Source organism: Shewanella sp. SM87, assembly GCF_025653705.1.
Classification (GTDB): Bacteria; Pseudomonadota; Gammaproteobacteria; order Enterobacterales; family Shewanellaceae; genus Shewanella; species Shewanella oncorhynchi.
Genome location: NZ_JAKKSC010000016.1, coordinates 57,672 through 115,205, shown reverse-complemented (window position 1 = coordinate 115,205; position 57,534 = coordinate 57,672). Strand labels below are relative to the sequence as shown.

Sequence of the window (57,534 nt, the reverse complement as noted above, 5' to 3'; positions counted from 1 at the left end):
GGTATGTACTTCCTGAGTCGAATCCTGTGTACGACGTGAAAGCACTCGAACTTCATCGGCAACGACCGCAAAACCACGGCCTTGCTCGCCAGCACGAGCCGCTTCAATGGCTGCGTTAAGCGCCAACAGGTTAGTTTGCTCAGCAATCCCTTGAATTGTCGCCAGAATACTCGAGATAGACTTAGCGTGACGACTTAAATCGCCAATGACATCCGTTGCTTGAGTCACTTCATCTGCGAGTGAATTAATCGAGTTACGAGTTTTATTCACTAACTCTTTGCCCTGTAAACTGCTCGCTGCAGACTGTTGAGCCGCTGTTGCCGTGTTCTCAGCATTGGCTGCGATCTCATTAGTCGCACTCGCCATTTCAGTTACCGCAGTCGCGACCATAGCGACTTCTTGCTGTTGACGTTGTAACTCGGCAACAGAAGTTTGCGTGGTGGCAAGACTACGTTCAGCATCGGCATCTAACTCATTCGCTAATTGGCGAATATGGCTGATCAGCTGATGTTGACTGCCCACAAAGCGGTTAAAGCTGTCAGCAAGCACGCCCACTTCATCTTGAGTGTCGACTGAAATACGTTGAGTTAAATCACCATTACCATCGGCAATACGCGCAAGGGCTTGCGATACTCGACTCAGAGGACCCAGTAACATGCCAACTAACCAAGAAATGGCTAACACACTTAAGATCAACACGAGTGCAGAAAGCCCAAACTGAGTGAGTAACAAGCTCGACAGTGGCGACTCTAGCGTTTCCTTATCAAGCACTAACACTAATTCCCAATCTGTATTAGGGATATCAACGCTCCAGACTAATTTGTCACGTCCTTCATTTTCAAAATACATAGGCAACAGAGTGCCCGCTGCACGACTCTGTTCTGGTAAGTTGCGATTAAGCTCGTTGTCGATTTCACCTATAGGTTTCATCGTCTTAGCTTGATCTCTATAAGCGATCACAGTGCCGTCTTTGTGCATCATGATGGCATAACCGTTTGCCGGTAACTTCATCCGATTAACACCGTCAACTAGGCTTGCGATAGATAAGTCACCACCCACAACACCTTGTGCGGTAGGCTGTGCCATAGTCACAACCAGAATGTTATAGGCAACATCCACGTAAGGTTTTGTCAAAATAAGACCGCGCTCACTGATGGCTTGTTGATACCAAGGGCGGCTGCGAGGATCATAGCCCGTACGATCAATACTCGGATCAGAATCCAACATTTGCCCTGCTTGAGAGCCAAAATAGGTCAGCTGAAAACGGCCCGATGCCTGTGCTTGTTGAAGTGTATTGAGGCTGTCACCTTCAACTTTGTTCGCCAGGGCTCCCATAATATCTTGGCGGCCAGCCAACCATTCTTGGATCCGCTCAGCCTGCTGTTCACCTAAGCGCTGCACTTGTTCTAGGCTGTTTTGTAACAGCTGGGATTTTTGGCTGGAATAACTTTGCCATGACAACAAACCAATCACGAGTGAAAGGGCTGCCACGACAGAGAACAGAATTTTTTGCTTGAGCGAATATGAGTTCATGTTGGCGTCTAATTAATTAACAAAGCAGTGAAACAAGAGGGTGTTTGAGCGGGTCGAACGAACATTTACAACCAATATAATAAGGCGGCTAACTGAGTTAAAACTGCAGTTAAATTTGAGCTGAATTTTCTCATATTCTGTACAGTTAGCAAAGAAATTGCTCAGATTTACATCAAAAAGATTTTAGCAAACACATATAATTAACCAACCGTTATTCGAGCAACAACATATAGATAGGCATGCGATCACATATCAAAGTAATGCGCAACACCAAAATGGCCTCCGGAGTAAAATAAAGTAAATTAATCAAGATTAACGTGACCTAGACGCACTCGCTATTGCACACTAAATGTCCACTGCCTATCGAGGAGTTCTTATGATTTTTCAACAGTTCCAACAGAGCCCACTGCAGACCCGAATTTCTGGCCCACGGGCTTGGTTAGCGATGGCAATTAGCATTAGTCTAATTTGTTTATCACTATTTTTATTGCCCTTCGTGCTCTTATTTGGCGCGATTGCGCTCGGTTGTTTAGTCCTATTTAGCCGCTTTTATATGGCACATCAGTTGGCTAAGTTTAATCAGGCTCAGGCAAGCGCAACGCAACATGCCCACGCGACAGAGGAGCCGCAGAGTCAGGTTTATGGATCTGACACTATTGTTAGGGAATCTAATGCGGCACGCCATCAAGGGCGCACTTTTGAGCATAAAGAGGATGAACACTAGTTCAATCGAAGCAAAACTGCACTTAAGCGAGTAAGGTCTGCGCGCGTTTAAGGCTATGAATTTCGGCGGGATCTTGGGTTACCTCAAGCACATTTTCAATCTGTAATACCAGTGAACGCCACAGAGGCTCGATAATATCCGCCTCTTTTTTATTGGCATTTTGCCGTGCCAGCTTAAGCAAAGCAGCAGCTCCAACGACATCAATTCGTCCTAAGATACCGTCGGCCAGTGCCATACTCAGCTCAATCATCGCAGGCACACTGTGGCTATGTTTTATCACTTGGCGCAAATAATCCTCAGCTTGAGTCAAATCACTGCCAAAGGCATTGTCATCATTGAGCATATGTTGCGCCCGCGTGAGCATAGCATCGAGTTGTCCTTGCTCGGCAGCTTCGGCCATCCAATGCTCACTGGCAATCATATCTCGAGTACAACCATCTCCATTGGCAAGCATTAATGCTAAATGATACTGGGCATGGGGATAACCTGCTTGCGCGGCTTTGCTTATAAAATGATAGGCTTGAGTTAAGTTCTTTTGCTGGTAATGCAACACTCCTAAATTCGCCATCGCTTCAGTTTGCTCGCCATCTGCCGCACCTTGTAAATATTGCTGTGCTAACTTGCTGTCGGGTTGAAACGACTCACTGCCTACAAGATAAAAATATCCCAACAACGCCATCGCATTGACCACACCTGCTGCTGCTGCAGTGGCAATGATCTGTTCACCTTTAGCCACTTCTGGCGCGCCTTGATAACCGTGGATCAGTGCTACGCCATGCTCATGTAAGGCTTCCATGTGCTTAGGTGCCGCAAGGGAAAACCAATAGGCCGCTCGGGCAAAACTGTCAGCAGCGCTAATGTGAGAAATGGTATTTAGAGGTGAAACTATGGATAAATCTTGGCTTGATATAGCTTCGGCTTCAGCCACAAGTTCTTGCTCTTTGAGCAGTTCTTGTTCTTTCAGTATCAAAGCCTTGGTCTTAAACGATATCCCCACCAAATACTGCGCTTGCGGGTCATCTTCCATCACCGCGCGGTAGCATAAGTCCCTCACCGTCATTGCGTCAGTCGCTTCATAACAGTAGTCAGGGGCAACTCGACCTTTAACCTTAGGATACAAGTGCTCGACTAAAGTCAGGACATCTTTAATGGATTTTTGCGCTAGCGCGAGTAATTGTTCTTGGGTGAGATGGTATTTCTCAGGATGAGCGCCGCGGTTACCGTCGGCACGCAATCGATGCAGGGCACGAGTGGTCTTCACATCAATCACGCGCCGCTGATTTAGCTGTTCGATCCTATCGTATAAATTCGGACTCGAAAACGCGATTTGCTTATCTTGCCCCAGTAACTCTGTAAGTTTATGGGTAAAACTGCGAATGTGTAGCAGCGACTGTGTCGGTACATCCTGCACATAGCTTTTAGCCTTGAGGTAATCATCACTCAAGGAGACCGAAAAATCGTGGATAAACTCACTATCCTTAATGACTGTTTTCGTCCCCATGAGTGATTCCCTGCAGGCTGAATTGATGTTGCACTATTCGACGCTTGGTTTTTTCGACACCATATATAAGCGGAACAAAGCGACGTTAACGAATAATCCAATAAAAGACATAAAAGTATCCGCTAACATTTGCACAGGTAATCCGCCCATGGACGCTAACCCAGAAAGCTGGCTACCTATGACTGAGAGTGGTAAATATAACATCAATAATGCAATGGTTTTCAGTACGATAGGGCCACTAAAACTAAAACTACCCTTAATCGCTTCTAGCGGTGTTAAGCGCTCAACCACAACCATAAAGTTCACATAGGCTAAACGCGCAAAGAGATAGAAGCTAATTACCAATCCTACCAGCCACACAGGACCGAAGGCGGCAAACAGCATCACTGGTGCTAAAATCGCTAGACCAGAAAACACCCCAGCCAATAATAATGGTGGAACAAAAGGTAAACTCGCCTTCAACACCACTCCCGCTGAAGGACTATGCCCTTGTGAGCGCAGTTCTAAAAACAGAGTCAAAGCGGCAATTAATACCGAAAAAGTAAGTAGTAACAGCATCATGGCGATCATATGCGGCGTGCCAAACTGTGGGTTTTCTAGATCAACTTTACTCATCTCTATACCAAGCCATAACTGGATCCCCACTTGGATCAAGAGTAATGGGATCGTCAGCATAGCGAGTTGCGCCAGATGATTACGGAAGAAGTTATAGGCTTCTGACAAAATTGCGGATAGTGACATGCGACTTTCCAAATAATTGAAATGAATTAACACTTAGAATTGCCGCTAAGGATACCGAAAATCCCTTGGCAATGCACAGTAGAAATCACCAGTGTGAACCGTAAATCACAGAAAACTACTGCAACAAAAGTGACAAACCCGCTAAACTGTCCAGCGAACTCGTGCGCAAACCATCAAAGGACGCTTCCATATGAAACACACTCTGACCTTCTCTATCCTCCTCAGCACTTGTATTTTAGCGGCGCCCGCCAGTGCAGGCTGGTTAGATAACTTGGCAGGAACTCAAGCCAAAACTGAAAAAGCGACCACTACAGCAGCGGCTACTCAGTCGAATGATTTAGTTGGTAGCGTCATGTCACAATTGGGTTTAAACCAAACTCAAGCCGAAGGTGGCTTAGGCAGTTTATTAGGCTTAGCGCAATCAAGCCTAGGAACAACCGACTACTCAAAACTGGCTGCCAGCATTCCTAATGCCGATAGTTTGCTCGCCGCTGCGCCTAAATTGGACTCAAAATCGGGTGTTTCTGGCTTATTATCCAAAGCGGGTGATTTAGGTTCATCACTGCAAGGCAGTGCTATGGTATTAGACGCCTTTGAAAAATTGGGTATTTCTAAAGATCTAGCAATGCCAATGATCAACATAGCTAAGTCTTACTTAGATACCAATGGCACTGAAGGCACCTCAGACTTACTGGTGAAAGGCCTGAACTCGCTACTGTAATTCAGTCTTACCTCACCCTAAGCAATACAAGGTTTAGGGTGAACTTTCACTTCCCAATCGACTCTACTTTATATTCCCTCCAGCATGAGAACCGCCAAATATGATTGCGAAATTAAGACGATTTTTTGAAGCTCATACTCAAGCAGTCTCCCCTGAAGACAAGGCACATCAACTTAAACTGGCCGCAGCGAGTATGTTACTTGAAGTCGTGTTTGCCGATGAGACCTTAACGGCAGAGGAAGAAGCCTTATTACCTAAGCTGCTAACCGATACCTTATCAATGTCAGAAGTAGACGCTAAGATACTGATTGATGAAGCTAAAAGCGTACAAGGCAGCGCGACCTCACTCTTTGAATTCACCTCAGCCATTAACGCTGAATTTAGCCTAGCGCAAAAGCAGCAATTGTTGCTCGCAATGTGGCAACTGGCCTACGCCGATGGCCAGCTATCCCAATATGAAGACCAGATCATTCGACGCACCGCCGATTTGTTGCACCTCAAACACAGCGAGTTGATCCAAATGCGTAATCTTGCCATAGCTGCAACCCAACAAACTGGCTAGCCACATCCACTATTCAATCAAAGTGCAAATCAACAAAAGCCCATAAAAAAGCGTGAATGCGAAACACCCGTTCCCCATTCACGCGATTGCTTTCTTAAGACTAAATTGATATCGCTCTTTGGCTAAAAATATTTTTACTGCCGCCCTACTCACCAAAACACTAAGCTAAACAAGCTCCTAAGCTAACGCTTTACCGATTTCATATCCCGAACCGTGTAATTCAGTCAACTTAGTCCTTAGCCCGCCCATCTCCATCTTCAATCCTTTCTTAGTCGCTAATTGAGATAACCAACTGGTTTTTTCATCATCCTCAATCGTATCCCACTCATCTAGAACTTTGTAAGATAAGCATAATAACGCAGCAAGTTTTGAAAATGGGTTTGAATCCTTAGGGTGGTCTTGATACAAAATGCCTTGCACTAACGCTGGTGTAAACTTCCAATTTTTCGCTAGTAATGCGCCAATATCAGGGGAATCATATCCAAGTAACTCGCGCTCAAACTGATGCTTATCTTTACCCTGCGCCACAGCTTCGGCAATTTTCGCCGCATCTTCAGGCGATACTGCCGCAATCAATAGATCGCCAATACGATGTAAGATACCGCAAGTAAAAGCCTCTTCTGGGACTGCGCCACAACGCTTTGCCATTTCTTGGCTATAAAGAGCAATCTCAAAGGTTTGCCCCCAAAACTGGGCTAAATCTATTCCTTCACACTTAGGGACGGCACCAATCACCGCCGATGCTAGCACTAAGGTTCGTAGGGTTTGCATCCCAAGACGCACAACAGCTTCATCGATAGTGCCAACCTCTCGACTGCGTCCATAGTGGGCACAGTTAGCAAGGCGTAACACCCTAGCGCTAATTAAGGGATCGTGTGAAACTTTAGTGGCAATGCTTTTTACTGTCGCATTGTCATCATTGACCGCATCTAACAATTCACTGATCGCCTTAGGTAACCTAGGTAACTCATCGACACGATTGAGCAACGCAGCTGAATCCATATTTATTCTCCTTCCGTATGAATGATCAAAATATAGAACACAAGTTATCGCCTCGCTCACCGAGATACATTAAATATCAGTAATGTGCAGTCCTTCGGCAACAAAGCTTGGCGGCCATCAGACTTAAGGTTTACCTCTTTATTTCATTCAATTTAATCGCACTCAATCATATCCAGTTTCGAAATCCACTAAGCCACACAAAAAAGCCCCAAACTCTTATGACAATAAAGAGTTCGGGGCTTTTTTAATTAACCCATCATGTTGATTTAGCCCCAGAGGGTGCGAATATTACTCAGGTAACGCCAAACTTTGTTTGCGACTAATATGGGTCTTTTGCCACCACAAAAATGGCGCGACCACTAAGATCAACACAAGCACGTAGGACATACTTGCACCTAGGGCAAAACCTAATACTAAGCAAAACGCACAACCCAGCGCCACCAGCGGCCAATTGTGCCGTGGTAATAACTTAGCGGCAGCGAGCATAGCCATCAAATAGATCACCACAAATACGCCGTTGCTCCATGCAATAAGGTGCTCTAACTCTTGCCCGGTAAAATAAGTCAGTACGATAACGCTTGCCATCACAGATAACAGCGCAGCAAGTGCTCGAATAGGTACACCATGAGCATTCTTAACGGCAAAGAAGCGCGGTAAAATGCCTTCACAACTAAAACTCCAGACCAGACGTGCCGCACTGGCCGCATACACGTTAACGGTTGCCAATCCACTTGCGATACCTAACACACCGATCACTTGTGCGCCGTAACCACCGAGCAGTTGGTCAAACACGCCGATCATGGCGACACTTTTATCTGTCGGCACTAATAGCAGTAAAAGTGTACAAGCCACATAAATCACGCCCACCAGCACTGTGCCCATCATCATAGCGGGGATCATATCCTGCTGCGGACGACGAAAATCATCGGCAAGATGGGTCATAGCTTCTATACCCAAGAAACTCCAAAAAGCGATGCCAGCGGCAATCATCACGGTCGGCATTTCAGGCATACCATGGCTAGCAAGTGTCGTGAGATGACCTTGCTGAAAACTACTCGCACCAAACAAGACCACAACAACGGCGACAATGCAAAGTGTCAGGCCAAATTGCAGCTTAGCCGACACTTGGATGCCTCTTAAATTAATCAGAAACAAGCCAAAAATCACGAGTATTTCAACACCAACCTTGGACCAACCCGATATCGGTATTAAGGCATTCACAAACTGAAAGGTCATCAAAATCGCGGCCGGCGCCCCCATGGGCACAACCAGTAAAAAGATCAGTCCAATTGTTCGACCAGCAGTGCGACCAAAGGCTTTTTCGACAAAGTAAGCGGGGCCTGCGGCATGGGGAAATACACTCGCTAAACGACCAAAGACCAGTGCCACAGGAATAATGGCCAAGGTCAACAAGATCCATGCGACTAAGGCGCCAGAATGCGCTTTTTCAATAGTCATCTGAGGCAAAATAAATACCCCTGTACCGAGCAAAGTGGTCGCCATTAAACCCGCACCTTGCCAACGACCTATAGTTCCGCTATTTGAATTCATCTGTTAATATTCTGTGGTTTTTGAGCTGTCAGTATAATGAGATTTCGCCCTACAATCTGCCGTTAATTTCAGTGTTCTCCACGTCCAATACCGGCAAAATCGCGGCAAATAACGTTATTTCCATCAAAATGACGGCCAGCTTAAATTTTGGTAAAATTTTAAGCAAAAATACTCAGCAAATTCTGTGGTTATTCAAACCAATGGCAAAATAACACACAGATTCAATATAGCCATTTTCACAGGAGTCACCCTTGGATAAATTCGATACGGCCATCATTCATAGTTTGCGTCAGGATGCGCGCCAGAGCGTGTCGAATATCGCTGAACAGGTCAATCTATCCCGTAGTGCGGTTGCCGAGCGCATAAAAAAGCTCGAACAAACTGGAGTGATCCGTGGCTATCAAGTGCTCTTGAGTGAGTCGCAAAAAGAAGGAGTATCGGCTTATTTCGAAATCCAGCATCAATGTCCACGTTGCGCCGACGTGGTACACGTATTCCAAGCGATTCCCGAAGTAATTACCTGCCGTGGTATTTCTGGTGATATGGATTTACTCGTGTACGTGCATGCGCCCTCGATGCGCCGCCTGCATGAGATCCGTGAGTATATCGACACTCACACTGACATCATCAAGATCAAAACCCATGTGGTAATGAGTGAATGGATTAATAACCTCGGCGAGTAAATCGTGCCTCCCTAAAACAAGAAACGCCACCCTTAGGAATAAGGTGGCGAGGCCCGTTTGGAGGCAGGGCAAAATATTGAAGTGTAAAATATGGCATCCTTGCCCAGCGACCTCCCTGTTACACAACCAACCGCGGCTAGACTTAACCCTTGAGAGCTCAGCCAGCGCCGCAAGGGCCTCATCTACAATGTTTTCCTTTGACATTGTTTCCGCGATCCGTCGATTCCATTGATTATTATGATTTTTTCGTCATTAATTAACGGTACGCCTTAAGCAATCGTCATTTGTCCTGTATAGAGTATGAAGTTACGTAGCAGTAATACCCCGATCAAGCTCAAGCAAGCCGTCCCCGCCACATAGGCCCATTTCCGTTTAGATGTCGCCGTCATAAACAGATTCATCGCCAATGGTCCAGACAAACCGAGTCCAATAATACCAAGCCAGAAAATCCATCCCCAGAAGCCATACCCTAAGGCATTAAAGGCGGCTATTTTACTCTGCCCACCTGTTAGCACTAAGCCCATAAAGAAGGTAAAAATCAGCACGATTTCAACTAAAATCAGTGGGATTTCAACCTTGTGGATAAAGTGCACCTCTTTGTCATTAGGTTTGCCATTCATCAACACGCCACCGAGTAAAGATGATGCCGCACCGGAAGACAAACCAGATGCCAAAAACAGCAGAGGTAACACAGGATTTTTAAGCATGGGATAGCCTGGCAAGGCCGAGAGCAGGAAGCCTGTATACGCGCCCAATGCCAAGGATAGAATCACGAGCAATCCTGTAATTGTCGCTTCAAATCGAGCCAATAATGCGGTCAACTTAAGCACAATAGGAAAGCGTGTTTCACACCAAGCATCAACAGGTTTACGGAAGGTTAAACCAATCCACATAAACATGAATACTTGGTAAATCAGCAGAATAAGCACGCCCATCGACATGACAGATTTAGGGTTGTAGAACACCAAAATCTTCCAAAAATCGAGAGGTTTAGTTAAGTCTGCGACCAATATCCCTAACCCGGCCATCACAGCTACAGGCGCGACAATACAAGCGGCTCGCACAAAACCAGACTGATAGGCGTTTTGCTTCAAAACAAAATGTTTCAACAGTACGGCGAAGAACATGGCTCCCGCAGATACACCTGCTAAAAACAGGTAAATTGCAATCGGCCAATGCCACACTAAGGTATCAAAATGTAGGGCACTCATAGTATCACCTCCCCTGATTTTGCAACGATACGGAACAATTTAGGTCTCGTTCCAAGATCAACCTTAGTGCGCTGGGTTGGATTAGACCGCAGAACTTGAACAACCTCAGAAGTCGGATCTTTTAAATTACCGAACACGAGTGCCTTTGTTGGACAAGCAGCAACACAGGCAGGTTGTTTACCTTGAGCTAGGTTAGTTTCTCGGCAGAAATCACACTTATCCGCCGCATGGGTGACAGGATTAATAAAACGGACTTGATAAGGACAAGCTGCAATACAGTATTGGCAACCTACGCATTTCCATGCATCGACAGAAACGATACCCGTTTCTTTATCAATAAATGCAGCTCCAGTTGGACATACATTTACACAGGGCGCGTCTTCACAATGCTGACAAGACTTGCGACTAAAGTGATAAAACTGATTAGGGTATTCGCCAAAGGGACCCGCTTGCTTAATTTGAAGCCTAGACACACCTTCGGGTACATTATTCACTTCACGACAAGCCACCTCACACGCTTGGCAACCTATACACTTAGTTTCATCATGAATAAGTGCATATTTGACATCAGGTTCTGCTTTAACGCTATCCGATGCATTCACTGTAGCGAGTAATGATGCACCTGTAGCGCCGGCAAATAAGGCACAGGTGCCTTTTAGAAATCTTCTTTTTGAATTTTCCATAACCTTACTCCTGCTTGCCAGTGTGGCAACTGCTACATAGCTCACTGCGAACCTTCGGCGTCATATCCGCCATTGGATCCGTTGGGCTATGTAATTTATGGCAGGCGGCACAAGGCACTTTTTGAGCATGTACGTTATGCGTCCAATCTGCTCCACTGAGTTTTTTCTTGGTATGACACTTCTGACACACTCTCAGCTGAACCGTCAGATCCGACGATTCCTCCATACCAAAGACCACCATATCATTCGGTTTTTTAGGGTGATCGCCCTTTTCTCCATGACAGGAAGAACAGCTCATTTTCATCGCATCTTGACCATGATGCCCTAACATTTGACCATTACGCTTGTGACACTTCATACAAGCATCACTGTTAATTTGATTGGCTGGCTCAGCACTCATTGCAGAAAAGCTTAAAAGCAACGCAGCAGCACCTAAGCGTAACGACCACAGCCATTGTCTTTTGGACATAGGAAGTCCTCACATTTATCCGTAGGAAGGTAAAGAAGGGGTCGAGTTCGGATAATTCCGAACCCGACGGTCAAGATCACACAGCCAAGGCTTGCTTAAGACTCTGAGTATCCCACTGCTTATGCTGGTTCATTTCAATGAAACTGATATTGAATTTGCTAAACAGTTTTTTCAGTGGTGAGTTAGTTTCTTTGCCAAAGTCACTGATAACCATTTTCACTTCAGATGAATCATGGTCGATCAATACATAATCGAGTCGGCATTCATGATTTAATTCCGTATCATGTTTGTCCATCTCAAATACAGTGTCTAATGGCACGTTACAACAAACATCGTATTTACCTTCAACGACTGTTTTTAATGATTTAAAAAAATTGAAGCTTTGTTTATCAAACAATACTGGTTTAAGTTTCATCTCATGATGTGCGGCTTCATCAGGACCTGCTTTAAAAAACTTAATGCAAGTCATGACAAACATCACAAACACGAATGGTACTGCTACGAATAGTACGAAGTACATAAACGCATAGCTGAGAATGACTGAAGTATTCATACACGCCTCCAAAAACTAATTTATTTTTTGTTATCTCCTTTAAAGCAACTTTAGTATTATTTGAAAACACTTATCTTTTCTTGACACATGTCACACTTGCAAATAACAACTTAAATATAAACAATGATTTACATGGCTCGTCACATTGCAAAATTATGTAAATCTTAAATACAAATATTGATACTTGATAATTCAGTATTTGCATTTTAAATATGCAAATATCAGTTTTTGAAATTTTAAATTTTAAATTTTATGAAAAACCATTTTAAATATTAAAAATAAAACAAAAAACCTTTGATACACATAGATAAAATCTAGATCCAAAACTTGGGATTAGTTTCACATTAAAATTATTAATTAGCACCATAATTAGGCGTTGATTTAAGTATTTGCTCAATATTAAGGAATATAAAAAATGCACATTAGTAACATGGATGGCCTCGATATTCTGAGTTTAAAAATACTTGTTTCATTATATGAGAACAAGTCAGCAACCTATGTATCGAAAGCGCTAGACATTCCAGCTCCTAAAATCAGCCGTAGCCTTAAAAATCTACGGGAAATTTTTGGTGATGAGTTATTTATCCGTCGTAAATATGGCTTATTCCCAAATGAGTTTGCTACTCATTTATATCCAATTGCAAAAGAAGCAATTGAGTGTACTGATAAGTTTCAAAAAGCCAGAATAGCAAACACTCGCCAAGTTAAGACGCATGTCGAAATAGCAGCGCCAGGATTAATTGCCTACACCTTCCCTAAGGCCTTGATGCAGGCTATTAAAGAAGAGCAAAAACCCATGCACATTAATATAAACCCTTGGTCTATGCATACGACTCAAGACATTATTAATGGTGATACAACCCTAGGTATTTGTTGCAATAAAAGTGCTGCCGATGTTGCCGCCTTCGGCGATAAACTGCTAACAACTGAATTGCAACGTATGGACAAACTCTACCTGATTGCTAGCAGGCATCATCCTATTTTTAAACGGGAAATCACCCTAGAGACGATTGCGGAATACCCCTATGTCAATACGGATCTTGGTAATCCCAGCACCAAATTGAGTCCATACCAAGAGTTTTGCATAACGAATGGCATTAAACTCAATACTGAAATTACCATTACCAGTATTTCAAGTTTGTTTGAATATCTAGGCGAAAGTAATGCAGTCTCCCTATTGCCTTATCGGATAGTTTACGAAATGGTGAGTGATATTCCTGAGCTGCATACGTGTCAACTATCGCAGTATGAAGCAGAACGTTTATATGCAGATACAGAAACCCCAACGATTTTCTTAGTGCAAAAAAATCAGCCTAATGCAATCAATGAGGACTTGAAATGGTTAAGCGGAGAGATTAAAAAAATCGTCGATCGTATTATCTAGCCAAGCAATAGCTCAACATATCCAAACAATAAACCACCGATACACGAGGTGACAGGCATCCTCTGCCTTAGCTTAGGCTCCACCTCAGCCCCCATGCGATCCACTCGAGAATTGTTAAACCAAGCATACATCTTGGAGCATAAACACGTTACACTAAGCCCATCTTTATCCTAATAGATTCAGCTATGCGGACCGAAAATACAGCCACTCTTAATCTTATTTGGGGCGCCCTTATTCTTGAGGAGTTAGCACGTCTTGGCGTGCAACATGTGTGTATGGCGCCGGGCTCGCGCTCAACACCGTTAACCCTCGCCGCCGCCCAGCAAACTAAACTCCAGCGTCACTTACATTTCGACGAGCGTGGGCTCGGCTTTATGGCCTTAGGTCTAGCCAAAGCCAGCCGCGCACCGGTCGCCATCATTACGACCTCAGGCACAGCAGTCGCCAACTTGTACCCTGCCATTGTGGAGGCGTGGCTGACCCATGTACCTTTAATCGTCTTAAGTGGCGATCGTCCGCCAGAATTACTCGGCTGCGGTGCCAATCAAGCCATAGTCCAACCGGGAATTTTTGCGAATTACGCCACTCAAGTGAATTTGCCAACACCGGATACACATATCGCACCGCAGGCGTTGCTTACCACAGTGGATGAAGCAGTGGCGAATCAAACTCGTCCAGTGCACATCAACTGCATGTACCGTGAGCCCTTGTATCCGAGTGAACTCAGTGGCGCGATTCTCGATGCCGAATCACCCTACCTCAAACCATTGCAAACTTGGCTGCAGCTCGCACGCCCGTATACCCAATACGGTAAGAGCAAACAGGTGAGCAGCCCAAGTGACGATGCCATTATGCGGTTCGTCCACGGTAAAGGGGTGATCGTTGTCGGCACTCTCACGCCTGAACAAGATCCACAGCAACTAATTGCCCTATCGCAAAAAATCGGCTGGCCATTACTTACTGATGCCCAGTCGCAACTGCGTCAGCATCCCGCGGCGATAGGTAATATTGATCAACTGCTGCAACATCCAAGGGCGCGTAATCTATTGCAGGAAGCGGATCGTGTACTCGTATTCGGCGGCCGTTTATTATCAAAACGCTTGATAGGTTATCTCGCCGAGCAAAATTGGCACAGCTATTGGCAGGTTTTACCAGAACAAGACAGGCTTGACCCTAGTCACAATGCTAAACACATTTGGCACGCGAATGCACAGCAGTTTGCGGCCTTAAATTGGTATCGCTCATCCTCTGCAAACTGGGCGAATACTCTAATCACCTATAACGATGAATTGCATAACTTATTTGTGCGCAATATCGACCAAGGGGAATTTGGTGAAGCACAAGTTGTGCGTGCCATCGCCAATACTCGTCCGCTAGAACAGCAGCTTTTTATCGGCAATAGCCTGCCTGTACGCTTGTACGACATGTATGCCCCTGTCAGTTGTTGTACGGCAACCACTTATACTAATCGTGGCGCATCGGGTATTGACGGATTACTCGCCACCGCCTGCGGTATTGCGGCCCATGAAGGCAAACCCACGAGTTTAATCATCGGTGATTTATCACAACTGCACGATCTTAACTCGCTGGCCATCGCTAAAGGCTTAACCAGTCCTCTGGTGATCGTGATCCTCAATAACGATGGCGGTAACATCTTTAACTTATTGCCCGTTCCCAATGAACAGGTCCGTAGCGATTATTATCGACTCAGCCACGGTTTAGAATTTGGCTACGCCGCAGCTATGTTTAATTTGCCCTATAATCAAGTGGATAATTTAGCCGATTTTCAAGATAGCTATAATGAAGCGCTGGATTTTCAGGGGGCTTCGATCATTGAAGTCAATGTAAGTCAAACACAAGCCAGCGACCAAATCGCCGAGCTCAACTTGTGGGTGAAACAAAGCTAATGCCAACCATGGCCCGTTACGGCGATCCTTCACTACCGACCTTAGTGTTACTGCATGGCTTTTTAGGCACTAAGACCGACTGGTTGCCGTTAATGCCTGCGCTAAGCCAGCACTTTCACTGTATTTGCTTAGATCTGCCGGGCCATGGGGATAACCAAAAGGAGTTGAAGCCAACCGAATTAGATGGATTTAACCAATATGTTGAAGATGTGTTGGCACACCTGAATGGCCTTCATATTGGTCAATTCCATCTCTATGGTTATTCTCTCGGTGGCCGTATTGCTCTGCACCTTGCCAAAGCCTATCCCGAAAGACTTCTGAGCCTAAACCTCGAATCCTGCCATCCTGGACTTACAGACCCGCAAGAAAAACTTGCCAGAATCAAAAATGATACTCAGTGGGCCGAGCGTTTACTGAATCTGAATAGCAAAGACTTTTTAAGCTTATGGTATCAGCAGCCCGTATTTGCCGATATGACGGCTACCAAACGAAAAACCTTAATCAAGCATCGTTCTGCAGCATTAGATCTGCATCCTAAACAGCGGCTTAAAGAGGTATTCATAGCCACCTCACTCGCACACCAAGCATCGATGTGGGATGTACCTTTGCAGCTTACCTGTGAGTGCCATTTCTTTGCTGGCAACCAAGATGCTAAGTTCCACGCCCTCGCCCAAGAGTGGCAATTACACGCGCCCATCCTCGTCCATAGTATTCACGGCGCCGGCCACAACATACACCAAGCTGCTCCCGAGGCATTAACCTCAAAAATAGTGAAGTTGCTAGGGTAATGACAGAATTAAAATGTAGGAAATATATGATATTAACTTCGCTTAACCTGTATCAATATCGACTACCGCTCGACGTATTATTGCCCGTCGGCAAGCAACGTATCGATCACAGAGCGGGATTAGTACTAAAAGCCAGTGCCAGCGCTAATCTTGGTGGCGAGCATAGACAAGTCGAAGTTGAAATTGCCCCACTCTCTGGCATAGATGTCGATGAACAAGCCTTGATAGGGTTCAGCCGTGAAACACTCACTCAAGTGCAAACGGCTTTGACTGGATTATTACCCCAACTCTGCGGTCAGCATATTGATACATTACTGGAATGCGCCGAACAAAGTCCTTACCCTTCTTTGGCCTTTGGTTTAAGTCTGTTACATGCCAAGTTAATGGGCAAACTCGATGCCATCCGTCCACAAACGGCCACAGTCCCTTTGATTTATCATCCAACGGATGCGAGCAGAGACTTGCTCGATAGCAAAATTGCCGCCCTTGGCTGTAATGTTCGTTCGGTGAAAGTCAAAGTCGCGCAAACTTCAATTGAAGATGAACTAAGCCTGATTTATGGCATTTTACGTACCCGCCCCGATCTCAAATTGCGTTTAGACGCGAACCGAGGGTTTACACTTGAGCAAGCAATCGAATTTGCCGCTTGCTTGCCCCTAGAGACCATAGAGTACATTGAAGAACCTTGCCTGAATCCTCATGATAATCATGAATTTTATCAAGCGATTGGTATACCCTACGCCCTCGATGAATCGCTCAACGATCCAGAATACCAGTTTGTAATGCAAAATGGCCTGACTGCGCTTGTCATCAAACCTATGCTGCTCGGCAGTATCGAAAAACTAGCTAATTTAATCGATACGGCGCAAAGCTATGGCGTACGTTGCATTATCAGTTCGAGTCTAGAGAGCAGTTTAGGCATTAATGATCTGGCTCATTTAGCCGCGATTCTCACTCCGGATGAAATCCCTGGGCTCGATACCCTCAGCGCCTTTAGCCAAGATTTAATCGTGTCATCGGGTAAAAAATACTGCCTCACACTCGCGCAACTTGAGCCAATTGCACTGCATACCATTGATTCAATGCAACAAAATGATGATGCAGCTAAAAGTGAGGGAAACGAGTTTGTCTAATGCCAGCCTATCAAAACCGCTTGCACTGTCACCCGTGCACCAAGCTGCGCTTGCGTTTCCACAGCAGACAGCCATCAAGTTGGCGGGGCAAGACATTAGCTACTCAGGGCTTAGCCAGCGCGTTATCGCACTGGCTCAGCAGCTAAGCGCTGCGAGGATCTCAAACGGTGAGCCGCTCGCCTGTATTGCTAGCAATAATCTCGAGATCATTTGTCTCTATTGGGCCTGCATCGATATAGGAGCAATCTTTTTTCCTATCTCGCCCCGTTTCCCCCTCGCGCAGATCCAAGACTTAATTAATGAACATCAGATCCGCTATGTTTGGAGTGCTGAGGTTTGTGAACTACAGAATTGTCATCACTTGCGCTTAAATTTTAATCGCATTAGCAGTGACTTAGCCCAGCCTGTCGACTTTACTCGTCCAGCTAATGTGATTTTAACTTCAGGCTCTAGTGGCTTTCCCAAAGCGGCGGTGCATTGCTTAGCGAATCATATTGCCAATGCCGAAGGTGCCCGCAGCTTAATCCCACTCGAACAAGGTGATGCTTGGCTACTCTCCTTGCCCTTATTCCATATTGGCGGTCTTGCGATATTAAACCGCTGTGCCTTAGTCGGTGCCAGTGTTGTCCTGCCAGATCAAGCGCTTAGCCTTGGTCAGCAGATTGACCAAGATCAGTTGACTCACATATCTCTCGTTCCCACACAACTGAGCAAGTTACTCGTCGATACGAGCAGCAAGCTTAAAAGTATCAAAGCCTTATTACTTGGTGGCGGCGCAGTCTCAATCGACTTACTCGAACAACTTAAGCAACGCAATATCGCCAGTTACACCAGTTACGGCATGACGGAAATGGGCTCGCAGATCACCACAGGTCACGCTTTTAGCGACGGCAGCAGTGGCAAATTACTCCCCAAGCGTGAGCTTAAAATCGAAGATGGTGTGATTTTGGTGCGCGGCGCATGCCTGTTTATGGGCTATCTCACCGCGGATGGAATACAAAAGTGCGTTGAACAAGACGGCTGGTTTTACACCAAAGACATGGGCGAATGGGACGAAAATGGCAATCTGCGCATTCATGGCCGCGTCGATAATATGTTTATCTGCGGCGGCGAAAACATCCAGCCAGAAGAAATCGAAGCCGCGCTTAAACTGCACCCACAAATAGACGATGCAATCGTTTTCGCCATACCAGATGTACAATTTGGCAATCTCCCTGCCGCCATCATTCGCGGCAGTTTAACTCATCACACAGAATCGATTGCAAGTGAACTCGAATTGTTCCTCGCCGACAAAATCGCCCGTTTCAAACGCCCAAGACAGTATTATGTATGGCCAGAAAATCATGAGCAGGCAGGGCTGAAAGTAAATAGAAAAGCCTTGATAGCTAATCTTGTTAAACACTGATTTATCATCAACGTCATCAAGCCAAATTTCACCCATAAAAAAACCTGCCGCAGCAGGTTTTTTTATGGTTAAGTTACAATCATTTTACACGTGATGTGACTTAGGCTTCCATACAAGCTTTTAGCTTGTTCATGGCATTTTTCTCAAGTTGGCGAATACGTTCGGCCGACACTTGATAAGTCTCTGCAAGTTCTTGCAGTGTGGTTTTATCGTCATCTAACCAACGAGCGCGCAGAATATGCTGGCTACGTTCATCTAGGGTTTTGATGGCCGATAATAAACGACCTTGGGCATTCGATTCCCAGTTGTCGTTTTCAATGTTTTCCGCTAAATCCGATGAATGATCTTCCAAATAATGGACTGGGGCAAAATCATGCTCCTCGTCTTGATCATTGGTTAAATCAAATGCCGGATCTTGCGCAGCCATACGTGATTCCATTTCGGTCACATCGGCCTTAGACACACCTAAATTTTCAGCCACCATAGTGACTTCTGCATCGCTGAACCAACCTAAGCGTTTTTTCGCTTTACGGATATTAAAGAACAACTTACGTTGTGCTTTAGTGGTCGCGACTTTAACAATGCGCCAGTTTTTCAGCACATATTCATGAATTTCAGCTTTGATCCAGTGCACAGCAAAAGACACTAGACGCACGCCAACATCGGGATCGAAGCGTTTAACCGCTTTCATCAAGCCTATGTTGCCTTCTTGGATAAGATCTGCCTGTGGCAAACCATAGCCTGAATAGCCCTTTGCAACGTGCACTACAAAACGTAAGTGCGACATAATCAGTTGCTTCGCAGCTTGTAGATCACCAGTTTCCTGTAAACGCTTGGCCAACTCATACTCAGCCTCAGCGTCCAGCATGCTGATGCTAGTCACTGAATGGATATAAGCTTCTAGACTACTGGCGCCCTGTGGGACTGTCAGTGCCATTGATTGCGTTTGAAAGGTCATTCGCTCTCCTACATTTATCAGACTACTTAACGAGTGCATTCTTAGGTTCAACAACAAAATACCCTAAGAATAAGCTCACGAACTATCGGCTAATTGACAGAGTATGTCAACCTCAGCTCGTTTGCAGATACCCTTTTACCTCGCTGAAGTAGACATTGCAAGTGAACAAAAGTTCATTACTCAGCATTTTTTTCGTCACTTTTTTTAGTTTAATCGACTGATTATTATGAAGGTTCAATCGACCGTAAATGCTGGCGTACAGACAAATACGAACCTAACCAACCTAAAAATGAGGCAAGTCCAACCAATTGCAGCAGTTCAATAAAAGTGAGTGATTTCATTTCAAGCTGACTGCCATACAAGCCTAAAAGCTCAGCAAGGGCGGAATCGAGATACCAGACTAATAAGTTGATGATAAGCCAGGCCAATATGCCGCCAATCACTCCATACCAAATCCCAGTGTAGAGGAATGGACGTTGGATAAAGGCTTCAGTTGCCCCGACGAGCTTCATCACTTCAATTTCGCTGCGTCTATTCATAATTGCTAAGCGAATGGTATTACCTATGACTAGCACGACAGCCAGCACGAGTAATGCGGCAATCGCCATCACAGTACGTTCGAGTAGGCGCACTACTGCCTGTAACCGCTCTAGCCATTCGATGTCTAAGCGGCCAAAGCTAATCTCAGGCTCGCGTTCTAGCTTAGTTAACAGTTCACGGGCGCCCACTGGCGTTGAGTAACGCGGTGTAGGCGTAACGGTAATGACCGCTGGCAAAGGGTTTTTATCTAAATAGGCCAAGGCCTCACCAAAACCAGATAAGCGTTGAAACTCTTCTAGGGCTTGGTTTTTATCTATGTACTGCACTTTATCCACTTCGGGATATGTCCGAATACGCGTCAGCAGGCTCTGAATCGTTTGCTCGCTGCGATTGTCTTCGATAAACAAAGAGATCTCCGCAGCGCTGTTCCACGAGCTGGTAATGGTCTCAGCGTTTTTAACTAACACTTGCAATGCCGCAGGCAAACTCAGGCTCACACCCAATACCGCCATTGTCATCACGGAAGACACTGGGTTGCGCCAGAGTTCTCCCATACTCGCCATCGCTTGCTGTACGTGGCGAATAAAGAACATCACAATCCGCCCAGACAGAGGTAACTTACTGCGGGTTAATTTAGCGCTGTCGCTCATTGCCCTTCACCTCTATTCGTCGGCGCGCGCGTATGCACGCTAGGATGCAATTCCTGTGCGCCCAGCATACGACCCTGTTTGAGGGTGAAAGTGCGATATTTCATCCGCGCGATTAAGCCTAAATCATGGGTAGCGATTAACACGCTGGTTCCTGCATCATTAAAGGTTTCAAACAGACGCAAAATATCCATAGATAATTTAGGATCTAAGTTACCCGTAGGCTCATCGGCGAGCAGTAAAGGCGGTTTATTCACAATCGCACGGGCAATACCAACACGTTGCTGCTCACCGCCGGACAACATAATTGGGTTATGCCGCTCCTTGCCATATAAACCCACCATGTCGAGGGCACCCGCAACACGCTTACGAATTTCGCCATGGGAGAATCCCTCAATCACCAGTGGTAAAGCCACATTGTCGAACACACTTCGGTCCATCAATAGATGATGGTTCTGGAAAATCATCCCGATATTGCGGCGCAAATAAGGTACATGTTTAGGGCTGACTTTGGCGATATCGTGACCGTTAATCGCGACGCGCCCCGTTGTTGCCCGCTCGATTACCGTGATTAATTTCAACAGCGTACTTTTACCCGCCCCCGAGTGGCCAGTTAAAAATGCCATTTCACCTTGCTGTAGATGAAAATTCACATCCTCCAGCGCCATTTGGCCGCCAGGATAAATCTTACTGACCTGCTGAAAATCAATCATAAATTAGCTATCCGCTTTTTCTTGAGTGAACAAGGCATCGATAAATTCTTTCGAATTGAAAGTTCGTAAATCATCAATTTGCTCACCCACACCTATGTAACGGATCGGAATATTAAACTTATCAGCAATCGCAAATACCACGCCGCCCTTAGCCGTTCCATCTAACTTACTGATGGTAATACCCGTTACACCTACGGCTTCCTGGAATAATTGTGCTTGGCTAATCGCGTTTTGCCCCGTGCTCGCATCTAGTGTCAGCATGACCTCATGCGGCGTATCTGGGTCGAGCTTCTTCATCACTCGCACCACTTTCTTTAATTCTTCCATCAAGTGCGCTTTATTCTGTAAACGACCAGCAGTGTCGGCAATCAATACATCCACTTTACGCGCCTTGGCCGCTTGCAAAGCATCGAACAACACAGAGGCACTATCGGCACCTGTATGCTGGGCAATCACTGTAATATCATTACGTTGACCCCAAACCTGTAGCTGCTCAACCGCTGCAGCACGGAAGGTATCACCCGCGGCTAACATCACTGACTTACCTTGGCTCTGATATTGTTTGGCTAATTTGCCAATAGTGGTGGTTTTACCCACGCCATTAACGCCAACCATTAAGATAACAAATGGGCCATTAGCATTGTCTGGTACTAACGGGATAGCGACTGGATCGAGTGTTTTTTGCAGCTCATCCCGCAGCAATTCATATAAAGCTTCGGCATCTTTAAGCTGCTTACGTGAGGCATGCTCTGTCAAATTCTTGATTAATCGCGTAGTGGTTTCGACACCAACGTCGGCGATTAATAATTGTTCTTCGAGTTCTTCAAACAGATCGTCATCGATTTTCTTGCCGCGAAATAGGCCGATAAAACCACTGCCGATATTCTCGCTGGTACGCATTAAGCCACGTTTCAGGCGAGCAAAGAGCCCTTCCTTAACGGGTCGAGCCTGCGGCTCAGGTTGTAATTCAGCAACTGCTGTAACAGTTTGCTCAGTTTCAGCTTGTTGCTGAACTAAAGCCTCTGCTTGCTCACGTGCTAGTGCTTCGCCAGCGAGTTGTTCTGCAGCTAAGGCTTCAGCAGCATGCTGTTCGGCGGCCAAGCGGGCAAGTTCAGCTTGTTCCGCTGCGAGTAATTCTGCTTCTAGCTGAGCGGCAACTACACGCGCCGCCTCTGCTTGAGCTAATTGCTCTGCGGCGGCTTGCTCAACCGCTAACTGCTGTGCTGCCAATTGTTCTGCGATGCGTTGCTCTGCTCCTGACTGTGCTTCGGCTAACTTCTCTGCAGCATGCTTTTCTGCACTAAGTTGTTCAGCGGCCAAACGTGTCGCTTCAGCTTGCTGATTAGCAAAATGCAACGATTCAATTCGGGCATGCTCAAGGGCAAATTGCTCGGCTTCGGCTTTTGCCTGTGTTTGTTCGGCCGCTAACTGTTCTGCAGCCTGTTTTTCAGCATGAGCTGCGGCCTCGATGGCCCCTTGTGCCTCTACTTGTTCCTGCGCTACACGCTGTGCTGCATCACTATCTTGTGTTGGAGTAACAACTGGCGTTTCAGCGACGACCTCATCTTGTGACTTATCTTTACGAAACCAAGAGAAAAAACCTTTCTTTGCCATGTGTGATTCCAGCGCTCTACTTCAGTATTGAATTTTGAATAAGACCCTGATGTTATACCAGATTGCCTCGGCAATTACGCCCAAAAAGTCGGCAATTAGCTAAGCTCAGTTAGCCTTCTCACCTTTTAGTGAGACTTTGATATAAAATAGCGGCCTTTATTAAGGTGGCACAGTCTACCACTTTCTTTCTTCAGGCAAAATCACGGGGGCACTTTGGTTAATCATCGAACGGTCAAAAATAATGTGACCAAGGGTCAAACAGCCAAAAATAAACCCGGCAGTGGACAAGTGCGGATCATCGCAGGCCAATGGCGCTCGCGTCGTCTACCTATCCAAGATCTCGAAGGTTTACGCCCAACGACAGACAGGGTTCGCGAAACACTCTTTAACTGGCTGGCTAATGATTTAGTCAATGCACGTGTACTCGACTGTTTTGGCGGTAGTGGCGCTTTAGCTCTCGAAGCCTTGTCCCGCTATGCCAGTTTCGCCCAAATTATCGAGTTGCAACGCGGCGCAGCCCTGCAATTAAAAGAAAATCTGCAAACCCTTAAATGCGATAAGGCCGAAGTGCTCAATGCTGATACGTTAGTGGTACTGCAAAGGGGCTGCGAGCAAGGTTTCGATGTGGTATTTATCGATCCCCCCTTTCGTAAGGGATTGGCAGAAAAGACGATTCAACTGCTAGATTCTCAAGGTTGGCTTAATGATGGTGCGCTGATTTATGTTGAAATCGAGTCTGAATTGCCGCAACTTGCTATCCCTTCGCGCTGGCACGCCTTAAAAGAAAAGAATGCAGGGCAAGTGAGCTACCGTTTATATCAATATCACTCAGAAACCACTGTTGAGCCCATCGAAGATGAAAACCATGCCCTTATTGATTAACTTAGGTAAAGCCATCACTCTGATTGCATGGTTGATGATGGCCTACAACTTAGTCATCCCCTTTGAAGGCAATGTGGCGATTACTTTAAATATCCTGTTTGCCATTACCTGCATGATGCATTGCTTCCAAGTCGCGATTTTCCACATGCTGTTTAAGACCTTACTACCATTAACGAAACAAGATTATCTACAAGTGTTTATCTTCGGAATTTTCAGCCTGTTAGCTTATCGACAACGGGTGATGACTCAAGCGAATTAACCGAGCACACAGACAGCAAAAAGCCCTCTATTGAGGGCTTTTTAATGGCTATCAATTAAGAAACTGAATCGCTAAACCTTATCCTTTTGGATATGGGTGTGCTACGCCTTTATGGCAGTCAACACAGGTCTTTCTCGCGTCAGGTTCTTTCTTGAAGTTATTTGAGTGCATTCTTACAGCCATTTTACTCATAGTTTCTGGCTGATTCTCGTAAATACGAGTGTGGCAATGCTGACAGTTAGCAGAATCGTTCGCACGGAAATAGTTCAGCGCTTTATCCGCTTGTTCTTTACGATTTTCATCTAACCAGGCTTGAGTGTTAAAGCCATCAATTGTCATGAAACCATATAAATCTTTAGATACGATGATTTTTTTGATCAAATAATCGACTGGACCATGGGGTAAGTGACAGTCTTGACACTGAACCGTAATCCCCGCTTTGCCGCCGCCATGGGCAGAAGCCAACACTTCATCCTTCAGCGAATGATTGCTATGGCAAGACATACAGAACTCATCTGTACTGGTCGCGTGTAATGTTTGTTGAGTGGTAAAGTATCCCACAACACCCACTACAATACCGACGACCAGTAGCGCCAGGATTGAATATTTCGCGCTAGGTTTAAATAGTGCACGCCAGTTCATCACTCTATCTCCAAAATTGTCAAAATTAGTTTTTATAAGACTAGTTTATGCTCTTTCATTTATTAGAAATTTGATTTTAAGCCGAAATTTGCTGATTAAATTAACCTTAAAAGCGCAAAATGAGACTTAGCTCTAACTATTTGGACGTCATTTGGTAAAAACCGCTAGCTGAACTGTGATGCACTTTAACTAAAGCTAATGCAATCACCCGATAATCGCAAGTTACCGATTATCGCGATGAGATTTCCCCTTTGAGAATCAATCACTATTGAAATCATTTCTAGAAAATAGAAATGTGATCCAGTCGATGTTTTGTTTAATTATTGAAGTAGGCGGAGAAATAAATCATTAAAAATTAAAATTTGAATCGTATATGAAACTTTATTGGGCTAACTAAGGTCTCTAAGGGTAAGCAATCAATTTTCAGAGTTATCATGGCTAAATTTTGGATCACCATAGCAGTGTTATTTTCGCTAATCGCCCAATCGGCGATAGTGAGTGCTATGCCAACTTCAGCCAACACCAATGGCCACAGCAGTCAAACCATGCTGATGATGGATGCAGAAATGAACTGCACCATGCCAGATTGTTCTGCATCCGATTGCTTGCAACACTGCCAAGATAGTATGACAAGTCATTGTCAAACCCATTGCCTATCATCACTTTACCTTGAGCCTGCAGTGCTAGAACTGGCCTTCGCCAACCCAGCAAGCAAGCGTATTGCCATACAAGGCTGGGCGATGCAAACTGCCGACCTCGGGCTCACCACACCGCCTCCTAACTCCAATTCACTGTAACGTCTTTCGTTTTTTACAACGTAAAACCGACTAAACACCTTTGATTGCGCCGCTGCATATTCGCACCGCAACGAGGTACAGAGAATTTTTGGAGTTTATTATGAAAACCACTTTATTGAACAAAAGCTTACTAGGCCTTACTTTCGTTATCGGTGCCTTATTAAGTAGCACCACAGTTACAGCCGCCAGCTTAAATAGCACAGATGCGCTCAGTGTTATCAGTATCAATGGTGTGCCAACCACGCCCTTTAAACCCATCCAACTCTCCGCAGGGAAAGTACTGCTCGAGCTAAAATATCAGGATATATTTGATTATCGCGCCGATGATAGTGGCAACTGGGTTAAATCAGCGCCGCTTTACTTAGTGCTGGATGTGAAGGCGAGTGATAGCTACCAAATCACCCAGCCCAAAATAATGACTGAAGCTGAAGCGCGTCAATTTATTAAATATCCAACGATTCAACTCAGTATTAATGGTGACAAAGCGGGCGAATATCCACTGCAAAGCCACAGCCAACTGATGGCGAAAATGTTAGTCAGCAACCCCGCTTTCTAATTTAGACGAGTTAAATATTTAATCTGAGGCATGTGCTGAAATGTGAGTTAAATCATTACAGCATAATGCCTCTATGCTAGACTCGAGCCGTTCATCATTTGGAATACTTATGCATCACACACTCAGTCGTTATTTTTTAGTCATATTCACTCTACTCGCACTCGTCGGGCAAAGTGTCGTGTCTAATGGTCACGCCATGGTGCCACACACTATGGATATGAGTGCGATGAATCATGAGGTTTCCTCCCAAATGCACCACGCTACAATGATGCAGATGGACACGGAGAACAGTTCTGACTCACATTCAATGGCCAACACGGATTGCTGCAACGATAAAATGCTTCCCGGCGCGAAACAGCATTGCTGTGATGGCACCACATCATGTTCAAATGATTGTGGTCATTGTTTGACGATTTCAGTCGCTGGCACTCTATTCAGCCCACACCTCTGGCCAAGTGTGAGCATGAGCGATACTGCAATGGCCACTCCTATGCCTCATTTCCACTCTATCTCTTTGTCTTCGGCCTTTAAACCACCGATAGCCTAGCTCTACTTTGTGCTTATTGGGCAAATAAACCCTTAAAAAAAGCCAAACGACCAAGCTAAAACGACAATGCTGTTAGCCCTAAGCTAACGCCCTATTTAGCCGTTTATTGTGGTGCCTTATCATTAAATCGTGCACCCGAGTCTAGCAAAACGTTGATTACTGAGCCGAATGCCAAATTGTGGCATCAATTCGTCTATCGAAGCGAACCGCTTTGATCCACTGTGCTCACTGACGTTTATGCGCTCGTATTCGGCCGTTAATCCGATGGAGTGAATAATATGAAAACACTAACTAATCTCGCCTTAATCACATTCTTGCTGACCAGCACAAGCGTGTTTGCGACGGCCGCGCCGCACGCACATCAACACGACAATGCCAATCCACAGGAACAAGCACATACCCATGTTTGCCCTATGCACCCTGAAGTGACTGGCAGCAAAGAGGATACTTGCCCTCAATGTGGTATGAACTTAGAGCCAAAGGCAATAGAAGCAAAACCGGCTGAAGGTGCGGCAAAAAACGCCCACAAACACCACTAAGCTAGGCTGGAGATGAGGCATATGAATTCATTTAAAACCGTAAAAAAGCAGACCCCTAAAGCCGTACTGATCTTGAGTAGCTTACTCTTAGGTACGCCTTGGTTGAGCCATGCCCAACTGGCGAGCACACAAGAGCCCGTGGCGACCGAAGCTGCAGTAAATTCTGCAACAGCGCCTAAAAATAATTCGTTAAATCAAGTAAAAACCTACACTTGCCCTATGCATCCCGAAGTGCTCAGCCATGAGCCTGGTCGCTGCCCTAAGTGCAATATGTTTTTAGTTGAGAAACAAGATACCGCAAACTCTGCGGCCGAGCATGCACAGCATCAAGTCGCAGATCACCAAGCCTCTGAGCATGGACAAATCTTGGCAGCGAAAGCTTCGAGCCAGGTATTCGATACCCCAACACCTAAGGCCGACAGCTTAGTTAAAGCCCAAAACCACGTGACAACAATCAAGTACGTTTGCCCTATGCATGCTCACATCATCAGCGATGTGCCCGGCACTTGCCCTATCTGCGGCATGAACTTAGAAAAAGTCGAAACGGGCGGCAATACCCAAGAAATCAATATCAATGTTTCCGGCAGTATGCAGCAAGCGCTGGCACTCAAAGTCGCCAAGGTTGAACGCGACACACTGTGGAAATTTGTCGAAACCGTCGGTCAAATCGATTACGACGAAAGCCAGATCACCCATATCCATGCCCGCGTCACTGGCTGGATTGAAAAGCTCATGGTCAAATCCGTGGGGGATACCGTCAAGAAAGACCAACTGATCTACGAGATCTACTCTCCCGATTTAATTAACGCCCAAGATGACTACCTGCTCGCCATGGACACCGCCAAAGCAAACGGCCAAGGCCGCTACAAAGATTTGGTGCGCAATGCGGGTTTACGCTTATCTTTCCTCGGTTTTAACGACAGACAAATCAAACAATTAGCCGAGTCACATCAAACCCAGTATCGCGTACCTTTCTACGCCAAAGAGGATGGCATAGTTAAAGCCCTCGACGTTCGTGATGGCATGTACATTCAGCCTTCGACCGAAGTCATGTCCCTAGTGGATCTCTCTAAGGTATGGGTGATTGCCGACGTATTCGAGAATGAGCAAAGCTGGATTGCTAAAGGTCAAAAGGCCGAAATTGCCGTTCCCGCCATGAATATCAGTGGCATCGAAGGCACGATCGATTATATCTACCCTGAGCTTGACCCAGTCACTCGCAGCCTGCGAGTACGAGTGGTTCTCAACAATGCCGACGTAGATTTAAGACCTAAAACCCTCGCGAAAGTCTCGCTATTCGGTGGCCCGAATAAAGATGTGCTCGTGATCCCGCAGGAAGCTTTAATTCAGACGGGTAAAGAAAACCGCGTGATCGTCAAACAAACCGATGACAGCTTTACCGCCAAGGCCGTCACAGTCGGCATGATGAGCCAAGGTAAAGCCGAGATTATTTCAGGCCTGAATGAAGGTGAACGTGTGGTGATTTCGGGGCAATTCTTACTCGACTCCGAAGCCAGTCTCAAGGGCAGCTTAATGCGTTTAAGCAGCGGTCATCAGCACTAGGAGCGCGTTATGTTGAAATATATTATCGAGGCGTCAATCAGGCAGCGATTGATGGTGTTGATTATCGCCATCATGATCACAGTTTGGGGCGTGCAGGAGCTGCGCAAAACGCCGCTTGATGCGCTGCCGGATTTATCCGACGTACAAGTGATCATTAAAACCCCTTACCCGGGCCAAGCGCCTAAATTGGTTGAAGAACAAGTGACTTATCCCTTGTCGACCGCCATGTTAGCCGTACCAGGCGCCAAAACCGTACGTGGTTATTCCATGTTCGGCGACTCCTATGTGTATGTGATTTTTGAAGATGGCACCGACATCTACTGGGCACGCTCGCGGGTGCTCGAGTACCTGAGTCAAATTAGCAGCCGTTTACCCCAGGGCGTACAACCTTCACTCGGTCCCGATGCATCCGGTGTCGGTTGGGTGTATGAATATGCGCTGGTCGATCGCTCTGGCAATTTAGATTTATCGCAACTCAAAAGTCTGCAGGATTGGTATCTCAAGCTAGAGCTGCAAAGCGTGGCAGGCGTGTCTGAAGTTGCCACCGTCGGCGGCATGGAGCAAACCTATCAGATAGTGCTTGAGCCCGATAAAATGGCGATCTATAAGCTCGATATCGCCAGCATTAAACAAGCGATCGATAAAGCTAATAGCGAAGCTGGCGGCTCAGTGATCGAAATGGCCGAAGCCGAATACATGGTGCGCGCCAAAGGCTATCGCCAGACGCTAGAGGATTTTCGTGAAATTCCCCTTGGTATCACCAGCCCTTCTGGTACAGGTTTATTACTCAAAGATGTCGCCACTGTGCGCAAAGGCCCAGCCTCACGCCGCGGTATAGCCGAACTCGACGGTGAAGGTGAAGTCGTTGGCGGAATTGTGGTGATGCGTTACGGCGAAAACGCCTTAGCGACGATAGATGCGGTGAAAGCTAAACTCGAAGAACTCAAAGCGGGCCTGCCCGATGGGGTTGAGATTATCCCAACCTATGACAGATCCCACTTGATTCTTAAGTCCGTCGACAACTTGTTTAGCAAGGTCGTCGAAGAAATGTTGGTGGTTGGCTTAGTCTGCTTACTGTTTTTGCTGCATGCGCGCTCCACACTCGTGGCCGTGATAACCCTGCCGCTATCCATCCTTATCGCTTTTATCGTGATGAATAAGATGGGTGTGAACGCCAATATCATGAGCCTTGGCGGCATCGCCATTGCTATCGGCGCCGTGGTGGATGGCGCGATTGTGATGATCGAAAACCTGCACAAGCATTTAGAACATTTCAAAGCCAAACATGATCGCGAGCCCGATACTAAGGAGCATTGGCGCATCGTCACCGAAGCGTCGATTGAAGTCGGCCCTGCGTTATTTTTCTCATTGATTATTATCACCTTAAGCTTTGTGCCTGTGTTCGCACTCGAAGCGCAGGAAGGTCGATTATTCGCGCCACTGGCCTACACTAAAACTTTCGCCATGGCAGCGGCGGCCTTTTTATCGATCACCTTAGTGCCGATTTTGATGGGTTACTTTATTCGCGGCAAAATTCCCAGCGAACGCAGCAATCCTCTCAGTCGCTTCTTGATCGCGCTTTACCAACCTTCGCTCAAACTGGTGCTTAAATTTCCTAAAGTCACCCTGATGTTAGCGTTAGTCGCGCTGGCCAGTGCTTGGTATCCCATGACCCGCATGGGTAGTGAGTTTATGCCCGCCCTTGAAGAAGGCGATTTGCTCTACATGCCAACGGCATTGCCCGGTATCAGTGCCAGTAAGGCCGCCGAAGTCTTGCAGCAAACCGACCGCTTGATTAAAACCGTGCCCGAAGTGGCCCGCGTGTTTGGCAAGGTAGGCCGCGCCGAAACCGCGACCGATCCCGCGCCGCTGACCATGCTTGAAACTACTATCATGCTCAAACCCCATGAGGAATGGCGTGAAGGCATGACCTTAGATGGCATCATTGCCCAACTACAGCAAACCGTCAAAGTACCAGGACTCACCAATGCTTGGGTACAACCCATCAAAACCCGTATTGACATGCTCTCGACGGGGATAAAAACCCCCGTCGGTATTAAGATCACCGGCGCCGATGTCAACGAGCTGCAAAATCTAGGGGCAGAAATAGAGGCCATCCTCAGTAGAGTGCCACACACTAAGTCAGCCTATGCTGAACGCAGTGGTGGCGGGCGTTATATCGATATCACCCCCAAACTCGATGTGGCCGCACGTTACGGTATGTCACTGCAAGATATTCAAGATGTCGTGCGTTACGCCATTGGCGGTATGGATATTGGCGAGTCGGTACAAGGGGCTGAGCGCTATCCCATCAACCTACGTTATCCCCGTGAGCTACGCGATAATATCGAAAAGCTGCGCGAACTCCCTGTGATCACTAAATCGGGAAATTATCTACCACTGCGAAATTTAGCGGATATAGAAATCACCGATGGCGCACCTATGCTCACCAGTGAAAACGGTCGCTTAATCTCTTGGGTGTTTATCGATATTGAAGGCACGTCTATCGGCGAATATATTACGACCGCCAAGAAAGCTTTAAATGCCGAACTCAAGGTGCCCCCGCGCTACAGCTACACTTTTGCAGGGCAGTACGAATATATGCAGCGGGTAGATGCAAAACTTAAGCAAGTGATCCCTATGGCATTAGCCGTCATCTTCATCCTGCTGATGATGACCTTTGGCTCCACCATTCAGGCCAGTATTATCATGCTCAGCCTCCCCTTCGCGTTGGTCGGCAGCACTTGGCTGTTATACCTACTGGATTACAACATCTCAGTGGCAGTCGCCGTCGGTATGATTGCCTTAGCGGGTGTAGCCGCCGAGTTTGGGGTAGTAATGCTGGTGTATCTCAATAACGCCATCAAGCACAGACAAGAGAAAGATAATTACCACAGCGTCAGCGACTTAAAAGAAGCGTTAATGGAAGGTGCCGTTATGCGGATCCGCCCCAAAGCCATGACAGTAGCGACCATCTTCTTCGGTCTACTCCCCATTATGTGGGGTGCAGGATCGGGTAACGATGTGATGCAGAAAATTGCCGCACCTATGGTCGGCGGCATGGTTACGGCCCCATTACTGTCACTGTTTGTACTACCCGCACTTTATCTACTGATTTACTCGCGTAAATTAAAGAAAGACGCGGCGTAATTGAGTGTACGGCGCTAGAACACCGATAAAAATCCCCTCAAACCATTAAAGTTTGAGGGGATTTTCTCATTCAATCAGATTAAAAATCTAATTTTACAACAGTGCCATATACCACTCTGGGTAAAATAAGCCTCTAAGTTTATAGCGCTTATGTGTACCATTGACTCAGTGCCACACAGAATTGACTCAATTCACTGCCGCAGGAAGGATTCCATCACATGACCAAGTCATTTTGTTTAACCATCAGCCGGATATGGCCGCAAGCACTTTCCCTTAAAACCCCATCACGCGCATTACTTGCCGCATTCGGTTTATGCGCTGCGCTCATCATTACAGCACCCGCCTTTGCCGCACCCGCAACCGGTGAATTCGTTGCCGACAAACGCTGTGAGCTATTTCAATCGAAAAATAAGCAGACGAATCCAGACCAATGGCAGAGCAATATTGGTGAGCGCTACCCTGTACTTGAAATCCTCGGCAATAGTGCTAAACCTGATTGGCTAAGAGTGCGCACCAATGCGGTGAAGTCTCCCATGCGTTGGATCAGCGGCGATTGTGGTCAATATCTATCTAATGTTGCTGACAGTAATTTATCAACACCTGCAACGGCGGCGGAACCGGCGCAAACCACCACGGCATCGGACATCAAAGCAAAAAGCCGAGATAGCCTTAAAGAGCATGGTACCCCAGAGAAACGCCAAGGAAATCAATGCCGAATCGGCGGTGAATTTGACGCCAACGTGCTGGCATTAAGCTGGCAAAGCACCTTTTGTGAACTCTATGGCCGCCGTAAAGCCGAATGTCGCGCCCTCAGCCAAACGCCAGAATCGAGCCAATGGCAACACTTCAGCCTGCACGGACTGTGGCCGAATAAACAACAATGCGGCACGCGATATGGCTATTGCAGCACAGTCAAACTGCAACCGAATGATTTCTGTACTTATCCAGAGTTTGAACTGAATCCATCGGTGCGCAAAAATTTAGAAGAAGTCATGCCAAGCGCCCAATATGGCACCTGTTTAGAACGCCACGAATGGTGGAAACACGGCACTTGCCGTAGCCAAGACCCTAACGAGTACTTTTTATTGGCAACCCAGCTGACCCAAGCGGTCAATGCCTCGGCATGGGTACAAAAATTTATTCATGACAACATAGGTAAGAGTGTCAGTAAAAGTGAGTTAAACCAAAGTTTTGATAGCAGCTTCGGTCAAGGCGCTCACACTAAAATGAGTCTTGAATGTGGCAAGGGATTACTGAGTGAAATCCGCATTAACTTGCCCGAAGTCATTAAAACTTCTGACTCCTTACCTAGCCTACTCGCCAAAGCCAATAAGGCCTCAAAAGGCTCCTGCCCTGAAACAATCATGATTGATAACGCTAATTAAACAAATAGTTAGACAAATAAAAACGGCGATTTAGCGTCGCCGTTTTTAACCTTAATGACAGCACTTAATATGCCAGTCACATCTGATTAAGCTTGATCACCGCAAAGGTAGCGCCTTGGGCGTCAGCAATGACAGAAAATCGTCCCACATCAGGGATATCACTAGGCGGTATGCACACTTGCGCGCCTAACGCTTGGGCTTTTTCTGCAAATGCATCGCAATCGGCTACTGCAAAATAAAGCAGCCAATGGGGAGAAATATCGCCCCATTCGGGCATTATCGTCATCATGCCGCCGATGGATTGACCATTAAGCTGCCATTCTGAGTATTCAATGTCAGGCATGTCACTCGGCATGTTGGTCCAAGGGAAGATTTTGCAGTAAAAGGCTTCTTCAGTACGCGGCTCTTTGCAAGCCAGCTCAACCCAGCAAAGGGTATTGAGTTCACCCTGACGGCGAGCACCTATGTGGTTCTTCGCTTGCCATAAAGCAAAGCGTGCGCCTTCAGGATCGCTCACCTGCGCCATCACGCCCGCATCACCCACAATATGCGGCCCCATGTGCACTTGGCCGCCCGCCGCTTGAATCTCTGCAATGCTGGCATCGATATCATCGACGGCAAAGTAGATACGCCAGTGGCTGGGGATATGTGCTTCTGACTCAGGGATTTGATACATGGCGCCTAAGTCATCTCCCGCTAAATTAAATAGCGAAAAGTGACCTTCAGGGATCGGCATTTCAACCGAGTTCCAACCAAATAACGCTTGGTAAAATGCTGTTGTTCCCTGCCAATCATGGCTTGCAAGTTCAACCCAACATGCATGTCCTTGTGCGTACTGAGTCATTTTCATTATCGGCTCCTTTGTTTTAACAATCATTCGAGTTAAGCCTGAGTTTGTATTTCTGTCCAGTATTCAGGTTAAAAAGATCTGTAAGACAAAACTCAACCGCTAAAGACAAAAAAGCCCTCACATGGAGGGCTTAAATCATCACAACAAATTAGGAATATTGCGGCAGTAAATTTGCCATCGCGAGCAGATGACATGCACCCGTGACTATGCCAAATAACACCACAAGAATAATCAGCGGTGTACCGCCTATCACTCTAAAACCTGTGCTATCGGGGAACAACTGCCGCGATTTATAGGCCATCAGCGCCGGGACGATTACCGCCCACACTGTCGCCGCTAATGCCGCAAAGCCAATCGCTACTAAGAAGCCATCGGGAAACAGTAATCCTAAAATCGTTGGCGGCACAAAGGTCACTAACGCGGTTTTCATTCGGCCAGAGCGTGAATCATCAAAACCAAATAAATCGGCAAGATAATCGAACAGACCTAAGGTCACCCCTAAGAAAGATGAAGCCACGGCTAAGTTAGCAAACAGGGTCAACATACTGTTTAACCAGCTACTCGCCATCACCTCAGACAAAGCGCCCACCAACACTCCCATATTGCCACCTTGAGCAATAATGTCGATAAACTGGCTGCGGGGAATATTACCCATAGTCGCCACTAACCAACAGGCATAAATCACCAGCGCGATAAAGGTGCCGACGAAAATCGCCTTGATAATGGTGGAAGAATCTTTGCCGTAATACTTCACTAAGCTGGGGACGTTACCATGGTAACCAAAGCTAGCGAGACCAAAGGGCAGCGCCGCCCACAGATAAGGTGAAAAGCTGTTATTACCATCGGGTTCGAGCAACTTAGTCACATCAATTTCGATCAATAAATTTCCGATCGCGAGGAAGAAGGTAATGATCATACCGCCGAGCATAATCGTGGTAATCCGATCCACGGCTTTAGTACTGATCAACACTATGCTCGCCAATACTATGGCGAACACTAGCCCTGCCACGCTTTGCGGTAACTCAATTCCCATGCCCTGCAAGCTGTGATTCACAATCGAACCACCGCCGCTGATATAGGCATAAGTCAAAATATACAACACGAAAGCGATAGAAACGCCGTTCACTATCCGCCAAAACTGCCCAAGAGTTTGCTTGCTTAAGGTATCGAAGCTAGCACCAGGTTCGAAATGTAAATTGGTTTCGAGCAACAATAAGCCCGACATCAACATGCAAAACCAAATACCCAATAACATTAAAATCGAATAGCCAAACCACATACCTGCACCGACCACGGGCAGAGAAAACATCCCAGCACCTACGGTCGTGCCAGCAATAATCATGGCACCACCAAGCAAGGACTTACCTGCGGGCTTATGCTTAGCCGCATTCATATGATTTGCCATTAAACTGTGTGCTCCGCGGTGACACTCGCCACTATCGTTTGTCTCACTGACGGACGTAATAAGCTATTGGCCTGATCTCGTATGCGATTGATATTGGACTTATCTTCACTATCCGCCAGATATCCCAATTCTTTGAGCTTCACGCTCAAAGTACCGTAGAGTTTTTTATCGTAGAATTCAGGCGCGGTAATACCATGTAAAGCCCCTAAACGCTGAGCGAGTAAATGGCTCTCAGACTCAAGTTCTGAGCGCTCCATCTTAGGTCTGTTCGCTAACAGATTGAAAATAATAGCGTACCGTTGCAGAGTCTCGCTCACTGAACTGGCTAACAATAATAATTGGCTTGAGTGCTCAGGCACGACAGCTAAAGTATCTGTCTCAACCACTAAACCTTGCCCAATCAGGAAATCCAGTACTTGCTCAACATAGGCTGGTAAGTCTTTAATTCCCATGAAGAGTTCGGCTTTCAGCAATGGATAAAAATCGGCAACGATTGAAACGACTTGCTGGCGCAGGATCTGTTCATTGTGGGTTAAACAACTCGCAATTAATGAAGGAACAATAAATAAGTGAATGATATTGTTACGATAGTAAGTCATAGACACTGCCTGACTCGCTTCGATAGACACTATTTCCCCTAAAGGATCGGCACTAACAACAAACTTGTTCAGCTCTAAACCTTGCTGCACTAAATGCTTACCATCACCTTCCGCAACAGATGTATAAGAAGTGTAAGGCACTTTTTTGAGTAGGGTCAGATACAAATCAAGCTGACGCTCCAGCAGACTACGTTCTAAGGCGTTTTGATCTGTCGCCAGTAAGACTAAGCTAGTCAAAGTCACCGAACTCGCGGCTGCGGCATCATTGATACGCGTCATCACCCGATTAGCCAGCACGTTTACCGCTGGAGTTAACCAACTTGGTTTCTGCTCGGGATCATCGGCCAACTCAGCACGCCAGTTTGGCGCACGCTCATTTAAGAAATTTTGTAAGGTAATAGGCTCGCCAAAATTCACGTAACCTTGGCCAAAATTACCTAATTTGCGAATGGCACCGAACACCTGCCACACAGATTCTTTTTTCTTTTTCTTACCGCTTAACTCTTTATGGTAAGTCGCCACTTCCATCACATGGTCATAGCCTAAATACACAGGCACAAGTGTGACAGGACGTTCAATACCGCGCAGTACGCTGTTCATCGTCATGGCGATCATGCCAGTTTTCGGCGCCAACAGACGGCCAGTACGTGAACGGCCACCTTCGGAGAAGTATTCCACCGAATAACCTTTAGCAAACAGCTGATCTAAATACTCACGAAATACTGCGGTATACAGCTTGTTGCCATTAAAACTACGGCGGATAAAGAAGGCACCACCGCGACGGAACATAGGTCCCGCGGGCCAGAAGTTGAGGTTGATGCCAGCAGCAATGTGCGGCGGAACCATGCCTTGATAATACAAAATATACGATAACAGCAGGTAATCCATGTGGCTGCGATGGCAAGGCACATAAACAATCTCGTGGCCATCGTGATGCAGCTGGCGAACTTGCTCGGCGCCTTTAATGTTGATCCCGCTATAAAGCTTGTTCCACAACCAAGTTAAGAAACGCTCGGCAATACGCACTAAACTATCTGAGTAATCGGCTGCTATTTCATCGAGGTACTCAATAGCCGTCTCGCGCGCTTGGGTCTCAGAAATCTTTTTACTGGCGGCTTCTTCTTGAATCGCTTTGCGCAGCGACTCAGATTTGAGTAACGAATGAAACAGTGCTTGGCGGTTTGGCAGCACAGGCCCTGTCATTACCTTACGTTGACGACGGAAATGCACGCGCGCAACCCGTGCTAACTTATGGGCAATCCCCATGTCGGTGCCATGTTCGTCAGCCATGTAACGCAGGGATACGGCATTCGAAAACTGCACGAAGTTATGTCGACCTAAGAACAGAATCATCAAGCACTTGCGCAGCCAAGTCGGGTTTTCCCGCTCAAATACGGCCGCCTTCATAGTGTCGTCTTCTTTCCCTGGCGTTCGACCCCAATACAAGCTCACGGGCACAAGTTGAATATCCAATTCAGGACGTTCCTTATGCACGGCTAACAAACGCATAAAGCATTCGAGGAAAGGCTCATTACCAGCACGTTCGCCAAACAGTGGCTTACGTCCTTGAAGACAGACAACCCGAGGCGCAGTCACACCATTAGCCACTAGAGGCTCATAAGGGCTTGGTAAACCTAACTTAGCCGTTATTTCGCTCAAAGCAGCTATGTCACTGAGAGATTCTGTTTTCATCACATAAACAAGGGGTCTGGAAGCATCCAGATTCAGATCGGCAAAGGGATCCTGAGGTACCACAATAGTGTGCACTAAGTGTTTTTGGATCCAACGTAATGATTTCAACCAAAGAGAGTCGTGTTTAGGCATTATTCTTATGCAATTAAGTGCGTTTACTAGCCCGATAGAATACCAGACTATGGGCAATATTCGCTAATTCTCTCCAACATAGCTAAAAAGTGGTTAATACTTGCGCTGCAAATAATACTGTATATACTAACAGTAACTGTATAGAAAAACAGGAAACACCATGAGACCTTTGACGCCACGCCAAGCTGAAATTTTAGAGCTAATTAAACGAAATATTGCCGATACTGGCATGCCACCCACTCGGGCAGAAATCGCAACCCGTTTAGGTTTTAAGAGCGCCAATGCGGCTGAAGAACATCTTAAAGCGTTGGCAAAAAAGGGCTGCATTGAGATCATGCCAGGCACATCTCGAGGCATTCGTCTGCCTGCGGAAATCGAAGATTTGACTGAAACAGGTTTACCGCTCATCGGCCAAGTGGCCGCGGGTGAACCTATCCTCGCCCAAGAACATGTTGAACAGTACTACCAAGTCGACCCAAGCATGTTTCATCCCGCCGCCGATTTTTTACTGCGAGTAAAGGGCGACAGCATGAAAAATATCGGTATTCTCGAAGGTGATTTGCTGGCAGTTCATAAAGTAGAACAAGCTAGAAATGGTCAAGTGGTTGTCGCTAGAGTCGATGACGATGTCACTGTTAAACGTTTCGAAAAAAAAGGTAATGTAGTCTATCTACATGCCGAAAATGAAGATTACTCCCCGATTAAAGTGGATTTAGGCTTCCAAAGTTTAACAATTGAAGGACTCGCCGTCGGTGTGATCCGTAATGGAGATTGGCTATGAATAAACTACTTGGCAATGCCCCCCGCCATCCGGGCCTGTGGCTCGATGAAGTCCGTGATGCTGACTATGACTGGCACCATGCGCCCATCGCCTGCATGCCAACTAAGACTCAAGGTCGCCAAGAATTAATTCATCTGAGTGCACAACTCGCTCAGTTAAGCCAACAGGGCCGTTGGTTAGTGCTCATCAACCCTCCAAGTATTGGCTACAAGCAAATGCTCGCCAGCGCAGGTGTGCGTATGGATAGAGTTTTGCTGGTACATGCTAAAGATGAAGTCGAAACCCTGTGGGCGATGGAGAAAGCCCTAACAAGTGGTACGTCCAGTGCAGTCATTACTTGGACTCAATCATTGGATGCGCGGGATAATCGACGCCTACAAATCGTGGCTAAAAGTGCCCGAGCTATGGGCATAGTGCTTGAAGACGTAAACAGTCACTTACATGCCGACGTACGCATTGAGCAAGGCAATCTCTTCGGTCAGCAATCTTTTTTTAGCGCTGTACACTAAATATTCATTTAATTTTTACCTTGAAAGCCGCCTCACCTATGAATGTGAGGCTTTTTTTTGGCAATTTTTCAGATAATTAGATAAATAAGTGATCTTGATCAATATTTAAACAGCAAGTATGGTTGGTTAAGTCGGTGATGATATATCACCTTCCGTGGTCAATGAATCGAGTATTTATCGAACTCGAAGCGCCACTAAAAATAGAGAACAGATTTATTTCAGCAGTATGTGCCAGCGTGGCTAATTACCAGCAGTAACAATACTTGATTAAAAGTAACAGCCGCCAACGCACGTTGAAGTCAAAAAAGCTTTTTTGGGAACTGAAGAGTTTGCATAGAGTTGAGACTTACTGTGTTGCTCTTCTTTGTAGTTGCTATTCGCAATTGGCAGAGGAGAAGTCTTGTGAAGCAATTGTTGTATTGTTTACTCGTGGTGCTTTTCGCACCACCGTTGACCGCCGCGGACATGCGGTTCAACATGACCCCTGGCGTGACCGAGATCAGTGGCAAGGTTTATCACTTGCACATGACCATCTTGTATATCTGCTGCGCAATAGGCCTAGTGGTCTTTGGCGTCATGATTTACGCCATGATCAACCACAGAAAATCCAAAGGCGCTGTCGCGTCCCACTTTCACGAAAGCACTAAAGTTGAAATCGCTTGGACGATTCTGCCATTTATCATTTTGATCTTAATGGCGATTCCAGCGACAAAAACTTTAATCGCAATGGAAGATCCCAGTAACGCCGATCTCACCGTAAAAGTCACGGGTTCCCAATGGAAATGGCATTACAGCTATTTCGATCAAGATATTGATTTTTATAGCATACTTACAACACCCAGAGCACAAATTGAAGGCACCGAAACCAAGGGTGAAAACTATCTATTGGAAGTCGATAAACCGCTCGTTCTACCGATAAACCGCAAAATCCGCTTTCTGATGACTTCAGAGGATGTCATACATTCTTGGTGGGTGCCCGCCTTTGCCATTAAGAAAGATGCCAACCCTGGATTTATCAATGAAGCTTGGACTCGCATCGACAAACCCGGCATTTACCGCGGTCAATGCGCCGAACTCTGCGGAAAAGACCATGGTTTTATGCCTATCGTAGTACAAGCGTTACCCGAAGCCGAGTTTGAGGCTTGGGTCACAGAGCAAAAACAAGCCGCAGATGCTGCGGCTGAAGCCGCTCAAGCCGCTTTATCACAAACCCTAAGTAAAGAAGAGTTGATGACTCTAGGCGAACAAGTTTACCTCGGACACTGCGCAGCCTGCCACCAGCCCAATGGCGAAGGGTTGCAAGGCGTATTTCCGCCCCTTAAAGGTAGCCCGATTGCAACGGGACCACTCAGCGGTCACCTTGAAATTGTGCTCAACGGTAAAACGGGTACTGCCATGCAAGCGTTTAGTAAGCAATTGACTGCACAAGAAATCGCGGCAGTGACTACCTACGAGCGTAATGCTTGGGGCAATAATACTGGCGATGCAGTGCAAGCCAAAGACGTCAACGAGTACATGGACGGCAATTCTGCACAAACATCCGCCGCGGTACCAAGCAGTACAACTCCGACACCCGCGCCTGCAGACGTCTCAGCTGCAGTCGATCCCGCAAGCCTCCCCACACTCAGCCATGACGCCCTCATGGCCGAAGGTGAAACTGTCTACGCGACCTTCTGTGCTGCCTGCCATCAAGTGACAGGTGCAGGAATACTACCCGCCTTCCCCGCGCTAGTGGGTAGTGCTATCGCCATTGGACCAGTCGCCAATCACATCGATATTGTGATGCACGGCAAAACGGGCACGGCTATGCAGGCATTTGGCAAACAGCTTAGCCCACAGCAACTTGCAGCAGTCATTACCTATGAACGCAATGCTTGGGGCAACAATACCGGCGATACAGTGCAACCTGCTGATATCGCAAGTCATGGACAGTAGGGGATAATGATGAGCACAACGACTCAAGATCAAACCGCAGCCCATGATGACCATCATCATGGTGCGCCAAAGGGCATCATGCGCTGGCTGCTAACCACCAACCATAAAGACATAGGTACTTTGTATTTATGGTTCAGCTTCATTATGTTCTTAACCGGTGGCGCTATGGCCATGGTGATCCGCGCTGAACTCTTTCAACCTGGATTACAATTGGTCGAGCCCAACTTTTTCAACCAAATGACAACTGTTCATGGGCTGATCATGGTATTCGGTGCGGTAATGCCAGCCTTTACAGGGCTTGCTAACTGGCTGATCCCTATGATGATAGGAGCGCCCGATATGGCGCTGCCACGGATGAATAACTGGAGTTTTTGGATACTCCCCTTCGCCTTCACTATCCTTCTCAGTTCGTTGTTTATGGAAGGTGGCGGACCAAACTTTGGTTGGACCTTCTACGCACCACTATCAACAACTTATAGCCCAGATAGCACGGCGCTCTTTGTATTTTCTATTCACATCATGGGGATAAGTTCGATCATGGGCGCGATCAACGTGATTGTGACCATAGTGAATTTACGCGCGCCAGGCATGACATGGATGAAGTTACCATTATTTGTGTGGACTTGGCTTATCACGGCATTCCTACTGATCGCGGTTATGCCCGTACTCGCGGGCGCAGTGACTATGGTGCTGACCGATAAGTTTTTCGGCACGAGTTTCTTCGATGCGGCTGGCGGCGGCGATCCTGTGATGTTCCAGCATATTTTCTGGTTCTTCGGCCACCCTGAAGTTTACATCATGATCTTGCCGTCCTTTGGCATCATCTCTGCCATAGTGCCCGCCTTCAGTCGTAAACCCTTATTTGGCTATGCATCCATGGTTTATGCTACGGCTAGTATTGCAATTCTGTCATTCCTCGTGTGGGCGCACCATATGTTCACCACAGGTATGCCAGTGTTTGCCGAGCTGTTCTTCATGTATTGCACTATGTTGATTGCAGTGCCAACTGGGGTGAAAGTGTTTAACTGGGTTGCCACTATGTGGCGCGGCTCACTCAGTTTCGAAACGCCCATGCTGTTTGCTGTAGCCTTTATCATACTCTTCACTATTGGCGGTTTTTCGGGATTAATGCTCGCCATTACGCCCGCCGACTTCCAGTACCACGATACTTATTTTGTTGTGGCACATTTCCATTATGTACTAGTGACTGGTGCGATTTTCTCCATCATGGCAGCGGCCTATTACTGGCTACCTAAGTGGACGGGACACATGTACAACGAACAACTGGGACAATGGCATTTCTGGTGCTCGGTGATTTCAGTCAATGTGCTATTTTTCCCGATGCATTTCCTTGGGCTGGCAGGAATGCCAAGGCGTATCCCTGACTACTCGATTCAATTTGCCGATGTTAATCAAATCGTCTCGATTGGTGGGTTCGCCTTCGGCTTATCGCAATTGATTTTCTTAGTATTAGTAATTAAGTGCATCCGGGGCGGCGAAAAAGCTCCCGCTAAACCTTGGGAAGGTTCCGAGGGTTTAGAATGGACATTGCCAAGCCCTGCGCCTTACCACTCCTTCACGACACCACCTGAGGTGAAATGAAATGGCAACCCAACACCAGCAAGATAAACCTAAGTCAAATCGTAAACTTATCAGCATGTTAGTTATCGGCTGTATTGGCATGTTTGGCTTTGGATTCGCGCTGGTGCCGCTCTACGATGTGTTGTGCGAGCAACTCGGTATCAATGGAAAACCCTCCAATACCGCGAGTAATTATCAAGCAATCACAGTAGATACAAGCCGAATAGTGACTGTGGAATTTATTTCTCAGGTACAAACAGGCATGCCATGGACATTTGCGCCACAAACCAAACGGCTCGAAGTTCACCCTGGCGAGCTAATCCATACGGCATTTCTGGCTCGCAATATGTCCGCTAAAGCAACGATTGGCCAAGCGATACCTTCAGTTTCGCCCGGCCAAGGTGCCGCTTATTTCAATAAAACAGAATGCTTTTGCTTTAATCAACAACCCTTAGCGGCGGACACTAGCGCAGAGCTGCCGCTCATTTTCTATGTGGATCCTCAGTTACCTGAGTCTATCCACACTCTGACCCTCTCTTACACTCTCTACGACATTACCGACAAGCAGTTAGCGTCTGCCATAGAGCAAGGAGCTGCAAAATGATAACGAAACATCAAACTTACTACGTTCCATCCCAAAGTGTTTGGCCTATTGTAGGTGCCATTGGCTTGTTCTTAATCGCCTCTGGTGCAGGCCTTTTCGTGCAACAATTGAAATCAGGTGCATCCGGTGGCGGTTATGTGCTGCTGGTTGGGATAGCTGTGATCCTATTCATGCTGGTAGGTTGGTTTAGAACCGTGATCCAAGAGTCGATGGCAGGGCTCTATTCTAGCCAAATGGATCGATCGTTTCGCCAAGGTATGAGCTGGTTTATTTTTTCGGAAGTCATGTTTTTCGGCGCTTTTTTCGGGGCACTATTTTATGCCCGCATGTTCGCAGTGCCTTGGCTCGGTGGCGCATCGAATAATGCCATGACCCACGAAGTACTCTGGCCTCAGTTTGAAGCTATTTGGCCGCTCATTACTACGCCAGATGGTACTAAAACCCAAGCTATGCCATGGACTGGACTGCCATTAATCAACACTATCGTACTGCTAACCTCCTCAGTTACCTTACATTTCGCCCATGTCAGCCTAGAAAAAGGCAAGCGTTCTGCCATTACTCTCTGGCTTGGTATCACCATACTCTTGGGTATGGGTTTCCTTGCCTTACAGGCAGAAGAATATATGCATGCCTACCGGGAAATGGGACTCACCCTGACCTCTGGGATTTATGGCAACACCTTCTTCCTGTTAACTGGCTTTCACGGCATGCATGTCACACTGGGGACGCTCTTTTTATTCGTGTTGTTTTTCAGAGTGTTGAAGGGGCACTTTAGCGCAGATAAACATTTTGCTTTCCAAGCGGGGAGTTGGTATTGGCACTTTGTGGATGTGGTCTGGCTGTGTTTGTTTATTTTCGTTTACGTTCTCTAGTGCTTTAGTAAGGCGTGGGATTGGGGCTAATTAACCCAGTCCCTAAGGCCACCAGCAATAACAAGATAACGAGCACGGAGAAAATCACTCGCCGACCAAGATAACGGCTCATAGGCACTTTTTCATCACCTTTCACCATAATAAACAAGGCGCGACCTAGATTAAAAATGATGAATAGCAACAGCAGAACTAAGACCAACTTAAAAATGAACAGGCTATTCATACAATATCCTCATGTTCTGCTGAATAAATTAACGGTTTTTCTACTGATATTGACTGTGGCTGTATTAACTATATTGGTCAAGTTGGGTTTATGGCAGTTAGCCCGTGGTGAAGATAAAACGACGCTTTTAGCCCAGATGGAAGCAAGGCAAGCTTTGCTGCCATTAAGTTTTGAGCAGCTCCAACTCAAGGTCGGCAAAGAAGGTGTGACTGGTTATCGACTGCAAGTACGCGCCACTCCCGCAAGCTCACAAATCTGGCTGCTGGATAATCAAATCTATCAAGGTCAAGTGGGATATTTAGCCTTCCAACCCCTGCAAGTAGAAGTTGAAAAACCTTGGTTGCTGGTCGAGTTAGGCTTTGTTGCCGCAGGCTCCCATCGGGATGAGTTGCCCCACATCACTCCCCTAAGCGGGGCATTAAATATCGAAGGCAGGCTTTATCAAAAGCAAATCAATCCCTTGAGCCAAGCTTTAATGGCAGAAACAGGGACAAGTATTCGCTTTCAAAATTTAAATATGCCCGAAATGGCTAAGGTATTAGGGCACCAAGTGTTACCTGTCGTGTTGCAACCAGAGCAATTACCTTCCCTCACATTGCCCCATCCTTGGCAACCTTTCCCACTGTCGGCACAAAAACATTGGGGCTATGCGTTGCAGTGGTTTTCGATGGCAGCCGTATTTGCAGGGCTAATGCTGTGGCAAGGGATTAAATATGTAAAACGCCATAGCGCCCAAACAGTCGCAAACTCAAGGAGCAAATAAGGAAATTCGTACCATACTTAGCAAGACACTAATAAAACTAAATAAATATAAAACAATAAATTAGGGATAATTTGAATGAGAGGAGCAAGCATGAACTCCCAGAACAAATCTAAACACAAAGCATTAGGGCTATTACTGCTGGCGTTTATTGCCCCCGTAGTGATTGCTAAGCTAGTGCTGAGCCTGAATTTATACCATGGCGGTGCCACCAATCATGGCGAGCTGATCAGTCCCGAAACTAGTTATGCCAGCCTTGGGGTTGAAAATTCTAATCCCAAAGAATGGCAACTACTGTATTTATTGCCCGCCAAATGCAACGATACTTGCCGCGAACGCCTGTATATTTTGCGCCAAAGCCACACAGCGCTAGGGCCAGATCAGGCGCGAGTAGAACCGCTCATCCTCACCCATCCCGACAGCGATCTTAACGCCTTAAGCACCTTTAACTTCAATACTCGTCCTGCCAATGCAGACTTAAGCAAATGGTTAGATGAACAGCAGCTAATCATAGTCGATCCCTTAGGCAGCTTAGTCCTGCGCTACCCTCAAGTGCAGGGCAAAGAAGCACATTTAGCTCAAGGCAAGGCGCTGATTGCGGATCTGCGTAAGTTGTTAAAACTGTCGAGGGTAGATTGATGCAACTAACTTGGATCCTACGCTTAACCTTAGTCTTTACCCTATTGGTGATTTTAATGGGCGCTTACACCCGCCTATCGGATGCAGGGCTCGGCTGCCCCGATTGGCCAGGCTGCTACGGCCATATTAAAGTGCCCACCCAAGACCATGAAATCGCCCATGCGCAAACTATATTCCCAGATCACGATATCAATACAGAGAAAGCTTGGCTGGAAATGATCCACAGATATATCGCAGGCGGACTTGGCTTACTGGTGTTATTCATCTTAATTTTGTGCTTAAAAACACCGGAAGCACCCAAAAAGTTACCGATCATCATAGTGCTGCTGATCCTTTTTCAAGGAGCACTAGGCATGTGGACTGTGACCATGAAACTCATGCCAATTATTGTGATGTCGCATCTTATTGGTGGCTTTAGCCTAATCTCGCTGCTGTTACTCCTTTACCTGCGAACCCGACCTCGGCGTATATTTAATAGCGAAACCCATGCTCGACATCTCGCACCGTTAGCGTTGGTGAGCCTATTCGTCCTTGTGGGTCAGATTATGTTGGGCGCTTGGACATCATCAAATTACGCGGCGCTCGCCTGCACCTCTTTACCCATCTGTGAGGGAAATTGGGTAGATAACTTAGCAATAGCCGAGGCATTTTCACCGTTCCAAGGCCAACACCCTAGCTTCGAATTTGGGGTGCTCGATTACCCTGCACGAATGACTATCCACGTAGCCCACAGAATTGGCGCTATCGTCACTGCCAGCTTGTTACTCGTGCTCGCCTACCGATTATTTGTTGGCGCTACGGGACTTAAGGCTTTAAGCCTTTTATTAGTGGGGCTAGTCATACTTCAAGTGAGCTTAGGTATTTCTAACGTAGTGATGCATTTACCACTCGGCATTGCCGTGTCTCACAACGGTGGTGCGGCACTACTGCTGCTGACCTTAGTCACAATCAACTATTTTTTATGGCGCAAAGCATAAGCGAGGGATCCAAGATGGCAAAACCACTCTCAATCACCAGTAGCCTGCCCACTTTCAGCGTAACATGGCGCGCCTATTTTGAAATGACCAAACCTAAAGTGGTCGCACTGATGCTGCTCACTGTCTTAGTCGGCATGTGTCTTGCTGTGCCCCATGCGGTCCCCGTTCAACCTTTAATCGCCGGTATGCTGGGTATTGCTATGATGGCGGGTTCAGCGGCAGCGTTGAATCACCTAATCGATCGCCGTATTGATGGCTTAATGGCACGCACCTACAATCGCCCACTACCCAAAGGGCGTATTTCGGCCACACGCGCGTTAATTTTCGCCGCTAGCTTAGGTAGTTTTGGCTTTATCGTCTTATATTCCTTAGTCAATCCACTCACTGCTTGGCTGACCTTTGCCAGCCTGATTGGCTATGCCTTGGTTTATACGGCCTATTTGAAACGCGCAACATCACAAAATATTGTGATCGGTGGCCTTGCGGGAGCTATGCCACCCCTGCTGGGATGGACGGCAGTGACGAGCGAATTTCACGGCCATGCGTTATTGCTAGTGATCATCATTTTTACGTGGACGCCGCCACATTTTTGGGCACTGGCCATTCACAGACGCGCCGAATATGCCAAAGTAGATATTCCCATGCTGCCAGTCACCCACGGTGTCGAATTTACGAAAACCTGCATCTTGCTCTACACAGTATTGCTGGCGATTGCTTGCCTGTTACCTGTGCTGGTTGGTATGTGTGGGCCAGTGTATTTCGTCAGCTCGAGTTTACTCAGTACGGGATTTATCTATAAAGCATGGCAACTTAAATATCGGGATCATGATGGCTTAGCGATGCAAGTGTTCCGCTTCTCTATCTACCATTTAATGTTGTTATTTATGGCATTACTGCTAGACCACTATTTATGGAACTAGTGTATGGAACGAGTTTGTCGCGCTAACCTGTATTTATGGAGCGAATAATGCAGAAAAGAATTTTAGTCATCGCCATTTTGTTGTTCGGCCTTGGCGGCCTATTTGCGGTGAAATTTAATCCCCCAAAACCTATCGAGTTAGAGAGCGGTTTTCTGTTTCCACAGGCCTATGAATTAGCGCCCTTTGAATTGGTCGATCAACACAAGCAAGCTTTTACCAATGCCAGTTTGCAGGGAAAATGGAGCTTATTCTTTATCGGTTTTACCTTTTGCCCCGACGTTTGTCCTACGACCTTAAATAAACTCGCGGCGGCTTATCCCGATCTAAACAAGATCGCGCCATTGCAGGTGGTGTTTCTATCCGTCGACCCCAAACGAGATACACAGGATAAACTCTTAACCTATGTAAATTTTTTCAATCCAGAGTTTAAAGCGGTAACGGGTGAACAAACGCAGATATTTCCCCTCACCCGCAGCTTAGGACTCACTTATGCCATGGTGGGTGAAGGAGAAAATTACCAAGTCGACCATAGTGCGGGTTATGTTTTGGTGTCGCCGCAGGGAACGCGAGTTGCGGTATTTAAACCTACGGCAGCGTTAGGCAAACCGCCGCAGGTATTAAATGATAAATTAATTAGCGATTTTGAAAAAATAGTGGCGCAATACAAACCTAGCCGCTGATCACTCTTTGATCCAAGAGCCATCGTCCTTTGGCCTTACCCAAGGCTGAGAAAACCAATAGTAGCCATTGCGCGCCTTACTCGGCGCTGTGCAGTTATAACGCGATCGCCCCGCGGGCAAGGCTAAATCCGCTTGAACACTAAACTCGTTTTCATTGAGCCAAGTCGGCTGTTTTGAGCCTTGACCTTGGATGTAACACATCACTTGCTTAGCAGAGATATCACTCATATCGAGGGTCACTTTAAGCTCTGGACGCCAATGGCCACCCTTTAACTCAGGATCACTTGGGGTTTGTGCAATCACAGGCATATTTAAGCTGTATAACTTTGCCTTAAGGCTTTTTAGGTCTGCATATTGTCCAGCAACGGGGAAACGCGGCAGGGCCGTTAATGGCGAATAGGGCCCCGCGGCACCGGACTGTTGCCCAAAAGCGACAAAGCCGTTCTCAGTTAACATATCCTGCAACGCTTGATTGTACTCACCGTAAGGATACGCCAGCATTTTAAAATTGTGCCCAGTGGCATCTGCAATCGCTTTTTCTGTATCTAAGATATTGGCTTTTATCCGCGCGAACCACTGCGCCTGTGATTCGTTTTCTAAGGCGCGGATCAAATGTTCGTGCGCCCAACTGTGGTTAGCAATATCGGCGCCTTCCTTGGATAGTGTGATGAGTTCATCCCAAGTCATCATCTCGGTAAACTTTTGTTTAATCGGCTCAATTGCCACAAACAAGGTGTAGGGGAATCCAAATTCCTTTAGGATAGGATGCGCCGTAGTCGCTATACTGCGATAACCATCATCGAAGGTAATTGCGATTGTTTTAGCGGGTAAATCTTGTTTTTGCTTGATCGCTTCAACCACTTTAGAAAGCGGGATCACCTTAAAGCCGTCATCGACGAGAAACTGCATTTGCTCACGAAATTGCGCGGGCGTAACGCTGGTTGCCGCCGGAGTGGTTTCTGACACATGGTGATATTGCAGAATGACCACGGCATGGGCAGAAAACGTCATTAGCCCTATGAGTGCCAACAGCACACGTTTAACCATAATGTGAACACCTCTGAAATTAATGAATACTGCTAAATCAACTTGGCTCGACCTCATGCTCAACGGCGCGAAAAATCGCCAGTTACTAGCGCTCGCCCTGCCGATGATACTCTCCAATATCACTATCCCGCTGTTGGGCTTAGTCGATACGGCTGTTATTGGTCATCTGAGTGAGGCCTATTATTTAGGGGGAGTCGCTGTCGGGTCAACGATTATCACATTAATCATTTGGTTATTGGGATTTTTGCGTATGGCGACGACAGGTTTAGTCGCGCAAGCCTTTGGTGCTGACGATCTTCACGCCCAGCACAAACTCTTAGTCCAAGGCGCTATGCTAGCGATGTTATTGGGCGTAGGCGTTATCGCACTGCAAGTCCCGATATTGAATTTAGCGTTGGGATTATCCGAAGCGAGTAGCGAGGTCGAACGTTATTGCCGCGAATATTTTCAGGTACGGATTTGGTCAACGCCCTTCGCCCTGCTCAATTTAGTGATGTTAGGTTGGCTCTTAGGGCGACAACAACCTAAAGCCGCCATGTGGCAGCTGATTTTAGCCAACCTTGCCAATATTATTCTCGATGTGGTGTTTGTCCTCGGCTTGGGTTGGGGCGTTAAAGGCGCAGCCCTCGCCTCGGTCTTTGCCGATATCACCGCTTTCTCAGTCGCACTCACTATGGTGTTACAACAACTCAAGCGCGCACCCGAGTTTCACTTATCTCAGCTATTCCCCCATGTCACCTTAACGGGTTATGGCAAATTACTGAGGCTCAACACAGATATTTTTGTCCGCAGCCTCTGTTTGCAGGCAGCTTTTGCCTTTATGACATTCCATGGTGCAGGTCTAGGTGATAATACCGTTGCGGCCAATGCCGTGTTATTGAATTTACTGCTATTAATCTCCTACGCTCTAGATGGTATAGCCTATTATGCCGAGGCAGAAGTCGGTCGAGCCTATGGGCAAAAACAGGCAGAACAATTAAGGGAAGCTGTGATCTTAGCTTGGTGCTGGTCGGCCATAACGGCACTAGGATTCTGCGCTGTATTTAGTCTTTTTGGCAGTAATATTATCGCGTTATTGACCAGTATTAATGAGGTCAGAGCCACTGCGCAAACCTATCTTATCTGGCTAATATTCTTGCCTTTATGGTCCTTTAGCTCGTATTTATTCGATGGTGTTTACATAGGTGCCGCTAAAGGAAAAGTGATGCGCAATAGCATGATACTCGCCACCTTTGGCGCGTTTTTCCCAACATGGTATTTACTGCAGCAGCTATTACTACCAGAGCAAGGCAACCATGCCCTCTGGGCCGCGATGAGTGTCTTTATGATCGTCAGAAGCCTAACGCTCGCAGGGCATTATTATTTCAGTCAGGCCTTTTTACATAAATAAATCTGTAAAGACAGTAGTTTACTAATCTCAAAATCATTATTATGTTGATTTTACAATTGTAACGAAGATGTGAATCGATAATGAAAAGGATTTTACCGCTGCTATTGCTGTGGCTATGTAACTATACGGTTGCCAACACTGCGCCACAATTACCCGTTGAAGCCTTTGCAAGCATCCCAGATGTTAGCTCTGTGCAGCTCTCGCCTAATGGCAAAAAAATCGCTTCTGTTGTACGGGTCGATCAAGCCAAACTCAAAGGTACTGTCGTTAGTATCCAAGATATAGAAACAGGCGAAAAAAGCATTCCGCTGCACACGGATAACCAAAAATTTGTCATCCTGTCTCTGCAGTGGGCAAACGATAATATCTTACTGATCAGTGCTAAGTTTCCGGCTAACCGTTACGGTACACCTACAACCGAAACCCGCCTTGTTAAGTATGATTTGACCACGAAAAAGACCTCGAGTGTCCTTCCGCGCAGCGTCTTAGACCGTCTTAATTGGATCCCGCAACATCAGGGACAAATTATCGATCTTATGCCAGATGATCCCGATAATATTTTACTGTCATTAGACGGAATGGGCGAAAACGTAGGCGAAGACAGCGTTCTGAAAGTCAATTTAGCGCAGGGGAAATCCAGTTACACCCAAAATGCTAAAAAGAAGATTATAAGTTGGATTACCGACAGGCAGCACAAAGTCCGAATTTCTATCTACAACGATGATACTGAGTACCGTATTTATGAACAGGCCGAGCAAAAGAGTGATTCACGCTTGCTTTGGACCTTTAAAGCCTTCTCTGAGGACACGGTTTGGCCATTAGGTTTTGATGCAGACCCTAATATCCTCTACGTTCGCGCCTATCACCAAGGTTTCGAAGCCATTTTTAAAGTGAACCTGACCGACCCTAATCTTACAAAAGAGTTGGTTTACGCCAATGAAGCAACTGACGTCGAAGGGGATTTACTCTACTCGCAATTAAAGAAAAAAGTCATTGGTATCAGTGAAGGCGACGGCGAGGAATACACCTTCTGGGAGACAGAATATGTCGGACTACAAAATGGTCTTAAGGCTGTATTACCCGATGCTCACAACTATATTACTCAATTCAGTGCAAATGAACGCCGCTACATAGTGTATTCCACCAGCTCGACCGAGCCTGGCACTTATTATTTCGGCGATAGGGACGAAAAAACGTTATATCCCATCGCGAACAGATACGGCAAGCTCAATAGTGAGCTACTCGCCAACACCCAACATCTAACTTACGAAGCAAGGGATAAGCTCAAAATCGATGCTTACCTAACAGTGCCAAAGGGACTCGAAGCTAAACAGCTACCGACGATTATTTTCCCCCATGGCGGCCCGATCAGTTACGACAGTAACGGCTTTGACTATTGGGCGCAGTTTTTCGCTAATCGGGGTTATGCGGTATTTCGAATGAATTTCAGGGGGTCGGCAGGTTACGGCTATGAGTTTATGAAGGCTGGCCTAAAAAGCTGGGGGCTCGAAATGCAAAACGATGTTGAAGACGGGACTCGTTACCTAATAGCGCAAGGGATTAGCGATCCCAAACGCATTTGTATTGCCGGTGCGAGTTATGGTGGTTACGCGGCCTTAATGGGGGCAGCTATGACTCCCGATCTTTACCGTTGCGCCATCAGTGTAGCTGGTGTGACCGATGTGGCCTACCTTGTAAAATCAAGCCGCAGACATACCAACTATGAAGTGGTTAAAGAGCAAATAGGAGATGATCTCGATGCCCTCTATGAGCGCTCACCTATCAGTAAAGCAGATAAAATTAACATCCCAGTATTACTGCTACATGGCGATAAGGACAGAGTCGTTAAGGTTCAACATAGCAGAGAAATGTATAACGAGCTCAAATCACTAAATAAACCAGTGGAGTATATTGAGTTGGAAAATGGTGATCATTACCTAAGCAATAACGACAATAGACTCGCGACGTTTAAAGCCTTAGATAAGTTCTTAGCTGATAATCTCAACCCTAAGTTATAACTTAACAACTGCACTTAAAGCGAAAGCCAAATATAAAAAAACGCGACTCAAGGTCGCGTTTTTCATTCAGCTTAACAAACAAGATTAAGCGTAAGAATGTTCACCGTGTTGGTGATCTGTCACGTCACGTACGCCAGTCAACTCACCTGGGAACATGTCTAACAATTGTTTTTCGATACCATCCTTCAGGGTGATATCAACTTGAGAACAACCATTACATCCACCGCCGAACTGCAGTACGGCTACGCCTTCTTTGGTAATTTCAACCAGCGTGATATTACCACCATGGCCAGCTAACTGAGGGTTGATTTCAGATTGGATCACGTATTCGATACGCTCGACTAAAGGTGCATCACCTGACACTTTACGCATTTTTGCGTTAGGTGCTTTGAGCGTGAGTTGTGAACCTAATTGGTCAGTCACAAAATCGATAGTGGCATCTTCAAGGAAAGGTGCACTCTTCTCATCGACCATAGCATTGAAGCCAGTGAACTCGATTTCAATATCATCACTTTCTACTGCATCCGGTGGACAATAAGACACACCACACTCGGCTTGCGAGGTTCCTGGACTGATCACAAATACGCGAATATGAGTGCCTTCAGGTTGATCTGCTAACAACTTAACAAAATGGGCTTGAGCCGCATCGGAAATGGTAATCATGAAAACCTGCTCCGTCAGGGGATACCTGAGTGTTTTAGTAAGAATTAGCCGTATGATACTCCGACTCACCTTCGCTTTGTAGTCCTTTGGATAGCAAGTTTATGGATTTTTGCCATAGCGATCACGATTTATTCATCATAAACAAGCTTTAAACGAATGTGTTGTACGCGAGTGAACAGCAGCATTTACAAACAAAAGCGACCCAATTGGGTCGCTTTAAGCCAGACATAAAATACAAACTATTTAGCCGCTTCTTGTCCCGCGATACGACCAAAGACAATGATATCAGTGTAAGCATTTCCACCGAGTCGATTGGTTCCATGGGTTAAACCAGTCACTTCTCCCGCAGCAAACAAGCCCGGAATCACTTTTCCTTGTTCATCAAGTACACGAGTACGTATATCAACCGCTAGTCCACCCATTGTATGGTGCACAGAAGGTGTAGCCTTTAAAATCCAATAAGGTCCTTTACTTAAATCAACCAATCCTGAGCGATGATTAAAGGCTTCATCCTTTCCTGTTGCGGCATAACGATTAACGTCTTTAATCGTTGATAACAGCTTATCTTCAGGAATATTAAAGACTTTAGCGGCTTCTTCTAGGGTGTCGACCTTATACATTAGCCCGTCTTTTGTGAATTCCTTAAGTTCGCCTTGATGCATTTCAACTGTATGGGCAACGTTTTCAATGTCTTGATTCCAGAGCACATAAGTATAGCGGCCTGGTTGGGCTAGAATGGCCTGTGAAATCACATCTCGGCGTTCCAATTCTTCAACAAAGCGCTCACCCTTCTGGTTGATTAACACCGCACCAAAGAAGCGAGAGTCTGCAATCAAGGCAATAGCACCCGAGGTTGGGCTACAAATAGGATATGACTGGATATATCCCATATTTTTAGCTGCTGCATGTATTTTTTCTGCCATCACAATACCGTCACCAGTACCACCTGAATGACCAGTACTGCCATAACGTTCATCTAACTCTGGGTTATATTTTTTACGCATTTCCATGTTAGACGAGAAGCCACCCGTGGCAATCACAACACCGCGTTTTGCATAGTAGGTTACCGTTTTGCCATTATGAGTCGCTTCTACACCCACAATTCGGCCCGTTTGATCTTGAATTAACTTTTCAGCCTTAGTATTGGTATGAATTGGTAAGCCAACTTCTTCAGCTTTAATAGAAAACTTGCTGATCACCTCTGCTCCGGTATGACCTTTAGGGATTAGCGCCCGTTTAACGCTGTGTCCACCAAACTGAAATAATTGATCTGGGTAAAATTCTACTTTGACGTAATCCCTTAACCACTCCGCAGCATCAACCGCATTATCGACCATGGTCTTAACCATTTCAGGGTCACCTTTGAAATCGCCGCCTTTTAGCGTGTCGCTAATAAACAGCTCTTTGCTATCGGTCACCCCCATATTTTTTTGCACCCAACTACCAGCAACATTCATCTCAGCACCAGAGATCAATGAGTTACCACCAATAATTGGCATTTTTTCAATAATAACGGCGGAGCGGCCTGCGGCCATAACCTCTAAACCAGCACTGAAACCTGCACCACCCGAGCCAATAATCACCACATCATAGGTATATTCTGCTGGTGTTAATGCTTCATTTTTTTTAGCTGAAGCGACAGCGACTAACGTAACACCTGCGGCTTCAACACTTTTACCCACGGCTTCTTTAAGCGCTTTAGACGTTACGGTTGCGCCTGCAATACCGTCAACCTCGATAGAGTTATTATCAATAATCGCCTGTTTAACATCTTTAAATACGGCACCAGCAAGGACCTTATTTTCCTTTTGCTTTAGTACATCAATCGCCACAATGTGTCCGTCTTTGAATGTGGTTTCGACCTGCACTTCGCCATGCTTGCCTTGAGCGGTTCCCTGGCTTTTTACTATTTGATGGGTAACTTGACAGCCGACAATAATTGCTGTTGCCGTGGCAGCAATACCAATAATGGATTTTTTATAATGCATTACAATTCCCTTATTATTTTTAATGAAAACTAGAACAGCATCAAATTAAATGAGATTCTACTTATCAAAAATTCAACCTATTTGATAAACCGTTAAAACTGATAACCAACAGATATACCGTATTCAATCCCATCATTATATTGTGAGCCCCAGCTATCATAATGGGTGATATATAACTTTGAAAATATTGAATCTGTGAGGTTTGTTTGTAACGTTGTAATTATCTGATGGCCATAGCTGTCATATGAAAATAATGCTTGATGCGCTGCATCCCTATCAATTTGTGCTTCATAATTCAAACTTAAACTATGTTTTAACCCTAGCAACTCAAATGGGTACTTTGCATTTAAAACCACAGCATAACCTGACAGATCATTAAATTTCTCTGATGTGGGGGAAAAGCTACCAATGGTATAATTTAAACCGACACCATAGTTTAGTGATAAATTTTGAATTTTTGCATTATGGGTAATACCTAAGTAAAGATTATCTTCAACTAGCGTTTCACTCGCAGAGATAAAGTTCTGAGTCCAGAAGTTGAACTGCGACTCTCCCAGCATATTTTCAAGTATCAATAATGACTTAATGGTAGTTTTACCATCAAGGTTCTTCTGATTTTCCGCGATTTCAGCAGGGTTTTCGAGCTTAAGATTAGCAAAGTAAGTACCCCAATCAGCAATTCCTAAATGATTCAACTTTACAAAAGGTTGATTAAAAACACCTGGGTTATCATTTTTTGCGTCACTGGTATAAAACTTATAACCTAAATCCACGCTCGTTTTATTCACATCAGCATATACTGAACCACTAAAAATAATTGCACTGACTAAAATGGATGCCACACTTTTTTTACACATAGAGTCCCTCTCAAGCATGTATTCTAGGAAGTATTTTAAAATACTTATCGACCAGTAAACTTTATATAATAAAGTTACTACGAATAGCATGAGGACTATGTGATCTAAGCCCAACGGCGCTTTTGCATTTTAAAAGTGTGTGGTTTAATGCAGTAAATTTACAGCTCCTATTACTTAACTGTTAGATATTTCCAATCTAGCGACAAATACATTATTTGCAGATGAGCTAGTAAAAGTCCAACCCAGTTGATTCGCGAGACGTTTCACCAGTAAAAGCCCTAAACCAAATCCATGGCGGCCCTTACTATTGTAGGAATTGGTTATTGCTATACAACAAGCATCTTGAGTAATGCTAATATCCATCCCACCATGCTCAATACTATTCCTTAATAAATTGCTTAATATGATTTTTAGCGGATGAAGCTGAACTGGCAAGCAAGTATCATCACACAATAATTGAATTTTTTGCTCATAACCATGTACCCGTTGCTGCTCCTCGATAATACTGGCAAGTAAAGGCGATAATGCTACGTTTTCCTTTTCTAGGTTTGAACACTCTTTATTAGTTAACCATAGTAGGGTTTCAATGAGTGATTTCATTTGATTGGTCGCTTGGGAAGCATACAGAGTTGCCCCCGTAAGCTCACCTTGTTGTAATGCGAGGATTTCGAATGAAGATTGGCATATGGCGACTGGCGTACGTAACTCATGACTAGCAAAACGTAAAAAATTGAGTTCTCGCTGCTGAGCCTCCTGAAGTTGTAAAATCGAGTTATCTAAAGCATCAACAATAGCTTTTAATTCAGCATATTCTTGTTCTGGTAAACTCAGTTTTCCTCCTCCTTCCCAATCATGTTGTTTAATCGCATGACTAATTTGATGAACAGGCGTAATCACTTTACTTTGCATATAAAACGCTAAGCTTGCACTGGCACAAAAGGTTATCAAGACAAGCAGCAAGATCGCCGTCATATTTTTAGGGGCAAAGTGCAAATCATGGGTAACACTAAACTGCAGCCAAACGTAGAGCGGCTGGCCAGTTTGGGTGTAGTACACACTTAACGCGTTA

The 57,534-nt window shown here is 46.0% G+C and carries 54 protein-coding genes (1 of these 54 cut by a window edge); 31 read left to right on the top strand and 23 right to left on the bottom strand.

Translation table 11 applies throughout. From position 1 onward, the window contains the following. On the bottom strand, nt 1–1,533 hold a 1,533-nt coding region (locus tag L5M11_RS14180; RefSeq protein WP_263192528.1), incomplete at its 3' end, for a methyl-accepting chemotaxis protein. Between the two features lie 376 nt (nt 1,534–1,909). Between L5M11_RS14180 and L5M11_RS14175 the strand changes: the two genes are divergently transcribed. Next, the gene (locus L5M11_RS14175; RefSeq protein ID WP_212599545.1) at nt 1,910–2,257 is read left to right on the top strand and encodes a hypothetical protein; all 348 of its coding nucleotides are present in this window, start codon (nt 1,910–1,912) and stop codon (nt 2,255–2,257) included. A 22-nt stretch (nt 2,258–2,279) separates the two neighbouring features. Here L5M11_RS14175 and L5M11_RS14170 read toward each other — a convergent pair whose 3' ends face one another. Next, nucleotides 2,280–3,758 carry a DUF4145 domain-containing protein gene (locus L5M11_RS14170; protein ID WP_263192525.1) on the bottom strand — a complete coding sequence of 493 codons (1,479 nt, stop codon included), beginning with the start codon at nt 3,756–3,758 and terminating at the stop codon, nt 2,280–2,282. Between the two features lie 33 nt (nt 3,759–3,791). Next, nucleotides 3,792–4,499, bottom strand: coding sequence for a hypothetical protein (locus L5M11_RS14165; protein ID WP_263192524.1), 708 nt, complete (start codon nt 4,497–4,499; stop codon nt 3,792–3,794). A 190-nt stretch (nt 4,500–4,689) separates the two neighbouring features. On the opposite strand from L5M11_RS14165, the gene L5M11_RS14160 reads away from it, so the two are divergent. Next, nucleotides 4,690–5,220 carry a DUF2780 domain-containing protein gene (locus L5M11_RS14160; RefSeq protein WP_168827259.1) on the top strand — a complete coding sequence of 177 codons (531 nt, stop codon included), beginning with the start codon at nt 4,690–4,692 and terminating at the stop codon, nt 5,218–5,220. A 100-nt stretch (nt 5,221–5,320) separates the two neighbouring features. After that, the gene (locus tag L5M11_RS14155) at nt 5,321–5,782 is read left to right on the top strand and encodes a TerB family tellurite resistance protein (RefSeq protein ID WP_105250590.1); all 462 of its coding nucleotides are present in this window, start codon (nt 5,321–5,323) and stop codon (nt 5,780–5,782) included. Nucleotides 5,783–5,959: 177 nt separating this feature from the next. On the opposite strand, the gene L5M11_RS14150 is transcribed toward L5M11_RS14155, so the two are convergent. Together L5M11_RS14150 and yjeH are read right to left on the bottom strand one after the other, a co-directional pair. Next, nucleotides 5,960–6,784: an HDOD domain-containing protein gene (locus L5M11_RS14150; RefSeq protein WP_173248173.1), complete on the bottom strand. Its 825-nt coding sequence runs from the start codon at nt 6,782–6,784 to the stop codon at nt 5,960–5,962. 288 nt (nt 6,785–7,072) lie between these two features. Continuing rightward, nucleotides 7,073–8,335 carry an L-methionine/branched-chain amino acid transporter gene (gene yjeH / locus L5M11_RS14145; RefSeq protein ID WP_263185129.1) on the bottom strand — a complete coding sequence of 421 codons (1,263 nt, stop codon included), beginning with the start codon at nt 8,333–8,335 and terminating at the stop codon, nt 7,073–7,075. Between the two features lie 251 nt (nt 8,336–8,586). On the opposite strand from yjeH, the gene L5M11_RS14140 reads away from it, so the two are divergent. Further along, complete coding sequence (locus L5M11_RS14140) at nt 8,587–9,018, top strand: Lrp/AsnC family transcriptional regulator (protein ID WP_006079646.1); 432 nt, start codon at nt 8,587–8,589, stop codon at nt 9,016–9,018. Nucleotides 9,019–9,287: 269 nt separating this feature from the next. On the opposite strand, the gene nrfD is transcribed toward L5M11_RS14140, so the two are convergent. The 4 genes from nrfD to L5M11_RS14120 form a co-directional block, all read right to left on the bottom strand. After that, nucleotides 9,288–10,229 (bottom strand): cytochrome c nitrite reductase subunit NrfD, encoded by a 942-nt coding sequence (gene nrfD / locus L5M11_RS14135; RefSeq protein WP_105250593.1) that lies wholly within the window; start codon nt 10,227–10,229, stop codon nt 9,288–9,290. Further along, nucleotides 10,226–10,912: a 4Fe-4S dicluster domain-containing protein gene (locus L5M11_RS14130; RefSeq protein WP_105250594.1), complete on the bottom strand. Its 687-nt coding sequence runs from the start codon at nt 10,910–10,912 to the stop codon at nt 10,226–10,228. Before L5M11_RS14130 ends, nrfD begins: the two co-directional genes overlap by 4 nt. 4 nt (nt 10,913–10,916) lie before the next feature. Beyond that, nucleotides 10,917–11,381, bottom strand: a complete 465-nt coding sequence (locus L5M11_RS14125) for a cytochrome c3 family protein (RefSeq protein WP_105250595.1) — start codon at nt 11,379–11,381, stop codon at nt 10,917–10,919. 76 nt (nt 11,382–11,457) lie between these two features. Continuing rightward, complete coding sequence (locus L5M11_RS14120; RefSeq protein WP_105250596.1) at nt 11,458–11,934, bottom strand: DUF2726 domain-containing protein; 477 nt, start codon at nt 11,932–11,934, stop codon at nt 11,458–11,460. Between the two features lie 415 nt (nt 11,935–12,349). Between L5M11_RS14120 and L5M11_RS14115 the strand changes: the two genes are divergently transcribed. The 5 genes from L5M11_RS14115 (at nt 12,350) to menE (ending at nt 18,551) form a co-directional block, all read left to right on the top strand. Then, nucleotides 12,350–13,318, top strand: a complete 969-nt coding sequence (locus L5M11_RS14115; protein WP_105250597.1) for a LysR family transcriptional regulator — start codon at nt 12,350–12,352, stop codon at nt 13,316–13,318. A gap of 185 nt (nt 13,319–13,503) precedes the next feature. Beyond that, on the top strand, nt 13,504–15,225 hold the full coding sequence (menD, locus tag L5M11_RS14110; RefSeq protein WP_263185128.1) for a 2-succinyl-5-enolpyruvyl-6-hydroxy-3-cyclohexene-1-carboxylic-acid synthase: 1,722 nt from the start codon (nt 13,504–13,506) through the stop codon (nt 15,223–15,225). Beyond that, on the top strand, nt 15,225–16,013 hold the full coding sequence (menH, locus tag L5M11_RS14105) for a 2-succinyl-6-hydroxy-2,4-cyclohexadiene-1-carboxylate synthase (protein ID WP_263185127.1): 789 nt from the start codon (nt 15,225–15,227) through the stop codon (nt 16,011–16,013). Before menD ends, menH begins: the two co-directional genes overlap by 1 nt. Nucleotides 16,014–16,039: 26 nt before the next feature. Then, entirely contained in the window at nt 16,040–17,146 is a 1,107-nt protein-coding gene (gene menC, locus L5M11_RS14100) for an o-succinylbenzoate synthase (RefSeq protein WP_263185126.1), read from the top strand. Next, nucleotides 17,112–18,551, top strand: coding sequence for an o-succinylbenzoate--CoA ligase (menE, locus tag L5M11_RS14095; RefSeq protein WP_411569290.1), 1,440 nt, complete (start codon nt 17,112–17,114; stop codon nt 18,549–18,551). The genes menC and menE overlap by 35 nt, the downstream gene beginning before the upstream one ends. Before the next feature lie 100 nt (nt 18,552–18,651). Here menE and rpoH read toward each other — a convergent pair whose 3' ends face one another. From rpoH to ftsY, 4 genes are all read right to left on the bottom strand, one after another. Further along, complete coding sequence (gene rpoH, locus L5M11_RS14090) at nt 18,652–19,509, bottom strand: RNA polymerase sigma factor RpoH (RefSeq protein WP_006079635.1); 858 nt, start codon at nt 19,507–19,509, stop codon at nt 18,652–18,654. A 224-nt stretch (nt 19,510–19,733) separates the two neighbouring features. Then, complete coding sequence (gene ftsX, locus L5M11_RS14085) at nt 19,734–20,699, bottom strand: permease-like cell division protein FtsX (protein ID WP_263192521.1); 966 nt, start codon at nt 20,697–20,699, stop codon at nt 19,734–19,736. Continuing rightward, entirely contained in the window at nt 20,696–21,409 is a 714-nt protein-coding gene (ftsE, locus tag L5M11_RS14080; protein ID WP_006079632.1) for a cell division ATP-binding protein FtsE, read from the bottom strand. The genes ftsX and ftsE overlap by 4 nt, the downstream gene beginning before the upstream one ends. Nucleotides 21,410–21,412: 3 nt before the next feature. Then, nucleotides 21,413–23,023, bottom strand: a complete 1,611-nt coding sequence (ftsY, locus tag L5M11_RS14075) for a signal recognition particle-docking protein FtsY (RefSeq protein ID WP_263192519.1) — start codon at nt 23,021–23,023, stop codon at nt 21,413–21,415. Nucleotides 23,024–23,236: 213 nt separating this feature from the next. On the opposite strand from ftsY, the gene rsmD reads away from it, so the two are divergent. Then, nucleotides 23,237–23,905: a 16S rRNA (guanine(966)-N(2))-methyltransferase RsmD gene (gene rsmD / locus L5M11_RS14070; RefSeq protein WP_263175671.1), complete on the top strand. Its 669-nt coding sequence runs from the start codon at nt 23,237–23,239 to the stop codon at nt 23,903–23,905. Further along, on the top strand, nt 23,880–24,164 hold the full coding sequence (locus tag L5M11_RS14065; protein ID WP_263168555.1) for a DUF1145 domain-containing protein: 285 nt from the start codon (nt 23,880–23,882) through the stop codon (nt 24,162–24,164). Before rsmD ends, L5M11_RS14065 begins: the two co-directional genes overlap by 26 nt. A 78-nt stretch (nt 24,165–24,242) precedes the next feature. Here the strand turns inward: L5M11_RS14065 and L5M11_RS14060 are convergent, their stop codons facing one another. Continuing rightward, a complete protein-coding gene (locus tag L5M11_RS14060) occupies nt 24,243–24,806 on the bottom strand; it encodes a NapC/NirT family cytochrome c (RefSeq protein WP_105250630.1) in 564 nt (187 codons plus the stop codon). A 434-nt stretch (nt 24,807–25,240) separates the two neighbouring features. Between L5M11_RS14060 and L5M11_RS14055 the strand changes: the two genes are divergently transcribed. The 7 genes from L5M11_RS14055 (at nt 25,241) to L5M11_RS14025 (ending at nt 33,343) form a co-directional block, all read left to right on the top strand. Next, a complete protein-coding gene (locus tag L5M11_RS14055; protein WP_198572390.1) occupies nt 25,241–25,603 on the top strand; it encodes a hypothetical protein in 363 nt (120 codons plus the stop codon). Between the two features lie 100 nt (nt 25,604–25,703). After that, the gene (locus tag L5M11_RS14050) at nt 25,704–26,159 is read left to right on the top strand and encodes a DUF2057 family protein (protein WP_198572391.1); all 456 of its coding nucleotides are present in this window, start codon (nt 25,704–25,706) and stop codon (nt 26,157–26,159) included. 109 nt (nt 26,160–26,268) lie between these two features. Then, entirely contained in the window at nt 26,269–26,706 is a 438-nt protein-coding gene (locus tag L5M11_RS14045; RefSeq protein WP_263168558.1) for a hypothetical protein, read from the top strand. A gap of 278 nt (nt 26,707–26,984) precedes the next feature. Next, on the top strand, nt 26,985–27,245 hold the full coding sequence (locus L5M11_RS14040) for a heavy metal-binding domain-containing protein (protein ID WP_198572393.1): 261 nt from the start codon (nt 26,985–26,987) through the stop codon (nt 27,243–27,245). A 21-nt stretch (nt 27,246–27,266) separates the two neighbouring features. Further along, nucleotides 27,267–28,808 carry an efflux RND transporter periplasmic adaptor subunit gene (locus L5M11_RS14035; protein WP_263168561.1) on the top strand — a complete coding sequence of 514 codons (1,542 nt, stop codon included), beginning with the start codon at nt 27,267–27,269 and terminating at the stop codon, nt 28,806–28,808. A 9-nt stretch (nt 28,809–28,817) separates the two neighbouring features. Further along, nucleotides 28,818–31,958: an efflux RND transporter permease subunit gene (locus tag L5M11_RS14030; protein WP_263147443.1), complete on the top strand. Its 3,141-nt coding sequence runs from the start codon at nt 28,818–28,820 to the stop codon at nt 31,956–31,958. Nucleotides 31,959–32,176: 218 nt separating this feature from the next. Beyond that, nucleotides 32,177–33,343 (top strand): ribonuclease T2, encoded by a 1,167-nt coding sequence (locus L5M11_RS14025; protein WP_263147440.1) that lies wholly within the window; start codon nt 32,177–32,179, stop codon nt 33,341–33,343. A 76-nt stretch (nt 33,344–33,419) separates the two neighbouring features. Here L5M11_RS14025 and L5M11_RS14020 read toward each other — a convergent pair whose 3' ends face one another. The 3 genes from L5M11_RS14020 to plsB form a co-directional block, all read right to left on the bottom strand. Continuing rightward, nucleotides 33,420–34,193, bottom strand: a complete 774-nt coding sequence (locus L5M11_RS14020) for a VOC family protein (protein ID WP_263168563.1) — start codon at nt 34,191–34,193, stop codon at nt 33,420–33,422. A gap of 148 nt (nt 34,194–34,341) precedes the next feature. After that, nucleotides 34,342–35,598, bottom strand: coding sequence for a tryptophan permease (gene mtr / locus L5M11_RS14015; RefSeq protein WP_173497974.1), 1,257 nt, complete (start codon nt 35,596–35,598; stop codon nt 34,342–34,344). Next, entirely contained in the window at nt 35,598–38,021 is a 2,424-nt protein-coding gene (gene plsB / locus L5M11_RS14010; protein ID WP_105250638.1) for a glycerol-3-phosphate 1-O-acyltransferase PlsB, read from the bottom strand. The genes mtr and plsB overlap by 1 nt, the downstream gene beginning before the upstream one ends. A gap of 160 nt (nt 38,022–38,181) precedes the next feature. Here plsB and lexA point away from each other — a divergent pair, with 160 nt between their 5' ends. From lexA to L5M11_RS13980, 6 genes are all read left to right on the top strand, one after another. After that, nucleotides 38,182–38,802, top strand: a complete 621-nt coding sequence (gene lexA / locus L5M11_RS14005; protein ID WP_105250639.1) for a transcriptional repressor LexA — start codon at nt 38,182–38,184, stop codon at nt 38,800–38,802. Further along, on the top strand, nt 38,799–39,311 hold the full coding sequence (locus L5M11_RS14000; protein WP_131524817.1) for a cell division inhibitor SulA: 513 nt from the start codon (nt 38,799–38,801) through the stop codon (nt 39,309–39,311). Before lexA ends, L5M11_RS14000 begins: the two co-directional genes overlap by 4 nt. Nucleotides 39,312–39,713: 402 nt before the next feature. Beyond that, nucleotides 39,714–41,246 carry a cytochrome c oxidase subunit II gene (gene coxB / locus L5M11_RS13995; protein ID WP_263192517.1) on the top strand — a complete coding sequence of 511 codons (1,533 nt, stop codon included), beginning with the start codon at nt 39,714–39,716 and terminating at the stop codon, nt 41,244–41,246. 9 nt (nt 41,247–41,255) lie between these two features. Beyond that, nucleotides 41,256–42,848, top strand: coding sequence for a cytochrome c oxidase subunit I (ctaD, locus tag L5M11_RS13990; RefSeq protein ID WP_263192516.1), 1,593 nt, complete (start codon nt 41,256–41,258; stop codon nt 42,846–42,848). Nucleotide 42,849: 1 nt separating this feature from the next. Beyond that, a complete protein-coding gene (locus L5M11_RS13985; protein ID WP_263192514.1) occupies nt 42,850–43,431 on the top strand; it encodes a cytochrome c oxidase assembly protein in 582 nt (193 codons plus the stop codon). Continuing rightward, the gene (locus tag L5M11_RS13980) at nt 43,428–44,303 is read left to right on the top strand and encodes a cytochrome c oxidase subunit 3 (RefSeq protein ID WP_263192511.1); all 876 of its coding nucleotides are present in this window, start codon (nt 43,428–43,430) and stop codon (nt 44,301–44,303) included. Before L5M11_RS13985 ends, L5M11_RS13980 begins: the two co-directional genes overlap by 4 nt. Before the next feature lie 4 nt (nt 44,304–44,307). Here the strand turns inward: L5M11_RS13980 and L5M11_RS13975 are convergent, their stop codons facing one another. Continuing rightward, a complete protein-coding gene (locus tag L5M11_RS13975) occupies nt 44,308–44,526 on the bottom strand; it encodes a DUF2909 family protein (protein ID WP_105250645.1) in 219 nt (72 codons plus the stop codon). Between L5M11_RS13975 and L5M11_RS13970 the strand changes: the two genes are divergently transcribed. The 5 genes from L5M11_RS13970 to L5M11_RS13950 all read left to right on the top strand — a co-directional run bounded on the left by L5M11_RS13970 (nt 44,525) and on the right by L5M11_RS13950 (nt 48,502). Further along, complete coding sequence (locus L5M11_RS13970; protein ID WP_263192529.1) at nt 44,525–45,289, top strand: SURF1 family protein; 765 nt, start codon at nt 44,525–44,527, stop codon at nt 45,287–45,289. The genes L5M11_RS13975 and L5M11_RS13970 overlap by 2 nt on opposite strands. Before the next feature lie 90 nt (nt 45,290–45,379). Further along, nucleotides 45,380–45,925 (top strand): hypothetical protein, encoded by a 546-nt coding sequence (locus L5M11_RS13965; RefSeq protein ID WP_219234921.1) that lies wholly within the window; start codon nt 45,380–45,382, stop codon nt 45,923–45,925. Continuing rightward, nucleotides 45,925–46,902, top strand: a complete 978-nt coding sequence (locus tag L5M11_RS13960; RefSeq protein ID WP_263192510.1) for a COX15/CtaA family protein — start codon at nt 45,925–45,927, stop codon at nt 46,900–46,902. Before L5M11_RS13965 ends, L5M11_RS13960 begins: the two co-directional genes overlap by 1 nt. A gap of 14 nt (nt 46,903–46,916) precedes the next feature. Further along, complete coding sequence (gene cyoE / locus L5M11_RS13955; RefSeq protein ID WP_263192508.1) at nt 46,917–47,822, top strand: heme o synthase; 906 nt, start codon at nt 46,917–46,919, stop codon at nt 47,820–47,822. A gap of 47 nt (nt 47,823–47,869) precedes the next feature. Beyond that, on the top strand, nt 47,870–48,502 hold the full coding sequence (locus tag L5M11_RS13950) for an SCO family protein (protein WP_263141488.1): 633 nt from the start codon (nt 47,870–47,872) through the stop codon (nt 48,500–48,502). Here L5M11_RS13950 and L5M11_RS13945 read toward each other — a convergent pair whose 3' ends face one another. Beyond that, nucleotides 48,503–49,549, bottom strand: coding sequence for a polysaccharide deacetylase family protein (locus tag L5M11_RS13945; protein ID WP_263147418.1), 1,047 nt, complete (start codon nt 49,547–49,549; stop codon nt 48,503–48,505). Between the two features lie 22 nt (nt 49,550–49,571). Here L5M11_RS13945 and L5M11_RS13940 point away from each other — a divergent pair, with 22 nt between their 5' ends. Together L5M11_RS13940 and L5M11_RS13935 are read left to right on the top strand one after the other, a co-directional pair. Further along, entirely contained in the window at nt 49,572–50,939 is a 1,368-nt protein-coding gene (locus L5M11_RS13940; RefSeq protein WP_263192507.1) for an MATE family efflux transporter, read from the top strand. Nucleotides 50,940–51,019: 80 nt separating this feature from the next. Then, a complete protein-coding gene (locus tag L5M11_RS13935; RefSeq protein WP_263192504.1) occupies nt 51,020–52,957 on the top strand; it encodes an alpha/beta hydrolase family protein in 1,938 nt (645 codons plus the stop codon). A gap of 84 nt (nt 52,958–53,041) precedes the next feature. Here L5M11_RS13935 and nfuA read toward each other — a convergent pair whose 3' ends face one another. The 4 genes from nfuA to L5M11_RS13915 form a co-directional block, all read right to left on the bottom strand. Beyond that, complete coding sequence (gene nfuA, locus L5M11_RS13930; RefSeq protein WP_263192502.1) at nt 53,042–53,620, bottom strand: Fe-S biogenesis protein NfuA; 579 nt, start codon at nt 53,618–53,620, stop codon at nt 53,042–53,044. Between the two features lie 239 nt (nt 53,621–53,859). Beyond that, nucleotides 53,860–55,608: a urocanate reductase gene (gene urdA, locus L5M11_RS13925; RefSeq protein WP_263192501.1), complete on the bottom strand. Its 1,749-nt coding sequence runs from the start codon at nt 55,606–55,608 to the stop codon at nt 53,860–53,862. 92 nt (nt 55,609–55,700) lie between these two features. Continuing rightward, complete coding sequence (locus L5M11_RS13920) at nt 55,701–56,465, bottom strand: outer membrane protein OmpK (protein WP_263192499.1); 765 nt, start codon at nt 56,463–56,465, stop codon at nt 55,701–55,703. Between the two features lie 174 nt (nt 56,466–56,639). Then, a protein-coding gene (locus tag L5M11_RS13915) for a sensor histidine kinase (protein ID WP_263192497.1) crosses the window boundary here: on the bottom strand, nt 56,640–57,534 show its 3' portion. Its footprint extends 350 nt past the window's final position; the window shows 895 of its 1,245 coding nt (coding positions 351–1,245); the start codon falls outside the window, past its right edge; its stop codon occupies nt 56,640–56,642.

Coding starts and splice junctions, on each gene's coding strand:
- L5M11_RS14040 (WP_198572393.1), top strand. CDS start 26,985: ATGAAAACACTAACTAATCTCGCCTTAATCACATTCTTGCTGACCAGC.
- mtr (WP_173497974.1), bottom strand. CDS start 35,598: ATGGCAAATCATATGAATGCGGCTAAGCATAAGCCCGCAGGTAAGTCC.
- L5M11_RS14050 (WP_198572391.1), top strand. CDS start 25,704: ATGAAAACCACTTTATTGAACAAAAGCTTACTAGGCCTTACTTTCGTT.
- L5M11_RS14035 (WP_263168561.1), top strand. CDS start 27,267: ATGAATTCATTTAAAACCGTAAAAAAGCAGACCCCTAAAGCCGTACTG.
- L5M11_RS14065 (WP_263168555.1), top strand. CDS start 23,880: ATGAAAACCATGCCCTTATTGATTAACTTAGGTAAAGCCATCACTCTG.
- L5M11_RS14060 (WP_105250630.1), bottom strand. CDS start 24,806: ATGAACTGGCGTGCACTATTTAAACCTAGCGCGAAATATTCAATCCTG.
- nrfD (WP_105250593.1), bottom strand. CDS start 10,229: ATGAGTGCCCTACATTTTGATACCTTAGTGTGGCATTGGCCGATTGCA.
- L5M11_RS14150 (WP_173248173.1), bottom strand. CDS start 6,784: ATGGATTCAGCTGCGTTGCTCAATCGTGTCGATGAGTTACCTAGGTTA.
- ftsX (WP_263192521.1), bottom strand. CDS start 20,699: ATGAGCGACAGCGCTAAATTAACCCGCAGTAAGTTACCTCTGTCTGGG.
- ftsE (WP_006079632.1), bottom strand. CDS start 21,409: ATGATTGATTTTCAGCAGGTCAGTAAGATTTATCCTGGCGGCCAAATG.
- L5M11_RS13920 (WP_263192499.1), bottom strand. CDS start 56,465: ATGTGTAAAAAAAGTGTGGCATCCATTTTAGTCAGTGCAATTATTTTT.
- L5M11_RS14175 (WP_212599545.1), top strand. CDS start 1,910: ATGATTTTTCAACAGTTCCAACAGAGCCCACTGCAGACCCGAATTTCT.
- L5M11_RS13975 (WP_105250645.1), bottom strand. CDS start 44,526: ATGAATAGCCTGTTCATTTTTAAGTTGGTCTTAGTTCTGCTGTTGCTA.
- ctaD (WP_263192516.1), top strand. CDS start 41,256: ATGAGCACAACGACTCAAGATCAAACCGCAGCCCATGATGACCATCAT.
- L5M11_RS14030 (WP_263147443.1), top strand. CDS start 28,818: ATGTTGAAATATATTATCGAGGCGTCAATCAGGCAGCGATTGATGGTG.
- L5M11_RS14130 (WP_105250594.1), bottom strand. CDS start 10,912: ATGGAAAATTCAAAAAGAAGATTTCTAAAAGGCACCTGTGCCTTATTT.
- plsB (WP_105250638.1), bottom strand. CDS start 38,021: ATGCCTAAACACGACTCTCTTTGGTTGAAATCATTACGTTGGATCCAA.
- lexA (WP_105250639.1), top strand. CDS start 38,182: ATGAGACCTTTGACGCCACGCCAAGCTGAAATTTTAGAGCTAATTAAA.
- L5M11_RS13940 (WP_263192507.1), top strand. CDS start 49,572: ATGAATACTGCTAAATCAACTTGGCTCGACCTCATGCTCAACGGCGCG.
- rpoH (WP_006079635.1), bottom strand. CDS start 19,509: ATGACCTTTCAAACGCAATCAATGGCACTGACAGTCCCACAGGGCGCC.
- menH (WP_263185127.1), top strand. CDS start 15,225: ATGCCAACCATGGCCCGTTACGGCGATCCTTCACTACCGACCTTAGTG.
- nfuA (WP_263192502.1), bottom strand. CDS start 53,620: ATGATTACCATTTCCGATGCGGCTCAAGCCCATTTTGTTAAGTTGTTA.
- menC (WP_263185126.1), top strand. CDS start 16,040: ATGATATTAACTTCGCTTAACCTGTATCAATATCGACTACCGCTCGAC.
- L5M11_RS14120 (WP_105250596.1), bottom strand. CDS start 11,934: ATGAATACTTCAGTCATTCTCAGCTATGCGTTTATGTACTTCGTACTA.
- L5M11_RS14025 (WP_263147440.1), top strand. CDS start 32,177: ATGACCAAGTCATTTTGTTTAACCATCAGCCGGATATGGCCGCAAGCA.
- L5M11_RS13960 (WP_263192510.1), top strand. CDS start 45,925: ATGCAACTAACTTGGATCCTACGCTTAACCTTAGTCTTTACCCTATTG.
- yjeH (WP_263185129.1), bottom strand. CDS start 8,335: ATGAATTCAAATAGCGGAACTATAGGTCGTTGGCAAGGTGCGGGTTTA.
- menE (WP_411569290.1), top strand. CDS start 17,112: ATGCAGCTAAAAGTGAGGGAAACGAGTTTGTCTAATGCCAGCCTATCA.
- menD (WP_263185128.1), top strand. CDS start 13,504: ATGCGGACCGAAAATACAGCCACTCTTAATCTTATTTGGGGCGCCCTT.
- L5M11_RS14170 (WP_263192525.1), bottom strand. CDS start 3,758: ATGGGGACGAAAACAGTCATTAAGGATAGTGAGTTTATCCACGATTTT.
- L5M11_RS14160 (WP_168827259.1), top strand. CDS start 4,690: ATGAAACACACTCTGACCTTCTCTATCCTCCTCAGCACTTGTATTTTA.
- L5M11_RS14165 (WP_263192524.1), bottom strand. CDS start 4,499: ATGTCACTATCCGCAATTTTGTCAGAAGCCTATAACTTCTTCCGTAAT.
- ftsY (WP_263192519.1), bottom strand. CDS start 23,023: ATGGCAAAGAAAGGTTTTTTCTCTTGGTTTCGTAAAGATAAGTCACAA.
- L5M11_RS14045 (WP_263168558.1), top strand. CDS start 26,269: ATGCATCACACACTCAGTCGTTATTTTTTAGTCATATTCACTCTACTC.
- L5M11_RS14125 (WP_105250595.1), bottom strand. CDS start 11,381: ATGTCCAAAAGACAATGGCTGTGGTCGTTACGCTTAGGTGCTGCTGCG.
- L5M11_RS14115 (WP_105250597.1), top strand. CDS start 12,350: ATGCACATTAGTAACATGGATGGCCTCGATATTCTGAGTTTAAAAATA.
- cyoE (WP_263192508.1), top strand. CDS start 46,917: ATGGCAAAACCACTCTCAATCACCAGTAGCCTGCCCACTTTCAGCGTA.
- L5M11_RS13980 (WP_263192511.1), top strand. CDS start 43,428: ATGATAACGAAACATCAAACTTACTACGTTCCATCCCAAAGTGTTTGG.
- L5M11_RS13965 (WP_219234921.1), top strand. CDS start 45,380: ATGAACTCCCAGAACAAATCTAAACACAAAGCATTAGGGCTATTACTG.
- L5M11_RS14155 (WP_105250590.1), top strand. CDS start 5,321: ATGATTGCGAAATTAAGACGATTTTTTGAAGCTCATACTCAAGCAGTC.
- L5M11_RS13945 (WP_263147418.1), bottom strand. CDS start 49,549: ATGGTTAAACGTGTGCTGTTGGCACTCATAGGGCTAATGACGTTTTCT.
- L5M11_RS14000 (WP_131524817.1), top strand. CDS start 38,799: ATGAATAAACTACTTGGCAATGCCCCCCGCCATCCGGGCCTGTGGCTC.
- L5M11_RS13935 (WP_263192504.1), top strand. CDS start 51,020: ATGAAAAGGATTTTACCGCTGCTATTGCTGTGGCTATGTAACTATACG.
- L5M11_RS13950 (WP_263141488.1), top strand. CDS start 47,870: ATGCAGAAAAGAATTTTAGTCATCGCCATTTTGTTGTTCGGCCTTGGC.
- L5M11_RS14020 (WP_263168563.1), bottom strand. CDS start 34,193: ATGAAAATGACTCAGTACGCACAAGGACATGCATGTTGGGTTGAACTT.
- L5M11_RS14055 (WP_198572390.1), top strand. CDS start 25,241: ATGGCTAAATTTTGGATCACCATAGCAGTGTTATTTTCGCTAATCGCC.
- L5M11_RS13985 (WP_263192514.1), top strand. CDS start 42,850: ATGGCAACCCAACACCAGCAAGATAAACCTAAGTCAAATCGTAAACTT.
- urdA (WP_263192501.1), bottom strand. CDS start 55,608: ATGCATTATAAAAAATCCATTATTGGTATTGCTGCCACGGCAACAGCA.